We start from the raw sequence: 55783 nt of genomic DNA, 5'->3' as shown, positions 1-55783 counted from the left end.
AGGCCACCGAGTAGTTCCACTGCGTGCCCGGGTCGAACTGCAACGGCAGGCTCGCGTACAGCTCGGTGGTCTCCGCGAGGTCGGAGCCCGGCCGCACCGACGACTCCAGGCCCGCCGCCCGGTACAGGGCGTCCACCGGGTGGGTGTGGTAGAAGCCGAAGGTCAGACCGGCGGTGTGGGTCATCAGGTGCCGGATCAGGAGCGGGCCGGCGGCCGGCCGGGTCCGTACGTCCGCTCCCTCGCCGCCGACGTACACGCGGGGCGCGGCGAACGCCGGCAGATACCGCTCGAGCGGGTCGTCGAGCGCCAGCCGGCCCTCCTCGGCCAGCAGCAGCGCGGCGACCGCGGTGACCGGCTTCGTCATGGAGTAGATCCGCCACAGCGTGTCCGGCTCGACCGGCGCCTCGGCGGCGAGGTCGCGCAGGCCGTGGCAGGTGAGGTGTGCGACGCGCCCGCCGCGTGCGACGCAGATCAGGAACCCGGGCAGCCGGCCCTCGTCGACGAGACGGACGACGTGCCGGTCGAGCCGGTCCAGCGCCTTCGCGTCCAGCCCGGCCTCACCCGGCTCCACCTCTTGTCGCAGCAGTGCCATCGCGTGTCCTTCGTCGCCGCGGGTCCCTCCACCGGCATACCCCACCGGCGTGCCGTCAGACGTCACCGCGGCGCGGAAGCGGCAGGTGACGTTCCGGCCGCGTCCTCGGCGGCCGCCGGGTCCTCGGCGGTCACCGTGTCCCCGGTGGTTGCCGTGTCACCGGCGGTCGCTGCGTGCCCGGGCGCTGCCGCCCCGGGTGGCTGCCGTTCCCCGGCGGTGGCCGTTTTCCCGGCGGTGGCGGTTACCCCGGCCGGTGCCGCCTTCCCCTCCGGCACTCGCCCGGGTTCGGGGCCGGCGTCCCGGCCCGGCAGGAACCGTGCCGCCGGTACCGCGACCGCCGCCACCGCGGCCAGGGCGAGCAGCGCCGCACGCGGCCCGGCCACGGCCCACAGGGTGGTCGCGGTGGCCACACCGAGGACCGGGCCGGTGTTCAGCGCCGTCTGCTGCAGGCCGCCCGCGACCCCGGCCGACCGCGCGGCCGCCTGGCGTACGACGACATGGGTGGCCGCCACCATCACGGTGCCGAAGCCGGCGCCGAGCAGCGCGAACCCGGCGCCGAAGGCGAGCGGACCGGTGGCGCGGGCGAGGACCAGCAGCCCCAGCGCGAGCGCCGCCAGCGCGGCCGCGGTCGTCCGGCGGGCACCGGCCCGGCGCAGGGCGACCGCGCAGCCGGGCGCGGCCAGGATCATCAGCGCGGCCAGCGGCAGGGCGGTCAGCGCGCAGTGCAGGGGATCCAGGCCGAGGTCGCGCTGGAGGAGGTGGACACAGAGGAACAGGGCGCCCTGGAGCGCCGCCGACGCGGCCACCAGCATCCCCAGCGCGGCGCCGACACCGGGCGCGCCGACCGCGTCGGCGGGCACCAGGGGATCGGCGGTACGGCGCTCATGGCGCACGAAGGCCGCAGCCGCGCCCACGGCCGCCGCGAGTTCGAGCCCGCGTACCGGCGTCCACCCGGACACCGGGAGCGCGACCAGGGCGTGCACCGAACCGGCCAGGCAGAGCGCGAGCAGCACGGCGCCGGGAAGGTCCAGGCGGGGCACCGGGCGGCCGCGGCGGGGCGTTCCCGGCTGCCGTCGGGCGAGGGCGAGCAGCCCGAACACCGCCGCCGGTACGACGTTGACGAGGAAGACCGCCCGCCAGCCCACCGCGGTCGTCAGCGCCCCGCCGATCACCGGTCCCGTCGCCGCCGCCAGCCCGATGGCCGCGGTGCGTACGGCGAGTGGCCGGCGCAGCCGGTCCGGTGGGTAGGCGGCGCGCAGCATGCCGAGCGTGGCCGGCTGGAGCAGGGCCCCGAAGACGCCCTGGACGATCCGCAGCGCGACGACCGGGCCCACGCCCGGGGCCGCCGCGATCCCCGCCGAGGCCGCGCCGAAGCCGAGCATGCCGACGGCGAAGACGCGCCGGTGCCCGTACAGGTCGGCGAGCCGCCCCGCGAGCACCAGCAGGCCGGCCACCGCGATGAGGTACCCGGTGGTCGTCCACTGCACCTGGCCGACCGACGCGTGCAGGTCCGCGCCGAGTGCGGGCTGGGCGACGGTGAGCACCGTGCCGTCCAGGGCCACGATCACCGCGCCCGCGACACTGCACGCCAGGGCCGCCCGCCGCTTCACCGGGCCGCTCCGGGGCCGAGGTGGGCGTCGAGCGCGCTGCGCAGCAGGGGAGTGACGTCGTCGCTTCCGGTGGCGAGGGGCAGGCTGCCCCAGCGCCACAGCTGGGCGATGCCGTGCAGGTTCGCCCACAGCGCGGCCGCGACCGTGCGGGCGTCGCCGTCCGGCCGGGCCCGGCCCACCAGGTCCACGAGCACGCCGAACAGCGGAAGGCTGGTCTCCCGCAGCCCCAGGTGCCCACTCTCCAGCAGGTCATGACGGAACATCAGCTCGTACATGCCGGGGTTCTCGCGAGCGAACTCCAGGTACAGGAAGCCGAGTTGTCCGAGGCGCTCGCGCGGCGAGCCCGCGGTCCCCAGTGCCGTGACCCGCGTCGCCAGGTCCTCGAAGCCGCGGCGCGCGATGGCCGACAGCAGTTCCAGGTGGGTGGGGAAGTAGCGGCGCGGCGCCCCGTGCGAGACGCCGGCGCGCCGGGCGATCTCCCGCAGCGTCAGAGCCTGGGCGCCCTCATGGGCCACCAGGTCCACGCCGGCGTCGACGAGACGGGTCCGCAGATCCGCCGGTTCGGCAGCAGTCATGGACACTGTCTACCAAGAAGGCGTAGACAGTGTCTACTCGATGGGAATGGGCCGCGCCTCCCGCGAGTTGAACCGGCATGACTCACGACACGACACAGGACGCGCTGCTCGCCCTTCTCTCCGAGCAGCGCGGCGGGGTGCTGGTCACCCTCAAGCGCGACGGACGTCCGCAGCTGTCGAACGTCAGCCACTTCTACGACCCCGACGAGCGGGTCGTCCGGATCTCGCTCACCGACGATCGCGCCAAGACGCGCAACCTGCGCCGGGACCCGCGGGCGTCGTACCACGTCACCAGCGCCGACCGCTGGGCCTACACGGTCGTCGAGGCGACCGCCGACCTGACGCCGGTGGCGCGGGACCCGCACGACGAGACCGTGGAGGAGCTGGTCCGTCTCTACCGCGCCGTCGCGGGCGAACACCCCGACTGGGACGACTACCGCGCCGCGATGGTCCGCGACCGCCGCCTGGTGCTCCGGCTGCCCGTGGACCGGGCGTACGGCATCCCGAAGGGCACCCTCGGCGGCTGACGGCCTGACGGCCTGACGGCCTGACGGCCCCGGTCGGTCAGCCCGCGGCCGGCGCCCCGGGCCGCCCCTCGGTGGTGCGCGCCTCGATCGCCCGCAGTACGGCGACCATGTCCGCACCCCCGTGCCCGAGAGCCACCGTCTCCTCGAACAGCGCGTGGCAGGCGTCGAGGAGGGGAGAGGCGAGCCCCCGGGTGCGGGCGGCCTCGGCGATCAGCCGGTTGTTCTTCAGCACGTCCAGCGCGGCCGCCTGCACGGCGAAGTCCCCGGCCAGCAGCTTGGGCGCCTTCATCCGGGAGACCGCGCTGGCCATCGGCCCGGCGTCCAGCACGTCCAGGAACAGCGCGGGGTCCAGCCCGTGCCGCCCGGCGAAGTGGAACGCCTCGGCCAGTCCGGTCACCTGGGTGATCAGGAACAGGTTCACCGACAACTTCATCAGCAGCGCGTTCGGCGCGGTGCCGCAGAAGAACGCCTGGTGGCACATCGGCGCCAGCAGCGGCCGTACGGCTGTCACCGCTTCCTGCGCGCCCGCCAGCAGCGCCACCAGGCGGCCCTGCTCGGCCGGCACCCGCGATCCCGAGACGGGGGCCTCGACATACCGGCCGCCCGCCGCGCGCACGTCCGCCTCCAGGGCGCGGGAGAACTCCGCGGACGTGGTACCCATGTGGACCACGGTCCGTGCGGCCACCCGCTCGGCGAACTCCGGGGTGTGCCGGGCGAGAACGGCGTCGACGGCCGCCTCGTCCGCCAGCATGAGGAGCACGGTGCCGGCCTTCGTGAACACCTCGGCGGCGTCCGCGGCCACCGTGGCGCCGGCCGTGCGCAGCGGCTCGGCGCGACCCGGCGTGCGGTTCCACACGATCAGCGGGGTCCCGGCGGCGGCCAGGCGCAGGGCCATGGGCTGCCCCATGACGCCGAGACCGATGAAGCCGACGTGCATGCGTCCGCCCTCCTCCGCAGTCGCTATGACAGCGGTCATAGTAGCGCGCCTCCATGACCGTCGTCATAGCCGGCCGTCCCGCTCTACCCTGGGCGCAGGCTCGGCGTACGGATGCGGGAGGTCTGACGATGGCGGGGTCCGGACCGGGACCACGGGAGCGGATGGTCTTCAGTGCCGCGCAGCTCATCCGGCGCGACGGCGTGACCGCGACCGGGATGCGCGACGTCGCCGCACACGCCGAGGCGCCCCGCGGCTCGCTCCAGCACTACTTCCCCGGCGGCAAGGAACAGCTCGTCAACGAGGCCGTCGGCTGGGCCGGCCGGTACGCCGCCCGGCGCGTGCCCCGCTTCCTCGCACAGCTCGACGACCCCACGCCGAGCGGCCTGTTCGCGGCGATGGCCCGCCAGTGGATCGACGAGTACGAGAGCGGGGGCTTCGCCACGGGCTGCCCGGTAGCCGCCGCCACCGTCGACTGCTCGGCCTCCGGGCAGAGCACCCGTGAGGCGACCGCCGGGGCGTTCGCCACCTGGACCGGAGCGGTGGCCGAGGCGCTCACCGGCATGAACGTGCCCGCCGACCGCGCCCGCTCCCTCGCCACCCTGATGATCAGCGCCCTGGAGGGGGCCATCATCCTCGCCCGCAGCGAACGCGACACCCGCGCCCTCCACACGGCCGTCGAGGAACTGGGCCCCCTGCTCGACGCGGCCACGGAGCCCCGGTAGGGAGCGCCGGGACGATCGTCACCCCCGCGACCGCCCGGCCGCGCGGTTCGGCGGGGACCAGGGCGCGGGCGTGTCCGGCGGGCAGCGCCCGGGCGCCCGCATGGCCGGCCCCGGCACCGGTGTCACGGCGGGGACCGCGGACGGGCTGCCCGGTGCCGGGCCCCGGATGCGTTCCATGGGCCCGCCGTGCCGACTAGCGTGGCGCCATGCGAATCCTCGACAGCGCGCGGACCGCCCTGATCCTGGTCGACCTGATGGAACGTATCGTCGGTCTGCCCCTGGAACCCCGCTCGGGGAGCGAGGCCGTCGACGCGGCCCTCGCTCTGGCCCGGGAGTGCCGCTCGGCGGGCGCACCGGTCGTCGCGATCCGGGTGGAGCGGCCACGGGTCGCCGAACAGCCGCCGGGCAGCGGCCTGGTGGCGCCCGTCGCGGACGTCGCGGACCACGTGATCGTCAAGCGCACCATCGGCGGCTTCCACGGCACCGGACTGCACGAGCTGTTGCAGCGGCACGGCGTGGACACCCTCGTGTTCGCGGGCATCGCGACGAATCTCGGCGTCGAGTCCACCGCCCGGGCGGCCGCCGACCACGGTTACGAGCTGGTGTTCGTGGAGGAGGGCATGACGGCGCTCAGCGCCGCGGAGCACACGGCGGCCGTGTCGCTCGACCTCCCCCGCTTCGGCGACGTGGTGCGCCTCGACGACCTGAAGTGGAACGGGGAGGGCTGAGGCAGCCGGGCTCGGGCCGCGACGGGCGCCTCACGCCCCCGTGGCCCGGACGCCGCGCCGAGGCGTCCGCAGCGACGCGCAGGGGCGGGTGCTTGCCGTGGGGGCGTTCAACTCCTAGCCTCCCCCGGGTGATCAATGGGGCGCACGTGGTGCTGTACAGCAGGGACGCGGAGGCCGACCGGGCCTTCCTCAGGGACGTGCTGGGCTGGCCGCACGTCGACGCCGGCAACGGCTGGCTGATCTTCAAGATGCCGCCCGCGGAGGTGGCCTGCCATCCGGCGGACGGTGAGCCGTCGCACGAACTGATGCTGATGTGCGACGACCTGACCGCCACCATCGCCGAACTCACCGACCGGGGCGTCGACTTCAGCCCCGTCGTGCAGGCGCCCTGGGGGCGCCTCACCGGGTTCCGGCTGCCGGGCGGCGGCGAGATCGGCCTGTACGAGCCACGGCACCCGCGGCCGTAGCGCCGCATCCGCGCCTCTCCGGACTCGTCCAGCGCCACGGCGGCCACGGCGGCCACGGCGGCCACGGCGGCCACGGCGGTGGCGCGGCGGTGGCGCGGCGAACGCGCGGGCGCGGCCGGTCGCGCGGCACATGGCGAGCGGCCTCACGGACGGCTGACGGCGCGGGTGACGCCCGCGATCACGGTGGACGCCAGGATCCAGCCGGTGAGGACGAGGGCGTAGGCGAGGGCCTGGTACCCGCCGCGCGGGGCGAACGCGGACTCCTGCCCGAAGGAGAGCACCGGCAGCAGCAGATCGAGCGTGTAGAACACCGCGTTGAACTGCGGCGCCTCGCCCGCCTTCAGAGGCGCGGGGTGGTGCAGCGCGAAGGCGACGGAGCCGATCGCGAGGAGCGACAGCAACCAGCCGGCGGCGCGCAGCGGCCGGAATCCGTAGCCGACGGTGATGTCCTGGAGGTGACCCCACAGCCGGCCGTACCAGGGCAGGGTGCGGCGATGGCGGCGCTGCTTGGCGAGCTGCACGAGCCGGGCGGCGTGGTCGTCGCCGATGCGCCGGTAGGCGGCGGTGAGTTGTTCGTAGGCGTGCGGGACATAGCCGTTGCGGTCGCGTTCCAGCATGGGCAGACGGCGCTCGGCGGGCTCGTGCGGGGTCAGCGCCGTGTAGGTGAGGTCGCTGAGGTACACGGAGTCCGGCACTGCCTCCGGGTCCAGGAACAGCGCGTCCATCTGACTGCGGCGCAGGTTGAGGGCGCCCTCCATGGCGGGACCGCGGCGCAGCCACAGCTCGCGCAGCGAACTGCTGCTCGCCTGCAGCGCCGTGGCACCCGGGTGGGACAGGAGGGTGTACGACAGGTCGAGCCGGCCGGCGATCCGGGCGCCGCGCAGGCCCACCCCGCCGTGCACCTCGGCTTCCCGGATCTGGACGTCGCCCTCGACGACGAGCGTCTCGGCGTCGAGGGCCAGGCCGCCGGGGTGGTCGAGCCGGGCCTCGTTGAGGTTGACCGTCCCGGCGACGGACGCGCCGGTGGCCCGGATCTCGCCCCGGGTGCGAAGGCCGGGAGCCCACAGGTCGTCGCCGATGGCGGTCTGGTTGAGCTGGAGCACCGGCGAGTCGTCCGGCGCGGTGAGCTCGGCCCGCTCCAGGAACAGCGCGCCCCCGATCTGGGTCCCGGCGAGCATCAGCCGACCGGCCCGGCACCTGGTCATCACCACCGAGCCGTCCACGCGGGCGCTCGCGAGACGGAGTCCGGGCAGCACGGAGCCGCGCAGGTTGAGGCGCGGTACCCGGATGCCGTAGAGCTCCAGGGGTTCGTCGAAGTGGCAGTGGCTCATCCGGACCGGCCGGTCGAGCACCGCGTAGGTCAGATCGAGTGCGCCGGTGACGCGGGCGCCGGTGATCCGCAGCGCGGATATCTCACCGTCCTCGGCGGGGGCGCTGACCAGCAGCGCGCGCAGGACCGAGGCGCGCAGGGCCCGTTCCGGGCCCCAGTCCGCTCCCGTGGCCGCGTCCTCGTCGGGTGCGGCACAAAAGTCCACATTCTCGCCCCGCGGAAAAGCCCGCCAGACTCGCTGCTCCGCCGGTGTCAGATCGTTGATCTCCATCGGCCGCGACTCTGGCGGGCTGATCGCACACTGTCAACCACGCCTCTACGCGCGGACGTTCCACTCCGCGACCACCGGCCGCCCGTGCTCCAGCGACAGCCTGCTCAGTGTTCCCGTCGCCAGCTGGAACAGCCGCCCCTGCGATGCCGGCAGGCCCAGGCGGCGGGCCGTCAGGACGCGCAGGAAATGAGCGTGGGCGACCAGCACCACGTCACCGGCGTCCAGTGCGGGAACCACCCGGGCCAGCACCCGGTCCGCCCGCGCCCCCGCCTGGTCCGGCGATTCGCCGGGGCTGTCCCCGGGCGGGACGCCGTCGGTCCACAGGTCCCAGTCCGGGCGGGTGCGGTGGATGTCGAGGGTGGTGACCCCTTCGTACGCCCCGTAGTCCCACTCGTGCAGGTCCGGATCGGGTACCGCGCCGAGGACGCCCGCGAGTTCCGCCGTGCGGACGGCCCGCCGCAGCGGGCTCGTGAGAGCCAGCGCGAAGGGCCGCCCGGACAGCAGCGGTGCCAGGGACTTGGCCTGCTCCTCACCGTGGGTGGTGAGGGGCAGGTCGGTGAAGCCGGTGTGCTGTCCCGTCAGGCTCCACTCGGTCTCGCCGTGGCGGACGAGAAGAAGATCTCCCACCGCCGGGTCACTTCTTCGCGGACTCGACGGCGTGACCGCCGAACTGGTTGCGCAGCGCGGCGATCATCTTCATCTGCGGCGAGTCGTCCTGGCGGGAGGCGAACCGGGCGAAGAGGGAGGCCGTGATCGCGGGCAGCGGCACCGCGTTGTCGATGGCCGCCTCGACGGTCCAGCGGCCCTCGCCGGAGTCCTCGGCGTAGCCGCGCAGCTTGTTCAGGTGCTCGTCCTCGTCGAGGGCGTTCACGGCGAGGTCCAGCAGCCAGGAGCGGATGACGGTGCCCTCCTGCCAGGAGCGGAAGACCTCGCGGACGTTGTCCACGGAGTCGACCTTCTCCAGCAGCTCCCAGCCCTCGGCGTAGGCCTGCATCATGGCGTACTCGATGCCGTTGTGGACCATCTTCGCGAAGTGCCCGGCGCCGACCTTGCCCGCGTGGACATAGCCGTAGGGACCCTCCGGCTTGAGGGCGTCGAAGATCGGCTTCAGGCGGTCGACGTGCTCCTTCTCGCCGCCGACCATCAGCGCGTAGCCGTTCTGCAAGCCCCACACGCCGCCGGAGACACCCGCGTCGACGAAGCCGATGCCGCGCTTGGCGAGCTCCTCGGCGTGCTTCTCGTCGTCGGTCCAGCGGGAGTTGCCGCCGTCGATGACGGTGTCGCCGGGCTTGAGGATGCCCGAGAGCTGGTCGATGACGTTCTGGGTGACGGCGCCGGCCGGGACCATGACCCACACCGCGCGCGGCGCGGCGAGCCGGTCGGCGAGCTCGACGAGGTTGTCGACGTCGGAGAGCTCGGGGTTGGTGTCGTACCCGACGACCTCGTGGCCGGCGTTGCGCAGACGCTCGCGCATGTTGCCGCCCATCTTGCCGAGACCAACAAGACCGATCTGCATGGTTACTTCACTTCCTTGAGGTCGCGGTAGGCCGCGACGAGCGCTGCGGTGGACGGGTCGAGACCGGGTACGTCCGCGCCCTCGGTGAGGGCGGGTTCGACCCGCTTGGCGAGGACCTTGCCCAGTTCCACGCCCCACTGGTCGAAGGAGTCGATGTTCCAGATCGCGCCCTGCACGAACACCTTGTGCTCGTAGAGCGCGACCAGCTGGCCCAGCACGGACGGGGTCAGCTCCGGGGCCAGGATCGTGGTGGTGGGATGGTTGCCCTGGAAGGTGCGGGCGGTGACCTGCTCCTCGGGCACGCCCTCGGCGCGCACCTCGTCGCCGGTCTTGCCGAAGGCGAGGGCCTGGGTCTGGGCGAAGAAGTTCGCCATCAGCAGGTCGTGCTGGGCCTTGAGGCGGTCGCTCAACTCGGCGACCGGGCGGGCGAACCCGATGAAGTCGGCCGGGATCAGCTTGGTGCCCTGATGGATCAGCTGGTAGTAGGCGTGCTGCCCGTTGGTGCCCGGCGTGCCCCACACGACCGGGCCGGTCTGCCATTCCACCGGGCGCCCGTCGCGCTGCACCGACTTGCCGTTGGACTCCATGTCCAGCTGCTGGAGGTACGCGGTGAACTTCGACAGGTAGTGGCTGTAGGGCAGGACGGCGTGCGACTGGGCGTCGAAGAAGTTGCCGTACCAGACGCCCAGCAGGCCCAGCAGCAGCGGGGCGTTGGCCTCGGCGGGCGCGGTGCGGAAGTGCTCGTCGACGGTGTGGAAGCCGTCGAGCATCTCCCGGAAGCGGTCCGGGCCGATGGCGATCATCAGGGAGAGGCCGATGGCGGAGTCGTAGGAGTAGCGTCCGCCGACCCAGTCCCAGAACTCGAACATGTTGTCGACGTCGATGCCGAAGGCGGTGACCTTCTCCGCGTTCGTCGACAGCGCCACGAAGTGCTTGGCCACCGCCTTGTCCTCGCCGCCGAGGCCGTCGAGCAGCCAGGCACGGGCCGAGGTCGCGTTGGTGATCGTCTCGATCGTCGTGAACGTCTTGGAGGCGACGATGAACAGCGTCTCGGCCGGGTCCAGTCCGTGCACCGCCTCGTGCAGGTCGGCACCGTCGACGTTGGACACGAAACGGAACGTCAGGTCGCGGGCCGTGAAGGCGCGCAGCGCCTCGTACGCCATCGCCGGACCCAGGTCCGAGCCGCCGATGCCGATGTTGACGACGTTGCGGATGCGCTTGCCGGTGTGGCCGGTCCACTCACCAGAGCGCACCCGCTCGGCGAACGCGCTCATCTTGTCGAGCACGGCGTGCACCCTGGGCACCACGTTCTCGCCGTCGACCTCGATCACCGCGTCGCGCGGGGCACGCAGCGCCGTGTGCAGCACGGCCCGCTGCTCGGTGACGTTGATCTTCTCACCGCGGAACATGGCGTCGCGCAGACGGAACACGTCGGTGGCGCCGGCCAGTTCCTGCAGCCGGGCGAGGGTCTCGTCCGTGATCAGGTTCTTGGAGTAGTCGATGCGCAGGTCACCGACGCGCACGACGTACCGCTCGGCGCGCCCCGGGTCGCTCGCGAACAGGTCCCGCAGGTGGGCCTGCCACTCGGCGCGGTGGTCCTCCAGAGCGGTCCACTCGGGCCGCCGGGTCAGCAACGGGCTCTCAGACATGTGCGGCAGTCTCCTTGCTTCCCTCGCCCCGCAGGGCGACGGCGTACATCTCGTCGGCGTCGAGGCGGCGCAGCTCCTCGGCGATGAGTTCGGAGGTGGCGCGGACCTTCAGCGCCAGGGTGCGCGGGGGCTGGCCGGGCAGGGTCAGCGTGGCCAGCGGGCCCTCGGGCCGGTCGATGACGATCTCGCCCTCGGCGGTGCCCAGGCGGACGGCCGTGACCACCGGGCCGGCGGTGACGACCCGGTCCACGGTGACGCGGAGACGGGCCTCCAGCCAGCGGGCGAGCAGCTCGGCGGCCGGGTTGTCGGCCTCGGCCTCGACGGCCGCCGAGATCACCGTCGCGCGGGCCTGGTCCAGGGCGGCGGCCAGCATCGAACGCCACGGGGTGAGCCGGGTCCAGGCGAGGTCGGTGTCGCCGGGGGCGTAGGTGCGCTCCCGGGTCTGCAGCATCTCCAGCGGGTTCTCGACCGCGTACAGGTCGGTGATCCGGCGCTGGGCCAGCGCGCCGAGGGGGTCCTTGGAGGGGTTGTCCGGCGCGTCCACCGGCCACCACACGACGACCGGGGCGTCCGGCAGCAGCAGCGGCAGGACGACGGAGTCGGCGTGGTCGGACACCTCACCGTAGGTGCGCAGCACGACCGTCTCGCCGGTGCCAGCCTCCGAGCCCACCCGGACCTCCGCGTCCAGCCGGGACGCCTGGCGGTCGCGCGGGGTGCGCGCGTGCCGCTTGATGACGACCAGGGTGCGCGAGGGGTGCTCGTGCGAGGCCTCCTCGGCCGCCTTGATCGCGTCGTAGGCGTTCTCCTCGTCCGTGACGATGACCATCGTCAGGACCATGCCCACCGCCGGGGTGCCGATGGCGCGGCGCCCCTGGACGAGGGCCTTGTTGACCTTGCTTGCCGTGGTGTCGGTCAGGTCGATCCTCATGGCCTGCGCCAGCTCCGTCCGTCTCGTGCGAGCATCTCGTCCGCTTCCTTGGGTCCCCAGCTGCCCGACGGGTACTGCGCCGGCCTGCCGTGCGTGGCCCAGTAGCCCTCGATCGGGTCGAGGATCTTCCAGGACTCTTCCACTTCCTGGTGGCGCGGGAACAGGTTGGCGTCGCCGAGGAGCACGTCCAGGATGAGGCGCTCGTACGCCTCCGGGCTGGACTCGGTGAAGGACTCGCCGTACGCGAAGTCCATCGTGACGTCCCGGATCTCCATGGAGGTGCCCGGCACCTTCGAGCCGAAGCGGACCGTCACGCCCTCGTCGGGCTGGACGCGGATGACGATCGCGTTCTGGCCGAGCTCCTCCGTGGCCGTGGAGTCGAAGGGGGAGTGCGGGGCGCGCTGGAAGACGACCGCGATCTCGGTGACGCGGCGGCCGAGCCGCTTGCCGGTGCGCAGGTAGAACGGCACCCCGGCCCAGCGGCGGTTGTCGACGCCGAGCTTGACCGCGGCGTAGGTGTCGGTGGTGGAGTTCGGGTCGATGCCGTCCTCCTCCAGATAGCCGCGCACCTTCGCACCGCCCTGCCACGCGGGCGCGTACTGGCCGCGCACGGTGTGCTTGCCGAGGTCCTCGGGCAGCCGTACCGCCCTGAGCACCTTCAGCTTCTCGGTGAGCAGCGACTCGGCGTCGAAGGCGGCCGGTTCCTCCATCGCGGTGAGCGCCATCAGCTGGAGCAGGTGGTTCTGGATGACGTCCCGGGCGGAGCCGATGCCGTCGTAGTAGCCGGCGCGGCCGCCGATGCCGATGTCCTCGGCCATGGTGATCTGGATGTGGTCGACGTACGACCGGTTCCAGATCGGTTCGAACATCTGGTTGGCGAAGCGCAGCGCCAGGATGTTCTGGACGGTCTCCTTGCCGAGGTAGTGGTCGATGCGGAACACCTGGTCCGGTTCGAACACCTCGTGCACGATCGCGTTCAGTTCACGGGCGCTCGCGAGGTCGTGGCCGAACGGCTTCTCGATGACCGCCCGCCGCCAGGAGCCCTCGGGACCGTCGGCCAGGCCGTGCTTCTTCAGCTGCTGGACGACCTTCGGGAAGAACTTCGGCGGCACCGACAGGTAGAAGGCGTAGTTGCCGCTGGTGCCGCGGGCGGCGTCCAGCTCCTCGACGGTCTGCCGCAGCTGGTCGAAGGCGCTGTCGTCGTCGAAGTCGCCGGGGATGAACCGCATGCCCTCCGACAGCTGCTGCCACACCTCCTCACGGAAGGGGGTGCGCGAGTGCTCCTTCACGGCGTCGTGCACGACCTGCGCGAAGTCCTGGTCCTCCCAGTCCCGGCGGGCGAAGCCGACCAGGGAGAAGCCCGGCGGCAGCAGACCGCGGTTGGCGAGGTCGTACACGGCCGGCATCAGCTTCTTGCGGGACAGGTCGCCGGTCACGCCGAAGATGACGAGCCCCGAGGGGCCCGCGATCCGCGGCAGCCGGCGGTCGCGCGGATCGCGCAGCGGGTTGGCCCAGCCGGCGGCCTCGGCCGTCAGTTCCATCAGCGGTGTCGCGGTCATTTACGCTGCCACCCCCTTGCTGTCCATGGCCTTCGCCACGGCGTCGAGCAGGTCCTGCCAGGCCGTCTCGAACTTGGCGACGCCCTCGTCCTCCAGCTTCTGCACCACCGCGTCGTAGGAGATGCCGAGCTTCTCCACCGCGGCGAGGTCGGCGCGGGCCTGGGCGTAGCCGCCGGAGACCGTGTCGCCGGTGATCTCGCCGTGGTCGGCGACGGCGTTCAGGGTGGCCTCGGGCATCGTGTTGACGGTGCCCGGGGCGACCAGCTCGTCCACGTACAGGGTGTCCTTGTACGCCGGGTCCTTCACGCCGGTCGACGCCCACAGCGGGCGCTGCTTGTTCGCCCTCGACCCGGCCAGGGCGAGCCAGCGCTGACCGGCGAAGACCTCCTCGTAGGCGGCGTAGGCGAGGCGGGCGTTGGCGAGAGCCGCGCGGCCCTTGAGCCCGAGGGCCTCGTCGGTGCCGAGGACGGTCAGCCGCTTGTCGATCTCGGCGTCGACGCGGGAGACGAAGAAGGAGGCCACGGAGTGGATCGCGGACAGGTCGAGGCCCTTCGCGGCGGCCTTCTCCAGGCCCGCGAGGTAGGCGTCCATCACCGCGCGGTAGCGCTCCAGCGAGAAGATCAGCGTGACGTTGACGCTGATGCCCTCGGCGATCACCTCGGTGATGGCGGGCAGACCGGCCTTGGTCGCCGGGATCTTGATCATGACGTTGGGGCGGTCCACCAGCCACGCGAGCTGCTTGGCCTCGGCGATCGTGGCCGCCGTGTGGTGCGCGAGGCGGGGGTCGACCTCGATGGAGACCCGGCCGTCGCGGCCGCCGGTCGCCTCGTACACCGGGCGCAGCACGTCGGCGGCGGCGCGCACGTCGGCGGTGGTCATCATCCGGACGGCCTCGTCGACCGTCACGCCGCGCACGGCCAGCTCGGCGAGCTGGGCCTCGTAGCCCTCGCCGGAGCCGATGGCGGCCTGGAAGATCGACGGGTTGGTGGTGACGCCGACGACGTGCTTCGCGGCGACGAGCTCGGCGAGGTTGCCGCTGTCGATGCGGGTGCGCGAGAGGTCGTCCAGCCAGATCGACACGCCCTCGTCGGACAGGCGCTTGAGGGCTACCGCGGAGGCGGTTGCTTCGGTCACAGTGATCATCTTCCTTCTGGCGATCGGATCAACCGCGCACGGCGGCCAGCGATTCCCTGGCTGCTGCGGCGACGTTCTCGGGGGTGAAGCCGTACTCGGCGAACAGGGTCGTGGCGTCGGCGGAGGCGCCGAAGTGCTCCAGGGACACGATGCGGCCGGCGTCGCCGACGTAGCGGTACCAGGTCAGACCGATCCCGGCCTCGACCGCGACCCGGGCCTTCACGGCCGGCGGCAGGACGGACTCGCGGTACGCGCGGGGCTGCTCCTCGAACCACTCCACGGACGGCATCGACACCACGCGCGTGCCGATCCCCTCGGCCTCCAGCAGCTCCCGCGCGGCGACCGCGAGCTGCACCTCGGAACCGGTGGCGATCACGATCACCTCCGGGGTGTCGGTGGACGACTCGCGCAGCACGTAGCCGCCCTTCGCCGCGTCCGGGTCCGGCGCGTACGTCGGCACGCCCTGGCGGGTGAGCGCGAGCCCGTGCGGGGCGGGACGGGTGGCGTGCCTCTTCAGGATCTCGGCCCAGGCGGCCGCGGTCTCGTTGGCATCGGCCGGGCGGACGACGTTCAGGCCCGGAATGGCGCGCAGCGAGGCCAGGTGTTCCACCGGCTGGTGGGTCGGGCCGTCCTCGCCGAGACCGATCGAGTCGTGCGTCCACACATAGGTCACCGGCAGCTGCATCAGCGCCGACATCCGCACGGCGTTGCGCATGTAGTCGGAGAACACCAGGAAGGTGCCGCCGTAGATCCGGGTGTTGCCGTGCAGGGCGATGCCGTTCATCTCCGCCGCCATCGAGAACTCCCGGATCCCGAAGTGGACGGTACGGCCGTACGGGTCGGCCTCGGGCAGCGGGTTGCCCTCGGGGAGGCAGGAGCTGCTCTTGTCGATGGTGGTGTTGTTGGAGCCGGCCAGGTCGGCCGAGCCGCCCCACAGCTCCGGGATGACCGCGCCCAGCGACTGCAGGACCTTGCCGGAGGCGGCGCGGGTCGCGACGGCCTTGCCCTCCTCGAACACCGGCAGCGCCTCCTCCCAGCCCTCGGGGAGCCGCCCGGCCACGATCCGGTCGAACAGCTCCGCCCGCTGCGGCTGGTACTCCCGCCAGACGGCGATCTGCTTGTCCCAGGCGGCGTGCGCGTCGGCGCCCCGGTCCAGGGCGGCGCGGGTGTGGGTGAGGACGTCGGCGTCGACCTGGAAGGCCTGCTCCGGGTCGAAGCCGAGAAGCCGCTTGGTGGCGGCGACCTCCGCCTCGCCGAGCGCGGAGCCGTGGGAGGCCTCGGTGTTGCGCGCGTTCGGGGCGGGCCAGGCGATGATCGTGCGCATCGCGATGATCGACGGCCGCCCGGTCTCGGCCTGCGCGGCCTTCAGAGCGGCGTACAAGGCGTGCACGTCGACGTCGCCGTCCTCGGCGGGCTCGATGCGCTGGGTGTGCCAGCCGTAGGCCTCGTAGCGCTTCAGCACGTCCTCGGAGAACGCGGTCGCGGTGTCGCCCTCGATGGAGATGTGGTTGTCGTCGTAGAGGAAGACCAGGTTGCCGAGCTTCTGGTGGCCGGCCAGGGAGGAGGCCTCGGCGGAGACGCCTTCCTGGAGGTCGCCGTCGGAGACGATCGCCCAGACCGTGTGGTCGAAGGGGGACTCGCCGGCCGGGGCCTCCGGGTCGAACAGACCGCGCTCGTAGCGGGCGGCCATCGCCATGCCGACGGCGTTCGCGACGCCCTGGCCGAGCGGACCGGTGGTGGTCTCCACCCCGGCGGTGTGCCCGTACTCGGGGTGGCCGGGCGTCTTCGAGCCGTGCGTGCGGAACGCCTTCAGGTCGTCCAGCTCCAGCTCGTACCCGGCGAGGTACAGCTGCGTGTAGAGGGTCAGCGACGTGTGGCCGGGGGAGAGGACGAAACGGTCACGGCCGGTCCACTCCGGGTCGGCGGGGTCGTGCCGCATCACCTTCTGAAAGATCGTGTAGGCCGCCGGGGCCAGGGCCATCGCGGTGCCGGGGTGGCCGTTGCCCACCTTCTGCACGGCATCCGCGGCCAGGAGCCGGGCGGTGTCGACGGCACGCCGGTCGAGGTCGGTCCACTCGAGGGTGTCGGGTGTCTGCGTGCTCATCTTCAAGAAGTCCTCGCAAGAAGCGGTGCTTATGCTCTGACGCGTTCAAATTTAAAAGTCTGACTTTTTCGCCGGAAGGTCTGCGTGTGTCAGCCTGTGGTGAAAGTGGGACACCGAGCGCGCGACCGGGACGGCACGAGAAGGACATGGCGGACACAACCAGGCACAACGGTGACGCCGGCGAGGACATGGACGGGATCAGAACCTTCCCCTTCCCGGTCGGTCTGAGCGTCGGCGGTGTGGGCATGCAGATCGGCCCGATGGGCAGCGGTCGCACCTGGCACTCCGAGGCTCCTCTCGACCGCGTCCACCGCATCGACTTCCACGTGGTCATGCTCTTCACGCACGGCCCGGTCCGCCACATGGTCGACTTCGCCGAGTACGAGGCGAACGCAGGCGACGTCCTGTGGATCCGCCCGGGCCAGGTCCACCGCTTCTCGAAGGAGACCGGGTACCGCGGAATTGTCCTGACCATGCAGCCGGGCTTCCTGCCGCGCGCGACCGTCGAGGCCACCGGCCTCTACCGCTACGACCTGCCGCCCCTGCTCCACCCCGACCCGGCCCAGCTCGCCGGTCTGCGCGCCGCCCTGGAGCAGCTCGGGCGCGAGTACGAGGACACCGACACCCTCCCGCCGGGTCTGCACGCGGCGGTGCTGCGGCACACGCTGACCGCGTTCCTGCTGCGTCTCGCGCATCTCGCCGCCAGCTCCACCCGGGCGGCGCGGCATCCGGGCGACACCACCTTCACCCGCTTCCGGGACGCGGTGGAGGAGGGCTTCGCCACCAACCACAGCGTCAGCGCCTACGCCGACGCCCTCGGTTACTCCCGCCGCACCCTGGTCCGCGCGGTGCGCGCCGCCACCGGCGAGACGCCCAAGGGGTTCATCGACAAGCGGGTCGTCCTGGAGGCCAAGCGGCTGCTGGCGCACACCGATCTGCCCATCAGCCGCGTCGGCGCGGCGGTCGGTTTCCCCGACGCCGCCAACTTCTCCAAGTTCTTCCACCAGCACACCGACCGGACCCCGGCGGCGTTCCGGGCGGAGCTGCGGTAGACCGCGACCGGCGGGGCGGGGCGAGCCAGAACAGGCCAGGGTCGGGCAGGGCAGGGTCGGGTATGGCAGGTCGGGCAGGGGCGGGCCGTGGCCGGGGCCGGTGGCTGACGGGCCGTCACCCACGCCGGCCCTCGGCGCACGGCGTTCCAGGGCGACCCCCGCAGCGCCGGCGGCTTGTTGCCGTCCCCGCACACACCCCCAAGCGGCACCGAGGCGCGGCGGGCCCCGGCGTGGCCGGGGCCGGACACCTGCCGCGCACCGCGTGCCGGAGAAGCCCGCCGTGTGACCGTCACTGTGACCGCACCGGCCGTCTCGACCCGTGCCCGCCCGCGACCCGCACCGCGCGTCGGCCGGGTTCGGCGCTCGGTGTCGCCGTGGCCGTCGGCCTCGCCACGGGAGCCGGTCCTGCCCGCCCGTGGCGGGCCGGAGGCCGGGCGGCCCCGATCCGCCACGGGTCTCGTTGCGCACGCGGGCCGGCCGACGGCGTGACACTCGACGCCGTCGGCCGGCCGCTGGGCGCGTCAGGGCGCGCTCAGTGCCCGAAGTCGAACCAGTTCACGTTGACGAAGTCGGCCGGCTGGCCGCTGGTGAACGTCAGATAGACGTCATGGACGCCCGTGACGGCGCCGATGTTCGCCGGGACCGTCCGCCAGGACTGCCAGCCGCCGGTGTTGGCGAGCGCGAAACTGCCGATCGGGGCGTTGCTGCGGCTGTCGAGGCGCACCTCGAGCAGACCGCTCACGCCGGACGCGGCACCGCTCGCCACCCGGGCGTAGAACTGCCGGGCCGCCGTGGAGCCGAAGTTCACGCCCTTGTACAGGGCCCAGTCGCCGTTCGCCACGGCACCGATGTTCTGTCCGCCGCCGCTGTCGGAGGTCGCCTCGGTGATCGTGCCGGACTGGCTGTCGTAGGACTCGGCCTGGACGGGGCTGTAGGCGTCGCGGTTGCCGGAGGGCGGGGGAGTGGGCGTGGTACCGCTCCCACCGGCCGTCAGCACCTGGACGTAGTCCACGACCATCGGGTGGCCCGGCTGGGTGTCGCCGTCCAGCCCGCCGCCGAAGGCGTCCGGGAAGCCGCCGCCCATGGCCACGTTGAGGATGACGAAGAAGCCGTGGTTGGTGGCGTTGGCCCAGGTGGCGGCGTCCATCTGGTTCGCCGTCACGGTGTGGTAGACGACGCCGTCGACCGAGAAGCGGATCGCCTCCGGACTCACCGAACGGTCCCACTCCATCGCGTAGGTGTGGAAGCCGGACTGGCAGGTGGTGTTCGGGCAGGCGGTGGAGTTGCCGATGCCGGTCGTCTCGTTGCAGGGGCCGCCCGGGCTGGTGCCGCAGTGCATGGTGGCCCACACCTTGTTCAGGCCCTGCACGTTCTCCATGATGTCCAGCTCGCCGACGCCGGGCCAGTTCTGGTAGTTGCCCCGGTAGGGCGCGCCCAGTGCCCAGAACGCCGGCCAGTAGCCCTCGGCGGCGGTGCCGGTGACGTTCGGCATCTGGATCCGGCCCTCGACGCGCAGCTTGCCGCCGGCCGGTGGCTGGAAGTCGGTGCGCACGGTTTCGATACGGCCGGACGTCCAGCGGCCCGCGGAGTCGCGCTGCGGGGTGATGCGCAGATTGCCGCTGCCGTCGAGCGAGACGTTGCTCGTGCTGCTGGTCATCGTCTCGACCTCGCCGGTGCCCCAGTTGGCGGGGCCGCCGGGGTAGGAGATGCCGGTGTCGTACTGCCAGTTGGCGGTGTTGACGCCGGAGCCCGCGGGGCCGTCGAAGTCGTCGACGAAGACGCGCGTCCAGCCCGACGGGGGTGCCGGCGCGGCGGCGTCGGCGGACGGGACGGCGATGCCCGCCGCGGCGGCGGCCAGGCCGAGGGTGCCGAGGGCGGCGACGAGGGCCCGCCGCAGCGGGCGGCGTCTGGGTGTACCGGGAGATGCGGTCATGGGGGTGCCTCTCGGAGTCGCAAGCGGATGCCGTTTGAGAGCGCTCTCAAGTGCGGCCAATGTGCTCTCCGCCACTGCGGCCGTCAAGAGGTTGAAGGCAACAAAGTCCCTGTGGTGCGCGGGAGTTCGGGTCGCGAATACGGCGAAGGGGGTGAACGTCACCGGGTGCGGTGACTCTGGGCGGGCGCGGCGGCTTCAGAGGCTGCGGCCCTGAGGGGGCTCCCGGAGCTGCCGCGGGCCACGGGGCCGGGCGCCCGGCGACGTCGGCGCCCACGGGTGCCGGGCCTCTGGACTGCCGTCGGCGGAGGCCCGGCAGCCCCGGGCCGCTTCGCAGCGGCGTGAGCAGCGTGCCGACTCGCACCGAGCCGCCGCGGTGAGCGTCGTGCCGGCCCGCACCACGTCATCACGTCGCCGCGGTGCGCGCGGCCGGGTCGGCCCCCCGTGGCGGGTAGGGTTCCCGCGTGGTGGACGAGGTGGGAGCGGTATGAGGCTGACGATTCTGGGCGGCGGCGGATTCCGGGTGCCGCTGGTGTACGGGGCGCTGCTGACGGACCGCGCCGAGGGCCGGGTCACCGAGGTCGTCCTGCACGACGTGGACGCCGGCCGGCTCGGCGCGGTCGCCCGGGTACTGGCCGAGCAGGCGGCGGACGTCCCCGGCGCCCCGAGCGTGACGACGACCACCGACCTCGACGAGGCGCTGCGCGGGGCGGACTTCGTCTTCTCCGCGATCCGCGTCGGCGGTCTCGCGGGCCGCGCCGACGACGAGCGGGTCGCGCTGGCCGAGGGCGTTCTCGGCCAGGAGACGGTCGGCGCGGGCGGCATCGCCTACGGGCTGCGCACGGTGCCGGTCGCCGTCGGCATCGCCCGCCGCGTGGCCGCCCTCGCGCCGGACGCCTGGGTCATCAACTTCACCAACCCGGCCGGCCTGGTCACCGAGGCCATGTCCCGCCACCTGGGGGACCGGGTCATCGGCATCTGCGACTCGCCGGTCGGCCTCGGCCGCCGTATCGCCCGGGTGCTCGGCGCGGACCCGGCGCAGGCGTGGATCGACTACGTCGGCCTCAACCACCTCGGCTGGGTGCGCGGCCTGCGCGTGGCCGGACGCGACGAACTGCCGCGCCTGCTCGCCGACGACGCCCTGCTCACCTCCTTCGAGGAGGGCAAGCTCTTCGGCGCCGAGTGGCTGCGCTCACTGGGCGCGGTCCCCAACGAATACCTGCACTACTACTACTTCAACCGCGAGACCGTCGCCGCCTACCAGCAGGCGGAACGCACCCGCGGCGCCTTCCTGCGCGACCAGCAGGCCCGCTTCTACGACGAGGTGCGCGACCCGGCGACGCCCGCCCTCGCCGCCTGGAACCGCACCCGCGCCGAGCGCGAGGCGACCTACATGGCGGAGAACCGGGAGGCGGCCGGCGCCGGCGAGCGCGACGCCGACGACCTGTCCGGCGGCTACGAGAAGGTGGCGCTGGCGCTGATGCGGGCCATCGCCCGTGACGAGCGCACCACGCTCATCCTCAACGTCCGCAACCGTTCCACCCTGGCGGCGCTGGACGCCGACGCGGTGATCGAGGTGCCCTGCCTGGTCGACGCGAACGGCGCCCACCCGGTGGCGGTCGATCCGCTGCCCGGCCATGCGACGGGCCTGGTCTGCGCGGTGAAGGCCGTCGAGCGCGAGGTGCTCGCGGCGGCGCGGTCGGGTTCCCGGGAGACGGCGGTGAAGGCGTTCGCGCTGCACCCCCTGGTCGATTCGGTGATGGTGGCGCGGCGCCTGACCGACGGCTACCGGGCCGTGCATCCGGGGCTGGCGTATCTGACCTGACCCCCGGCCCGGCCGAGCCGTGCCGCGCTGCGGTCCGGCCGGCCGCTCCCCCGTTCGCAGCGGCCGGCCGGTCCGATCCCCCGTGCTTCCCCCCCGCGATCCCGGTGCTTCCCCCGTCCGGAATCCTGTGGTGCTTCCCCCGTCCGGGACCCGGTGGTGCTTCCCCCGTTCCCGGTAGGGAGAGCGCCGGGGCCGCCGTCTGATACACCCTCGCGGAGAAAAAGTTCCCCCCGGCGCCGGAGGCCGGGGGGAACGAGGCGAGAGGGGGTTGGCTCAGCCGGTGAATCCGGCCGTGATGGACGTGAACTGCCAGTTCGTCTGGCTGGTCCCGGAGCAGTTCTCCGCCACGCCGCCGCCCGGGCACGGCCGGTCGCGGTTGACCGACCAGAACGCGAGCCGGGCGATGTGGTGGGAGTTCGCCCAGTCGCGGATCTGGGTCCAGATCTGCGGTGTGGTGTTCTCCTGCTGGTCGGACAGGCCGTTCATGCCGGAGATGCCGATGTGGGAGTAGGCGGTGGCGTCGTCCCACCCGAAGGTGGACTTCAGCTTGGCCTTCAGCCCTTCGGCCGCGTTCACGGTGTTGCCGTACATGTCCGAGCCGCCGCCGAAGTCGAACGGCATGATGGTGAAGACGTCGATGTCGGCGCCCAGCGACTTGGCCTGCTCGATGAGCCGGTTGCCGTAGTACGTCGGACCGGTCGTCGACGTCCCGAAGGTCACGATGGTCTTCAGGCCGGGGTTGTTCGCCTTGACCGTCTTCAGCGCGGTGAGGATCTTCGCCTGGACGGCCTCGTTCTCGAACTCGTCGGTGTTCTCGATGTCCATGTCGATCGCCTTCAGGCCGTAGGCGTCGATCACCTTCTGGATCGCCCCGGCGAGCGCGCTCGCGGAGGAGCAGTTGGCGCCGAGCTTGCTGCCCTGCCAGCCGCCGAACGACGGGACGATGTCACCGCCGGCGGAGCGGATGGCGTTGATGGCGGACTGGTCGACGCCACCGGTCAGGGCCCGCTGCCCGTCCCAGGCGGGGGTGCAGCCGCCCGAGTCCAGGACGAAGGCCATCGTGAACCACTTCACGCCGGTCGCGCTCATCACCGTCGTCGGGCTCGGCGGGTCGCCCCATCCCTCGTACAGGTACGGCGCGGCCTGCTTGAAGCCGCCGCCTCCGCCGCCGGTGCCGGCGTCCGTGGTGACCGTGACGGCGTTGGAGGCGCCGGAGACGTTCCCGGCCGCGTCGCGCGCCTTCACCGTGAAGGTGTAACTCGTGCTCGCCGACAGCCCGCTGACCGTGGCGCTGGTCCCGGAGGCGCTCGCCACCTTGCTCGCGCCGCTGTAGACGTCGTAGCCCGTGACGCCGACGTTGTCGCTCGAGGCGTTCCACTTCAGCGACACGCTCGAGGACGTCCTGCCGGTGGAGGTGAGTCCGGAGGGCGCGCTCGGCGCCTGGGTGTCCGTGCCGCCTCCGCCGCCGCCCGGCCCGTCGAGGCTGATGTCGTCGGCGTAGTAGGTGCCCTGCGCGTACCACCCGTGGAGGTAGATGGTGGCACTGGTCTGGGAGGCACCGGTGGTGAACGACACCGACAGCTGGCTGTACGCCGACGGTGACGACGTCCACGTCGAGGCACCGCCGTCGACGCCCAGGTAGACGTAGGAGCCGCGTACCCAGCTCTGCAGGGTGTACGTGGTGTTGGGCTGCACCGAGACGGTCTGGCTGCACTTGGCGATGTCGCTGGAGGTCACCGCGCCGGCGAGGGCCTTGCCGCCGCCGTGCACGGGGGAGGAGACCACCGAGCCGAGGTTGCCGGTGCAGGACCAGGGGGAGAGGGAGCCGGACTCGAAGCCGGGGTTGCCGAGGATGTTGGCCGCCTGCGCGGTACCGGGCAGGGCGATGGCGCCGGTCAGCGCGAGGGCGCCGGAGCCGAGCAGGGCGAGGAGGCGACGCACGGGGCGTCCGGGGGGTGTGGAGCGCACGCGATCTCCCTGAAGGAATGGGGGTGTTCGGGAGTGCACGGATGTGCGGGGTGGTGCGCGCACCAATTTGGTATGGACCAATTGAGCCCGTCAAGACTCTGGACAGAATTGGTCCATACCGGTGGGGGCGGGCGTTCCGGATCCGGGCCCGCGCAGGCCCGTTCCGGGTCCGGGCCTACAGGGGCACCGCCTCGCCCGCCCGCACGCCGACGGAGTCGACCCGTTGCGCCGGCAGCGTCACCGACCGCAGCGCCCGCGGTCCGGCCACCACCGTGTAGTCCGGCCCCAGGAACGGAGGTTCGATCACCCCGGGGTCCTCGCCCAGGGCCAGCTTCACCGCCGCCCACGGCACGTTCATCCCGCACAGCGACAGCTGGTGCAGTCCGCCCGCCGGGCGCGTGTTGACGTCCATCAGCACCGGCCGGTCGCCGAACATGCGGAACTGCACGTTGGACAGGTGGTGCAGCCCGAAGCCCTCCGCGATGCGCCGGGCGGGCTCCAGCCACCGCTCGTGCAGCGTGAAGCCCCGGCGGCGGCCGTTCTTGGTGCGGCCGACGGCGAGCCGGATCCGGTTGTCGGGACCGGTGAGGCAGTCCACCGACACCTCCGGCTGCTCCAGCCGCGGCATCACCAGCCAGTCCACCGGCTCCTCGGCCCGCCGCAGCGCGTCCACGACCAGGTCGAGGTTCACATACGGGCTCGGGAAGCCGCTGAGCTGGACGAGCGAGAAGGGGGCACGGCTCACCACGCGGAAGCCCACGCCGCCCGCCCCGGACGCCGGCTTGAAGCACGCCTGGTGTCCGGCCGCCTCCAACTCCTCGACCGCGGCGACGAATTCGTCCGCGGTCCGCACCCGCCACCACGGCGGCACCGGCACCCCGATCGCCTGCACGGCCTCGTAGGCGACCACCTTGTCCTGGAAGACGGCGACGGCCTCCGGTGTCGGCGCGAGCAGCGCCGTGCCCGCCGCGGCGAACTCCGCGCGCTGCGCCACGATCGCCGCCTGGTGCAGCCGCGGCACGAACACGTCGATGCCGCGCCGCCGGCACTGGTCGAGGGCGTACTCGACGTACGCCGCCGACGACAGGCCCTCCGGCTCCGGCTCGGCGGTGTCCGCCGCGGCCGTGACCGGGGAGTCGGGATCGCCGTGGGTGGCGTGGATCTCCACGGCCCGGTCCTCGGGATTTCGCCGCAGCTGATCCATGAAGAACACGTTCTCCGCGTACGTGCGGTTGAGCCAGACGCGTACGCGAGAGACCATGCAGGCCGCCTTCCAGGTCACGCGGGCAGGACTCGGCGGCCCGTGCCCGGGCAGGAGTGAGGGAGGGACACCGAACCGCCCTGCGTTCAGGGAGCCCCGGCGGTGGTGTCGGGGGGATCATACGGCTTTCCCGGGGCCCCGCGTGCAACGCGTGTGTTACGGCTTCCCGGGCGGCCCCGGCCCGCGCCGCCACGGTCGGCGGGCACCCGTCCCGGACCGCGCGTGTCCACCGCGTACGGTGTGTTCCGGTGGTCGGGTTCGTGCGACGGAGGGGGAAGGCACGTGACATCGAGGGCCCGGGGCGAAGGCCGGCTGCTCGCCATCAGCGACCTGCACATCGGCTACCCGGAGAACCGGGCGCTGGTGGAGGAGATGCGCCCGGAGACCGACGACGACTGGCTCCTGGTGGCCGGTGACGTCTCGGAGACCGTGTCCGACGTCCGCTGGGTCCTGAAGACCCTCGCGAGCCGCTTCCGGCGGGTCGTGTGGGCGCCGGGCAACCACGAGCTGTGGAGCCATCCGAGCGACCCGGTCGACCTGCGCGGCGTCGCCCGCTACGAGCACCTCGTCGAGGTCTGCCGTGAGCTCGGCGTCCTCACCCCGGAGGACCCCTACGCCGTGTGGGAGGGCCCCGGCGGACCGGTGGCCGTCGCCCCGCTCTTCCTGCTGTACGACTACTCCTTCCTGCCGGCGGGCTGCACCACCAAGGAGGAGGGCCTCGCCTACGCGCGCGGCACCGGGATCATCTGCAAGGACGAGCACCTGCTGCACCCCGACCCCTACCCGACCCGGGAGGACTGGTGCCGGGCCCGGGTGGCGCAGACCGAGCGGCGGCTGGACGAGCTGCCGGACGGTCTGCCGGTGGTGCTCGTCAACCACTACCCGCTGCACCGTCACCCGACCGAGGTGCTCTGGTACCCGGAGTTCGCGATGTGGTGCGGCACCACGCTCACCGCCGACTGGCACCGCCGTTTCGACGTCGCCGCCATGGTCTACGGCCACCTGCACATCCCGCGCACCACCCGTCAGGACGGGGTCCGCTTCGAGGAGGTCTCGGTGGGCTATCCGCGCGAGTGGCGCAAGCGGCCCGAGCCACCGGGGCGACTGCGCCGCATCCTCCCCGCGGAGGTGGCCCGGCCGTGATCGAGGAACTCCTGCCGTCCTGCGTCGTCGCCGTCGAGACCTACGACCTCGACGGCGACGACGAAGCACTGCTGCACCCCGAGGAGGCGGCCGTCGTGGCGCAGGCGGTGCCCAAGCGGCGCCGCGAGTTCGCCGCCGTACGGGCGTGCGCCCGGCGCGCGATGGACAAGCTCGGCGTGGAGCCGCAGCCGCTGCTGCCCGGGGAACGGGGCGCGCCGCGGTGGCCCCGCGGGGTGACCGGGAGCATGACCCACTGCGAGGGCTACGCCGCCGCCGCGCTCGTCGCCGCGACCGACCTGGCCTCGCTCGGCATCGACGCGGAACCGCACGGGCCGCTGCCTGACGGGGTGCTGGACGCGGTGTCGCTGCCCGCGGAGCGGCTGCGCCTGGCCGAGCTGGCCGGCGCGCTGCCCGGACTGCACGCGGACCGGCTGCTGTTCAGCGCCAAGGAGTCCGTCTACAAGGCGTGGTACCCGCTGACCGGACGCTGGCTGGACTTCACGGAGGCGGACATCGACCTGCGGCCCGGCCCCGACGGCCGTCCGCACGGCACCCTGCACGTGGAACTCCTCGTCCCCGGGCCGTCGGTGGGCGGCCGCGTCGTCCAGCGCTTCGAGGGCCACTGGACGGCCGGCCACGGCCTGCTCGCCACGGCCGTGACCGTGCCGCACGCGTGAGTCCGCACGGCGGAGGCGGTGGCACAGACGGGCCGACTGCCGCCCGCCGCCCACCGCTCCCTGTCCGTTGCCCGCCGTCGGCTGCCGGCCGTCGGTCCGGTCAGGGGTGCCAGCCGCGCAGCAGGTGGAAGAACGCCTCCTCGTTGCCGCTCAGGCCCGCCTCGGTGAGCGCCTGGTCCGCCTCGGCCAGGACCGTCGGCGGAACCGCGGGCGGGACCAGGGGAGCGGCGGGCACCCCGGGCGGCCCCGCCCCGTCGTCGTAGACGGCCCGGACGGTGTGCAGGAGGCGTAGATAGGCCTGAACGGCGGTGCGCTCGCGGTCGGTCAGTACGGTGGTCGGCATCGGCCCTCCCCGTGTCGGCGTGATGAGACCAGCTTGCCGTCCCCCACTGACAATCGGGCTCAGCCGCTCCGGGGCCCACAGGGCGCGTCCGGCGGAATCAAGCCGGCGCCGCGCCACGAGAGTGCCGTTCCCTCGCCGCGCCACGAGGGTGCCGTTCCTCGTGGCCGGCCGTTTCGCGGGGGAGGCCCTAGCCCTGCGGGCCCAGATAGCCGAGTGACGCCTCGATGCGGCCCGCCAGGCGGTCCCGCTGCACCGGGGCGCGCAGCGCCGACCCCGCCAGCCAGGTGCGGCACCGGCTGGCCAGCAGCATGCCGAAGGCCTCCGCCTCCTGCTCTTCCGCCTCGTCGAAGCGGGTGCGCGCGGCGATCGAACGCACCGTCGCCTGGAGGTCGACGCCGTCGCCCAGCAGCCGTGCGCCGACCGACGCGCCGTCGACCGGATGACCGCCGTGCCCGGCCTGCATGTGCCACAGTTCGTGTCCGAGGATCACCAACTGGTGGTCGGGCGCGGTGCGTTCCTCCAGGACGACGAGATCCTGGTCGGCCATGTCGAGCCAGAGCCCGCTCGCGGTGCCGGGCGGGAACGGGGCGGTGCGCAGCCGCACGGGGCGGCCACGGCGCCGGCCCATCGCGGCGCACAGCGCGGTGTACAGCTCGACCGGCGGTGCCGGTGCCGGCAGGTCGAGTTCGGTGACCAGCGCGCCACACAGGCGGCGCATGTCCCTGGCGATGCCCACGGTCCTCCCCCGGCTCACGACTCGGGCCGCTTGACGCTCTCCAGAAGCATGTCCAGCCATTCGGCGACCTTGTCGCGGTGCTGGTCAGTGGGCAGTTGAGCGGCCCGCCAGGCGATGCCGCGCACCCCGTGGTCCTGCAGGAGCCGCTCCAGGGGGTCGTCGGCGGCCGCTGCCGCCGCCCGCTCCCGGTCGGCCAGGCGCTGCAGCAGATCCTGCTCGGTGCGCTGCAGCGCGCCCGCGAGCGCCTCCGGGTCCTCCGCGGTCAGAAACCCCGCGTGCACCCGGAAGAAGCGCTGCAGGGCGTCGCAGTGCTCCATGGTCGGGCGCCGGTCGCCGTTGATCAGCGCGCCGGCCTGCTGCCGCGACATGCCGGCGCCGTCGGCGATCTCCTGCTGGGTGTAGCGGCGCCCGTTGGGTTTGAGCCGGGTGCGGCGCAGCAGGTCCAGGCGTTGCAGGAACCGGGCCTGGACATCCGGCTCACCGGCCGGGCGGCCGCCGAGCAGGGCCTTGACCACGGGCTCGGGGACACCGCAGGCCACGGACAGGCGGGCGGTGTCGAACACCTCGGAGTGCGGCACGCCGAGCCGGTCGGCGAGTGCGGTGACCCGGGTGACGACGGCGGACAGCACAACGGACGGAGTGGCGTCCGGAACCTCGAAGCCATCCGTCACCGACAGGTCTCCCACGTCTCTCACAGCCCTCTCACAGGCGTGTCGTGCCGCACCGGCAGTCGTGAACTGCCCGGAGATTATCCGCTGGTTCGAACTTCCATCCAGGTCTCGCCACAACTGTGGCCAATTTCAGCCGTCAACGAGCGCGGAATGCCACGATAGTTGACACAGCAAGTGTCAGGGCACGAGGATCGGGGCGCCGCGTGAAGGCCGCAGAGTCATAAGGGGTGACCTCCCGATGGCATATCAGGCAGGTGGGCAGCGGCCGGCGCCGCGGCCCGTCCCCGACTCTCCCGAGGCCCAGGCCTACCTCCAGGACTGCGCCACGCTGATGGCCGCGCTCTCGCTGCCGTCCGTGGTGGTGGACCACCGCTGGGACGTGGTGCTGGCCAACACCGCTTATCAGTCACTTTTCCGGGCGGTCGCCCCGCATCCGACGGCGATGCCCGGCGACAACCTCCTGCGGTTCGTGCTGTTCCACCCGGACGCGAGCGCCGTCCTGGGCGACCACGAGACGAGCTGGTGCCTGCCGATGCTGGCGCAGTTCCGCAGCGCGCTGGAGCGGCACGCGCACGACGCGGTGCTGCAGGCGGTGCGCCGGGACATCGCCCAGGATCCGATCATGGAGGCCGCGTTCCGGCAGGGGCTCCCGCACTGGATGCGCGCGGTGGGGGAGGAGGCCCTGCGGCACGACGGCTCCGTGCGGCCCCTGTTGCACCCCGATCCGCGCCGGGGCGCCACGGAGTGCCGGCTGATCGACGAGACGACGCCGGTGCTGCGGGAGATGGGCTGCACCCGGCTCACCCTGGTCCTGCGCGAGCCCCGCCGTACGGCCCCGCCCCCACGTGGCCGCCGCCGAGCCCGCTCGGCGGCCCACCTCACGGTGGTCCCCACCCCCGGCACCTGACGGGTCACCGCCGGCGTTCAGGTCGCCGACGGCACCCGCCCCAACCGGGGGAGGGGACGGCCGCCCCGTCCCCCGACAGCCGACCTGCCCTCCGACCGCACCGTCGTGGCGCACCGACGCCGCGCCGCGCGGTGCTGCGCCAAGCCCCGTGCCCGGCCGACGCCGCGCCGGCTCACGCCGTGACGGCCCACGCCATTACGGCTCACGGCGCGTCGGCTCGCGCCGTGACCGCTCACGTGGGGACAACTCACGCACCTACGGCTCACGCCGCGCCGGCTCACGTCGGGACAGCTCACGCCACTACGGCTCACGCCCCTACGGCTCGCGCCGTGACCGCCCGTGGCGCCGCGGAGTCGTAACGGCGGGGGTCAGTCTTCTCTCAGTGTCAGCAGGAGGGGGACCTCGCCGCAGGGGAGCAGGCGCAGGCCCGGCAGGGCGGTCTCGCGGCCGTGTTCCAGGGCGGTGGCGAAGTCCGGGCCCTTGGTCAGGGAACCGGCCAGGTGGGCGGGGTCGGCGGAGGCCGCGACCCGGCCGCGGGCGTTGACCAGGCGGGCCGGCGGCCGCAAGGTCCGCAGCAGGGGCAGGACCGCCGTCTCGAAGTGCCGCAGGTAGACGTCCGCCGCGGCCACGCCGGCGAAGCGGCCCGCGACCGTGACCGGCGCGGACAGCGTGAGGCTGTATTCGTCCGAGCAGAGGTAGTCGACGTACGGGCCGGCCACCGCGCGGCGGCCGGTGTCACGGGGCAGCGCGAACCACTCCCAGTGCGTGTAGTCGGAGTAGGCCGACTGCTGCGGGTCCAGGTCCGGCAGCAGCGGCCGTACGTCCCCCTCGGGCCCGCACTGCCACCACTCCAGCCAGCCGGGCACGTCCGCCAGCAGCCCCGGCGCCGCCACGAACCCGGTCCCGGAGATCAGCTCCTGCCGCCGCAGCCGCAGATGGAGGGCGGGCCGCAGCGCGGCGAGGTCCGCGCTGGTGGGCCTGCGGCCGGACGCGGCCACCGTGCTCAGCAGGACACCCGTCTCGTCGGCGGTCGCGGCGACCGCCGCGAACACCGCCTCCAGGGCGCCGCCCACCCGGTGCGCCACCCGCCGGGCGGCGCCGAGGTCCGGCGCGGGAGGGGCGGGGGCGAGGCCGGGGCTCGAGCTCATGGCGCCCTCCAGCAGCCGGGGCCGTGACAGGCCTACAGGGCGAGCCGTACGGCGATCAGCCGTGCCGTCGACTCCCGTACGCACCGCTCGGCCAGCGCACCGGCCGAGTCGTGGGCCCCATCTTGCACCGCCGAGATCACGGCGCGGTGACGGTCCGCGACTTCTTCACGACTTGCGCCCGCGTCGTCACCGAGGACCAGGCACAGCAGCGCCCCGATCTCCGTCTGCAGCGCGACCTGTTCGCGGGTCAGCCGCGCGGACTGCGCCGCGGCGGCCAGCTCCACGTGGAAGCGGCCGTACATCCGGGCGCGGGCGGCCGCGTCGTCCGCGGCCGTGAACTCCTCGACCGTGCGCCGCAGCTGCGTCAGGTCCTCCGGTTCGGTGCGCTGCGCCGCGAGGCGGGCCGCCGCCCCGGACAGCGCCGCCCAGTGGTCGCCGAGGTCGCGCAGCTCCTCGGTGCTCCAGCCGCGCAGCCGGGCCCGCAGGCGTTCCCCGGCGGGCACGTCCGGCAGGGAGACGAAGCTGCCGCCGCCCCGGCCGCGCCGGGTGGTGACCAGGCCCTGCTGGCGCAGCGCCATCAGCGCCTCCCGCAGGGTCACCGTGGACACGCCGAGCTGCCCGGCCAGCTCGCTCTCGCCGGGCAGCTGCTCCCCGTCGGCGAGCAGGCCGAGCTCGATGGCGTCGCCGAGCCGGCGCACCACCGTCTCGACGCGGGCCCGGCTGTCGAGCGGCGCGAAGACGGCCGCGCGGGCGCCACCGGCTGTCTGCTGCTGTTTCACGGCCACCACCTTGTGCGTTGACTCAAGCTTTACCCTAAGGGGGCCTTGAGCTTTGAACTATGATTTCATATGTTTTCGCTCCATCGGTCAACGCTCGAAGGCGTCAGAAAGGTTCCCGCCCATGGAGGGGATTGCTGAAGGGAAGGCCGGCGGGACTCCGCGCGAGCCCGCCGCAGGGACGGCCGTCCGTCTGCGGCAGCTGCGCAAGTCGTTCGGCGACACGACCGCCGTGGCCGGGGTCGACCTGGAGATCCGCGACGGGGAGTTCTTCTCCATGCTCGGCCCGTCCGGCTCGGGCAAGACCACGGTCCTGCGCATGATCGCCGGGTTCGAGACCCCCACCGAGGGCCGGATCGAGCTCGCCGGTCAGGACGTCACACGCCGCGCGCCCTTCGAACGCGATGTGCACACCGTCTTCCAGGACTACGCCCTCTTCCCGCACATGACGGTCGAACAGAACGTCGCCTACCCCTTGAGGATCCGCAAGGTCCCGGGGCCCGAACGCATGGTCCGCGCCCGCAAGGCCCTCGCCGAGGTCCGTCTGGACGGCTACGGCAAGCGCCGCCCCGCCCAGCTCTCCGGCGGTCAGCGCCAGCGCGTCGCCCTTGCCCGCGCCCTCGTCGGCCGTCCTCGCCTGCTGCTGCTCGACGAGCCGCTCGGCGCCCTCGACCTGCGCCTGCGCGAGCAGATGCAGGTCGAGCTGAAGGCCATCCAGCGCGAGGTCGGCATCACCTTCGTCTTCGTCACCCACGACCAGGAGGAGGCCCTGACGATGAGCGACCGCATCGCCGTCTTCCACCAGGGCCGCATCGAACAGGTCGGCACGCCGGCCGAGATCTACGAACGCCCCGCGACCGGCTTCGTCGCCTCCTTCGTCGGCACCTCCAACCTGCTGGAGGGCGAGTCCGCCCACCGCGTCGTCGGCGCCCCCGGCACCTACAGCATCCGCCCGGAGAAGATCCGCGTCCGCAAAGAGGCCGACGGCGCCGACGAGCCGGAGCACTCCTCGGCCACCGGCACCGTCGCCGAGGTCGTCTACCTCGGCGAGGCCACCCGCTTCCTCGTCGACCTCGACGGCGGCGGCCGCCTCACCGCCCTCCAGCAGAACCTCGAGACCTCCTCCGAGGACGTCGCCGCCTACCGCGGCACCCGGGTCCGTCTCCAGTGGCACCGCCGCCACGCCGTCCACGTCCCCCACTGACCTGACTGGAGTACGTCGTGCGCTTCACCCCCGCATGGAAGGCCGCGGCCGCCGCCGCGCTGCTGCTCGCCGCCACCGCCTGCGGCTCCTCCGGCACCAAGGCGGGCCCGGGCGGCCTCAACCCGCCCGACCTCAAGGCCCCCACCCGGCTCGGCGCGCCCGAGGGCCAGGTCAACCTGATCGCCTGGGCCGGCTACGTCGAGGACGGCTCCAACGACCCCAAGGTGAACTGGGTCACCGACTTCGAGAAGCAGACCGGCTGCCAGGTCCACTCCAAGGTCGCGGCCAGCTCCGACGAGATGGTCAAGCTGATGAAGACCGGCGAGTACGACGCCGTCTCCGCCTCCGGTGACGCCTCGCTGCGCCTGATCGCCTCCGGCGACGCGGCCCCCGTCAACACCGCCCTCGTCCCGAACTACCGGGACATCTTCAGCGGCCTGAAGAACGGCGCCTGGAACTCCGTGCACGGCACGATGTACGGCATCCCGCACGGCCGCGGCGCCAACCTGCTGATGTACAACACCCAGAAGGTCAGCCCCGCACCGACCTCCTGGTCCGCCGTCTTCGACGACGCCCCGAAGTACAAGGGCCACGTCACGGCGTACGACTCGCCGATCTACATCGCCGACGCGGCCCTGTATCTGAAGGCGACCAGGCCCGAGCTGAAGATCGCGAACCCGTACGCCCTGGACCAGAAGCAGTTCGACGCGGCCGTGGCGCTGCTGAAGAAGCAGAACGCCGATGTCGGCGAGTACTGGAGCGACTACCTGAAGGAGGTCTCCGCCTTCAAGAGCGGTGACTCCGTCGTCGGCACCACCTGGCAGGTGATCGCCAACCTCACCGCCGACGAGGGCGCCAAGGTCAAGGCGTTCGTGCCCAAGGAGGGGTCCACCGGCTGGTCCGACACCTGGATGGTCTCGGCCAAGGCCAAGCACCCCACCTGCGCCTACAAGTGGCTCGACTGGATCGTCTCGCCCAAGGTCAACGCACAGGTCGCCGAGTACTTCGGCGAGGCCCCGGCCAACTCCAAGGCCTGCGCCGTCACCAGCGACAAGAACTTCTGCACCGTCTACCACGCCGCCGACGAGGCGTACTGGAAGAACATCGCCTTCTGGAACACGCCCATCGAGCAGTGCCTGGACGGCCGCACGGACGTGAAGTGCGTGCCGTACGCCAAGTGGGTCCAGGCCTGGACCGAGATCAAGGGCTGAGCCATGACCGCCGTCACCCCCGAGTCCGCCGGACGCGACCGCGTCCGGCGGCTCGCGGGGGCGCTGCACCGGCGCCCCCGCCTGCGTCTGTCCCTGCTGCTGACCGCTCCGCTGCTGTGGCTGGCCGTGCTCTACCTCGGCTCGCTCACCGTGCTGTTCGTCTCCGCGTTCTGGACGACGGACTCCTTCACCTCCCAGGTCGTCAAGGTCTTCTCGGCCGACAACTTCCGCGAACTGCTCACCACCCCGGTCTTCCGCCAGGTGATCGTGCGCAGCATCGGCGTCGCCCTCGCCGTCACGGTCTGCTGCGCGGTGATCGCCTTCCCGCTCGCCTTCTACACCGCCCGTGTCGCCCGGCCGAAGTGGCGGCCGCTGCTGGTGGTCGCGATCCTCACCCCGCTGTGGGCGAGTTACCTGGTCAAGGTGTACGCCTGGCGGCTCATCCTGTCCGAGGGCGGGCTCGCCGACTGGATGCTGAAGCCCTTCGGTCTGGCCGGACCCGGGTTCGGGCTGCCGGCGACGGTGCTGACCCTGACGTATCTGTGGCTGCCGTACATGATCCTGCCGGTCCACACCGCGCTGGAACAGCTGCCCGGCGCCCTGCTGGACGCCTCCGCCGACCTCGGGGCCCGGCCCTGGCGGACCTTCCGGTCCGTGGTGCTGCCGATGGTGCTGCCGGGCGTGGCCGCCGGGTCCGTCTTCACCTTCTCGCTCAGCCTCGGCGACTACATCACCGTGCAGATCGTCGGCGGGAAGACCCAGCTCATCGGCAACCTCATGTACTCCAACATCGAACTCAACCTGCCCATGGCCGCCGCCCTCGGCACGGTCCCGGTCGTCGTCATCGTGCTGTACCTGCTGGCCATGCGCCGCACGGGTGCGCTCAGCAGCCTGTAGAGGAGGTGTCCGACTCGTGCAACTGTCCCGTCCCGCGCGCATCGCGCTGCGCGTCGCCGCCGGGCTCGGCTTCGCGGTGATCTACGTGCCGCTGCTGCTGGTCCTGGTCAACTCCCTGAACCCGGACCGCAGCGCGAGCTGGCCGCCGCCGGGACTGACCCTGCACTGGTGGTCGGTCGCCTGGGAGAACTCCGGGGCCCGCGCGGCCCTGTGGGTGTCGGTCAAGGCCGGCCTCGGGGCGACCGCGATCGCCCTGGTGCTGGGCACGCTGATCGCCTTCGCCGTCGCCCGGTACCGCTTCTTCGGCCGCGACGCGCTCTCCTTCGTCGTCGTCCTGCCGATCGCGCTGCCCGGCATCGTCACCGGCATCGCGCTCAACTCCGCCTTCGGCACGGTGCTCCAGCCCCTCGGCGTCGGCCTCGGCCTGTTCACCGTGGTCGTCGGGCACGCCACCTTCTGCATCGTCGTGGTGTTCAACAACGTGGTGGCGCGTCTGCGGCGCACCTCCCGGTCGTACGAGGAGGCCGCGGCGGATCTCGGCGCGCACACCTTCCGGGCCTTCGCCGACGTGACCTTCCCGCTGGTGCGCACCGCGCTGCTGGCGGGCGGGCTGCTGGCGTTCGCGCTGTCCTTCGACGAGATCGTGGTGACCACGTTCACGGCCGGGCCCGGCGTGCAGACCCTGCCTTTGTGGATCTTCGAGAACATGACCCGTCCGCAGCAGGCCCCGGTGGTGAACGTGGTGGCGGCCGTCCTGGTCCTGCTGTCCGTCGTCCCGATCTACCTCGCCCAGCGGCTGTCCGCGGACACGGCGACCGGCAGCAGGGTGTGACGCCCCGTCAGCGGTCGAGTTCGCGGTGGGCGGTCTCCGGCAGCCGCAGGTAGACCAGCGAGGACACCAGGCACAGCACCGCGACGTACCAGGGGAAGAGGCCCGCCTGCCCCCACTGTTTGAACAGCGTGCCGACGTACGGCGCGGTGCCGCCGAAGAGGGCGACCGTGAGCGAGTAGGGGAAGCCGATACCGGCCGCGCGCACCCGGGGCGGGAACACCTCGGCGTTCACGGCGGCGCTGATGGAGGTGAAACCGGTCAGCAGCACCATGCCGGCCGACTGCACCAGCAGCAGCACCGCGAAGGAGTCGCGCAGCGCGTGCAGCAGCGGCACGCAGAGCAGCGCGCATCCCAGTCCGAAGAACAGCAGCAGGGGGCGGCGGCCGAACCGGTCGGAGAGCAGCCCGCCGATCGGCTGCAGCACGGCGAAGAACGCCAGCGAGATCGTCCCCGCGAGCAGCGCGTCGGACTTCGCGACACCCGCCTCGAGTTCGGCGTAGGTGGGCAGGTACGACGTCCAGGTGTAGTAGGCGAGGGTGCCGCCCGCGGTGATGCCGGCGATCAGCAGCGACTCCCGTGGATGGCGGCGCAGCGCCTCGAACAGGCCGGGCCGGGGCGCTTGCCGCTGCTCGGTGCTGCGGGTCTCCTCCGCGCCCCGCCGGATCCAGAACCCGACCAGGCTGAACAGGCCGCCGAGCCAGAACGGCACGCGCCACCCCCAGCCGTCCATCGAGGACTCGGTGAGCGTGTCCACGAGCAGTGTCGCGATCCCGGAGGCGACGAGCTGCCCCGCGGTCGTGGAGACGTACTGGAAGCTGGAGAACAGTCCGCGCCGGCCGGGTCCGGCCGACTCCACCAGGAAGGTGGTCGAGGCGGCGAACTCGCCGCCCACCGACAGCCCCTGCAGCAGCCGGGCCGTGACCAGCACCACCGGCGCCAGCAGTCCGGCCGAGGCGTAGGTCGGGGTGAGGCCGACCAGCAGGCTGCTGCCGCCCATCAGCAGGATGGTGACCGTCAGCGCGGCCCGGCGTCCGCGCCGGTCGGCGATCGCGCCCATGACGAGGCCGCCGACCGGCCGCATGAAGAATCCGACGGCGAACACGGCGAACGTCGACAGCAGCGGCACCAGGGAGTTCCCCGTGCCCTTGGGGAAGACCGCCTGCGCGAGGTAGGTCGCCAGGAACGTGTAGGCGTACCAGTCGTACCACTCGACGGCATTGCCCACGGATGCCGCAAGAAGCTGCCGTACGGGGCGTTCTGTCCTGGTCGGTACCGTCGTCTGCATCCCTGTCATGATCGCGACCTCCCCGTGTGGCCGGTTCCGCACACCTGCCGTAGCGATGAGTTCACATGAGTGCCACCAGACCCTTCCCTGACGTTTGATGCTCTTGGAACACTCGCTCCGCGCACATTCCGTCATTCACCGGCGCGTTGCCGCCGCCACGACGAGAGGTCTGTCCCCCATGCCCGAAGTGAACCGGCGTCGCTTCCTCCAACTCGCGGGCGCCACCACGGCGTTCACCGCGCTGTCCGCGAGCATCCAGCGCGCCGCCGCCCTCCCGGCGAACCACCGCACGGCCTCCGTCGAGGACGTCGAGCACATCGTCGTCCTCATGCAGGAGAACCGCTCCTTCGACCACTACTTCGGCACCCTCAGAGGCGTCCGCGGTTTCGGCGACCCCCGCCCGGTCACCACCCGGCCCGGCGCCAAGTCCGTCTGGTACCAGTCCGACGGCACCAAGGACGTCCTCCCCTTCCATCCGGACGCCGACGACCTGGGCATGGCGTTCCTCCAGGACCTCCCGCACGGCTGGAACGACGGACACGCCGCCTTCGACGGGGGTAAGTACGACAAGTGGGTGCCCTCCAAGGGCTCCACGACGATGGCGTACCTGAACCGCGACGACATCCCGTTCCACTACGCGCTCGCCGACGCCTTCACCATCTGCGACGCGTACCACTGCTCCTTCATCGGCTCCACCGACCCCAACCGCTACTACATGTGGAGCGGCTACGTCGGCAACGACGGCACCGGCGGCGGCCCCGTCCTTGGCAACGACGAGAAGGGGTACGGCTGGACGACGTACCCCGAACGGCTGGAGAAGGCCGGGGTGTCCTGGAAGATCTACCAGGACGTCGGCGACGGTCTCGACGCGAACGGCAGCTGGGGCTGGATCTCGGACGCCTACCGCGGCAACTACGGCGACAACTCGCTGCTCTACTTCAACCAGTACCGGAACGCCCAGCCGGGCAACCCGCTGTACGACAAGGCCCGCACCGGCACCGACTACCGCAAGGGCGAGGGCTACTTCGACCAGCTCAAGGCCGACGTGGCGGCCGGGAGGCTGCCCCAGGTGTCCTGGATCGTCGCCCCCGAGGCGTTCACCGAGCACCCGAACTGGCCGGCCAACTACGGCGCCTGGTACGTCGCCCAGGTGCTGGACGCGCTCACCTCCAACCCCGAGGTGTGGGCGAAGACCGCGCTGTTCATCACCTACGACGAGAACGACGGCTTCTTCGACCACCTGATACCGCCGTTCCCGCCCGGCTCCGCCGCCCAGGGCAAGTCGACCGTCGACGCCTCCCTCGACGTCTTCAAGGGCGACGCGAGCCACGTCGCCGGCCCCTACGGGCTCGGCCAGCGCGTTCCGATGCTGGTGGTCTCCCCCTGGAGCAAGGGCGGTTACGTCTGCTCCGAGACGCTGGACCACACCTCCATCATCCGGTTCATCGAGAACCGCTTCGGCGTGCACGAGCCGAACATCTCGCCCTGGCGGCGGGCCGTGTGCGGCGACCTGACCGCCGCCTTCGACTTCTCCCGCTCGGACACCCGGCCGGTCGCGCTGCCCGACACGGCCGCCTACGAGCCGCCGGACCGCCTGCGCCACCCCGACTACAAGCCCGTCCCGCCGGCCACCGGGGTGCTGCCCAAGCAGGAGCGTGGCCTGCGGCCGGCCCGCCCCCTGAAGTACAACCCGGCCGTGGACGGCTCGGTCGACGCGGCGGCCGGGAAGTTCACCCTCACCTTCGCCTCCGGCGCCGCCGCGGGCGCGGCCTTCCTCGTCACCTCCGGCAATCGCACCGACGGCCCCTGGACGTACACCACCGAGGCCGGGAAGTCCCTTGCGGACACCTGGAACTCGGTGTATTCGAGCGGTTCGTACGACCTCACGGTGCACGGCCCGAACGGCTTCCTGCGTGCCTTCAAGGGCCGCAACAAGGTCACCGGTCCCGAGGTCACCGCCCGGCCGAGCGGGGACAACCTGGAGCTGACCTTCACCAACAGCGGTTCCGGTACCGCCCGTCTGACCGTCACCGACGGCTACGGCGGCGCCAAGCGGTCCGTGAGCGTACGGCCGGGCGCCACCGTGAAGCAGCTCGTCGACCTCACGGCGGGCCGGCGCTGGTACGACCTGACGGTGACGGCCGACGGTGACGCGGCCTATCTGCGCCGATTTGCCGGACATGTCGAGAATGGACAACCCGGCGTCAGCGACCCGGCCATCGCCACCGTCTGACGGGCGTTCGGGCTTCGGACGGCGGGCGCCCGGGCCACGGGCGCCCGCCGGAACGGCGGTTGCTTTCCGGCCGGTGCGCGATAGTGTGCCCCGGTGACCACGCATTCGAACACACCTGCAGGTTGGTACCCCGACCCGCACGGGGCGCAGCAGACCCTGCGGTACTGGGACGGTTCCCAGTGGACCGAGCACACCCACGCCGACCAGCAGGGCCAGCCCCAGGCCCAGGGCCACCCCCAGGCCCAGGCACCGGCTCCGGCCGCCCCGCACGTGCCGGCCCAGCAGACCGGTCCCGACCCGCGCGTCCAGCGCCAGGTCCAGCAGCAGGCCGGTGTCGCCGGGGGCGGCGCGGGCGGCGGGACGCTGTTCTCCGAGCCGGTCCTGGTGGTGAACCAGAAGGCCAAGCTGATCGAGCTGACCAACGAGTACAAGGTCATGGACCAGCACGGCCGGGAGATCGGCGCGGTCGTCCAGGTCGGTCAGAGCGTCCTGCGCAAGATCGTGCGGTTCCTCTACAGCATCGACCAGTTCATGAAGGTCAAGCTGGAGATCCGCGACGCCTACGGCCAGCCGGTGATGCTGCTGACCCGGCCGGGCAAGATCTTCAAGTCCCGGGTGATCGTCGAGCGCCCGGACGGCACGCCGGTCGGTGAGATCGTCCAGCAGAACGTCTTCGGGAAGATCAACTTCGCGATGATGGTGAACGGCCAGAAGGTCGGCGCCATCAAGGCGGAGAACTGGCGCGCGTGGAACTTCGCGATCGTCGACCACGCGGACAACGAGGTGGCCCGGATCACGAAGACCTGGGAAGGCCTCGCCAAGACGATGTTCACGACCGCGGACAACTACGTCCTGCAGATCCACTACCAGCTGCCGGACCCGCTGCTCAGCCTCGTCGTCGCGACGGCCCTGACCGTCGACACTGCGCTGAAGCAGGACGCCCGCGGCCTCGGCTGAGGCCGTCGCCTCGGCGCGCGCGTCACCGCCTCACAGCACGCTCAGGTGCCCCGGTTCGCTCGTCGGCCGGGGCACCGCCGCGTCCGGGTCCAGGGCGAGCACGGCGGCCACCGGGTGCTCGTCGTGTGCGGGTGCGTGTGCGGGTGCGGGTGCGGGTGCGGGTGCGTGGGCGGAAGTGGATGCGGATGCGGATTCGGGCGCGGGTGACGTCGCCGGTCCCGGTGCGGGCGTCCCGGCCGGCCGCGGGGCCGCCCGGGACAGCAGCAGCACACCCCAGGCCGCGCACCCCGCGCCCGCGAGCGCGAGCAGGATGCCGAGCGCCCCGCCCTGGAGCCGCTCGCCCAGCAGGGACACGCCGATCACCGCGGCGGCCACCGGGTTCGCCAGCGTCACCACCGCCAGCGGAGCGCCGAGGCCGCCCCGGTAGGCGGTCTGCGACAGCAGCAGCCCGCCCGTCGCGAACGCCGCGACCAGCACCGCCACCCCGATCACCTGCACGCTCAGCAGCGGCCCCGTGTGGTCCGTGGCGGCGACCGTGACCGTCTGGGTGAGCGCGGAGGCCACGCCGGAGGCCAGCCCGGACGCCGTCGCGTGCCGGAGGCCGGGCCGGGCGCCCGGCCGGGACAGCGTGCCGATCAGCGCGGCCGTCGCGCCCGCGACCGCCAGTGCCTCGGGCGCGCTGAGCACGTCCTCCGGCGCGGGACCCGACGCGGTGACGAGGATCGCGCCGAGCCCGAGCAGCGTGAACCCGGTGCCCCGCCACTCGATCGCGCTGACCCGGCGCCCCGCCATCCGCGCCCCCAGCGGCACCGCCGCCACCAGGGTCAGCGCCCCGAGCGGCTGTACGACGGTGAGCGGGCCGTACTTCAGGGCCACGACGTGCAGCAGCGCCGCGCCGGCGTTCAGCCCGACCGACCACCACCAGGCGCCGCTGCCCAGCATGTGCAGCAGCCCGGCGCCGGACGAGCGGGAGGCCAGCCGCTCCTGGGCGACGGCCGCGGCGGCGTAGGCGACGGCGGAGAACAGCGACAGCACCACGGCGAGCAGAGCGGCGTTCACCGGGCCACCCCCGCGAGCTCGCGCTCCTCGGCGGGCAGCAGCTGCTCGCGGCCCCGGCCCGCGGTGGTCGCCGTTCGGTGCGGCGGGTGGATCACCGCGAGGGTGGCGCCGAGCAGGGCCGTCGCGACGATCGCGTCCAGCCAGTAGTGGTTGGCGGTGCCGACGACGACGAGCAGGGTCAGCGCGGGGTGCAGCAGCCACAGCAGGCGCCACCGTGAGCGGGTCGCGGCGTACAGGCCGATCGCGACCATCAGGGCCCAGCCGAAGTGCAGCGACGGCATCGCCGCGAACTGGTTAGACAGATGGTCGGTCTGCGGCGGCCCGTACACCGACGGGCCGTACACGCGTGCGGTGTCGATCAGTCCGGTGGCGGCGAGCATCCGCGGCGGGGCCAGCGGGAACGTGAGATGCAGCACCAGCGCGGCGGCGGTGAGCACGGCCAGCACCCGGCGGGCCCAGACGTAGTGGGCCGGGCGGCGCAGATAGAGCCAGATCAGGAAGGCCGCCGTGACGGGGAAGTGCACCGTCGCGTAGTAGGTGTTCGCGAGGCGGACCAGCGTGTCGCCGTGCAGCAGCAGCGACTGCACCGTGCCCTCGTCCGGCAGATGGAGGGTCCGCTCCAGGTCCCACACGTGATGGGCGTCGCGGAAGGCCTCGCCGGTGTGGCCGGTGGCCAGCTGGCGGCCGAACTTGTAGACGAGGAAGAGCCCGGCGACGAGCAGCAGCTCGCGCAGGAGCGGCGGCCGCGCCGTACGCGCGGCTATGTCACCCGGCTCCGCTTGCTCGGGCTCTGCTTCTTCCGGCTCTGCTTCAGGCTCGGTGCGGGCGTTCATCCCCCGGCCCCTTCACTGACGGTGGTGCGGTGGTTCTCATCGATACGACTGCGTACCGATACGCCAGTGTACCGATACGCCGCAGTACCGGTACACTGGCGTATCGATTGAGGTGCGACACACTGGAAGTCGGCGCCCCACGGATCCCAGCGAGGTGAAGCCCCGATGACGTCGCAGGCCGCGGACGGGCCGGAGACGGCCGCCGCATCGCGCCGCTCCAAGCTCACGCCTGAGCGCGAGCAGGAGTTCTTCGACGCCGTCCTCGACCAGATCCGCGTCTGCGGGTACGACGCCGTCACCATGGAGGGCGTCGCCGCCAGCACGCGGTGCAGCAAGTCCACGCTGTACCGGCAGTGGAAGACCAAGCCCCAGTTCGTGGCGGCCGCGCTGCGCTCCAACCGGGCCTGCCGGTTCGCCGGCATCGACACCGGTTCGGTCGCCGCCGACCTGCGCGAGGCGGCCCGCCAGGCCGGGGCGTGGTCCGGCCCGGACACGAGCCTGCTCCAGGCGCTGGGGCACGCGGTGATGCAGGACGAGGAGCTGCGCGCGGCGCTGCGCGAGGCGCTCGTCGAGCCCGAGATGGAGGCGCTGCGCGCCATCCTGCGCCGCGGTGTCGAGCGCGGCGAGATCGCCGCGGACCACCCGGCGCTGGAGTTCGTCCCGGTGCAGCTCTACGGCGTCCTGCGGGTCCGGCCCGTCATCGACGGGCAGTACGCGGACTCCGACTATCTGGTGCGGTTCGTGGAGGCCGTGGTGCTCCCGGCACTGGGCCTCACCTGAAGACCCGGGCCGCCGTCCATGGGATGACTGGACGGTGACCCGGCCGCGCCGCACCGTGGGGACGGGGGCGGCGCGCACCCCCCGGCCGGGTGGGACCCTCCTTGAGCGGAGGGGGTCCCACCCGGCCGTCGTCCTGTCCGCGTTCGGCGGGTCAGACGCTCTGCCCCGTGCCCCCGCCGCTGGCCTGCTTGATCCCCTGGGTGATCCGGTCGATGACCGACACCTGCTGGTCGGCGTCCACGCCGAAGCGGACCAGGACGATCATCCGGGGACTGGCCGGGGAGGGGAACGCCAGGGACTCGACGTAACCGTCGGCGCCTTTGCTCGTGACCGCCTTCCAGCGGACCAGGTACCCCTTCTGCCCGGCCACGGTGACCGCCTGCGAGGCGAGCACCTGGTGCGAGGTGATCGCGCCGTAGGAGGCACCGCCGTAGGACTCCTTCGCGTTCTGCGCGATGTCCGCCTTGGCGACCTCCTCCGGGGTGCTGCCCCGGATGCCCTGCATCGCCGCCGGGGCCGCGAAGGCACCGCCCTTGGTGCAGGTCTGCGAGGGCTCGCCGGGGCAGGGGTAGGAGGAGTCGGAGGTGACGGCGGCGCCGGCGCCGTACTCCTGGCCGTACCAGCCGTCCGGGATGGGCAGGCTGATGCCGCTCGCCGCGTCGGTCGCCGAACCGCTGTCGATCTTCGGCGCCTCGCTCTGCCCCGGTGACGGCGACCGCCCGCCCGGACCGCCGTCACCGTCCTCACCGCCCCCGCCCGGGCGGCCACCCCGGTCGGGTTCCGGGCCCTGCCCCTGCCGCACGTCGGTGCGCCGGCCGCCGCCGTCGGTCAGGGCGTACACCCCGACGCCGATGCTCGCCAGCACGGCGACCGCGGCGGCGACGGCGATGCCGATCCGCAGCCCGCGCCGCCCACGCCGGGCGGGCGGCTGACCGGGGTAGGCGGGGTACGCCGGGTATGCCGGGTACCCGGGGTGGTCCGGCGTCGCCGGTCCGCCGGCCGGGGGACCCCAGGCGGCGGCCCCCGCCGGGCGCGTCCGGTCCGTCCACGCCCCGCCGTCCCACCAGCGCTCGGTGGCGGGACCGTCACTGCTTTGCCCGGGGTCGGGATACCACCCGGGAGGAGTCACCTGCGTCATGCCCCCACCGTATGAGCCCCGCCTGAAAGCCGGATGAGAACCCCCACCGCGGACTCCCCTCCGCGCCCCGCCGCCCGCATCGTCCGCTGCCCCCGCACCCGGGGGAGTCGCCCCGGCCGCCCGCCGCCCCCACGACCCGGCCCATTCGCCGGGGCTTTCGCCGACCGGCCCCGCCGCCCCCCCCGGGCGGCCCCTCATCCCCCCGAGCGGCTGCCCCGTCAAACTCCGGCCGACCCCGCGTCAATTCACGGCCCGTGGCCCCCCGTTGACGGCCTCCCCGCACCCCGCAGGCCCGGCCGCCGTTCTCCATACTCCCTTTCACCCTCCGCGGCAACACCTGCCCTCACGGCGCACCGTTCGGCGGCCGAGGGGGCTAGGCTCGACGTCGGTACGTCGTTCGGGCGACTTGGGGAGGTAGCGGGATGACGGAGGTACGGCCCACGACGGCCGCCTCGGCTTCCCTGTGGGAGCGCGACCAGGAACTCGCCGTCGTCGCACGGGCGGTGGACGAGCTGTGCGCGGACGGGACGTCCTCCGGCACCCTGCTGGTGTTCCGCGGCGAGGCCGGCCTGGGCAAGACCGCGTTGCTGGCCGAGACCCGCCGGATCGCCGAGGCCCGTGGCTGCACCGTCTGGTCGGCCCGCGGCGGCGAGACCCTGCGCTCCGTCCCCTTCAACGTCGTACGGCAGCTGCTGCAGCCCGCGCTCGTCCCGATGCTGCCGGAGGAGGCCCGCGAGTACCTCGGCGACTGGTACGACATAGCAGGCCCGGCGCTCGGCATAGCGGAACCGGGGGAGGGCCACGCCGACCCGCAGGGCGTGTGCGACGGACTCGTCGCCGCCGTACGCCGCCTCGCCACCAGGGACTGGCCGCTGGTGCTGCTCATCGACGACGCCCACTGGGCCGACCAGGAAACCCTGCGCTGGCTCGCCGCGTTCACCGAACGCCTCGACGACCTGCCCGTCCTCGTGGTCGTCGCCCGCCGGCCCGGTGAGATCGCCGGGGAGAGCGCACGCCTGCTGGAGGCCGTCGCCGCCGCCGGACGCCCCGCCGCCGTGCTCAGTGCCCTCACCCCGGACGCCGTCGCCGGCCTCACGCGCGCCGCGCTCGGCGGACACGCCGACGCCCCCTTCTGCCGCGAGGTGTGGGCCGTCACCGGCGGCAACCCGTACGAGACCGTCGAGCTCCTCGCCAAGGTCCGCGACAGCGAACTCCTGCCGGCCGAGTCCTCCGCCGCGGAACTGCGCGACCTCAACCGCTCCGCGCGCGGCGGCGGCCTGGTCGCCCGACTCGAACAACTCGGCATAGACGCCACCCGGTTCGCCTGGGCCGCCGCCATCCTCGGCGACGCCATCACCCTCGACCTGGTCGCGCGGCTCGCCACCATGCAGCACGAGGACGCCGTCCGCTGCGCCGGACTCCTGAAGAACGCGCGCATCCTCACCGCACCCGACCCGGCCGCCGGCCCCGCCCGGGACGGCGCCCTGGAGTTCGTCCACCCGCTGATCGCGACCGCCGTCTACGACTCCATCCCCGACGCCCTGCGCCGCGCCATGCACGGCATCGCCGCCCAGCTCGTCACCGACCTCGGCCTCGGCCCCGCGGCCGCCTCCCGCCATCTGCTCCAGGTCCACCCGGACGACGACGAGGAACTCGTCGGCCAGCTGCGCGAAGCCGCCCGCGAACACCTCGCCGTCGGCGCCCCCGACGCCGCCCGCCGCTGCCTGGAACGCGCCCTGGAGGAGCCGCCCCTGCCCGAGGTGCGGGCACGCGTGCTGTACGAACTCGGCTGCGCCACCCTGCTCACCGCCCCCGCGAAGACGATCGGCCACCTGCGCCAGGCCCTCGCGCTGCCGGGCCTCGGCGACGACGTCCGGGTGGACGCCGTCGTACGCCTCTCGCAGGCACTCCTGCACAACGACCAGCTGGAGGAGGCCGTCCGCACCGTCGAGGCCGAGGCGGCCCGGCTGCCGGACGGCCCGGCGCGGCTGCGCCTGCAGGCCGTGCAGTTCATGTGGGAGGGCATCCACGCCGGTGAGGCGCCCACCCCGGGCCGCTCCGAGCGGCTCGCCGGGCTCGCCCGCACCTGCACCGGACGCGACAACTCCGAACGCGCCCTGCTCATCCTGCGCGGCTTCGACGCCATGAGCCGCGGCGAGAACGCCGAGGAGGTCGTCGAGGTCTGCGACCGCGCCCTCGTCAACGGCCGTCTCGCCCCCGGCCTCGGCTGGACCGACGCCGAGTGGGGCCTCGAACTGCCGATGATGCTGGCGAGCGCCTACGCCTACACCGACCGTCTCGACCGCGCCGAAGCCCTCTTCACCGACGCCCTGCGCGCCTACGAGTCCGCGGGCTGGAGCGGCGGCCACCTCGCCCTCGCCCACGCCTACGTCGGCTTCGGGCACCGCAGGCGCGGCCGGCTGCGGGAGGCCGAGGAGTCCCTGCGCGAGGCGCTGCGACTCGCCGAACGCGTCGGCCGTGGCCTGCCCCTGTACTGGTCGGCGACCTGCAACCTGGTCGACACGCTGCTCGCCCGCGGCCATGTCGAGGAGGCCTGGTCGATCGCCGAGCAGTACGGCTTCGCCCCGCCGTATCCGTCCACCATCGTGCTGCCCGACCCCCGCTCCGTGCGCGGCCGGCTGCTGCTCGCCGTCGGCCGCACCAAGGACGGGATCAACGAACTCGAGGCCGCGGAGAAGGCGGCCGCCGCGCGCGGCCACCACAACCCGGTGATGGTGCCCTGGGCCGCGGACCTGGCCCGGGCGCTGGCGGCCGAGGACCCCGCCCGCGCCGCCCGGCTCGCCGCCGACGCCCGCCGGCGGGCCGAGCGTTTCGGCACCGACACCGCCATCGGGGAAGCCCTGCGCTGCGCGGCGGCCCTGGAGACCGGCCGCCGCGCGGTCGACCTGGCCGCGCAGGCGGTGACGTGTCTGGCGGCCTCGCCCGCGCAGTACGAGCACGCCGCCGCGCGGATCGAGCACGGCATCCTGGCCCGCTCCGACGCCGAGCTGGAACGCGGCCTGGCACTGGCCCGCTCCTGCGGCGCCGACGGGCTGGCCGAGCGGGCGACACAGGCGCTTCAGACGGTCCGGGGGCTGAGCCGCGTCAGCTCGTGAGCGGTGCGCCGCCGCGTGACATCCGCACGAGCCGCCACGCCGTGAGCCGCCGCCGGTCCCGCCGTGAGCCGCTCCTGCGTCACATCGTGAGCAGGTGCTCCGTCACCGCGGCGAGTCGCTCCCGCACCCGCGGGTCGTACGCCGCCTCGTGCGCCCGCGCCGGACGCGTCCCGTCGAAGTAGCCGCCCGTGCCCGACTCCCCGGTCGCCAGGGCGAGCACACCGGGCGCGCCGTCCGCGACGGAGTTCCACGGCGCCACGCCCGCCTCGCGGACCATCCCGGTGTCCATGTAGGTGGCCGGGTGCAGCACGTTCACCGCGACACCCGTGCCGGCCAGCTCCTCCGCGAGCGTGAAGGTGTGCGCGGCCAGCGCGAACTTGCTGCGGCAGTACGCCGACGTCCCGCTGTAACGGCGGGTCAGCTCGGGGTCGTCGGGATCGAGGGGCTCCTGCCCGGCCGAGCCGACGTTGACGATCCGGGCGGGGGTGTTCTCGCGCAGCACCGGCAGGAGGGCGCGGGTCAGGGCGACCGGTGCCAGGTAGTTGACCGCGAGGCGCAGTTCGTGGCCGTCGGCGCTCACCTCCCGGCCGCTGCCCGGCGACCCGGCGCCCACCCCCGCGTTGTTGATCAGCACATCGAGATCCGGACGGGCGGCGGCGACCCGCGTGCCCAGTTCACGGACCTGCGCGAGCGAGGCCAGGTCGGCGACGAAGCCCTCCGCGTCGCCCTCCGCGCGCAGCTCGTCGACCAGCCGCTCGGTGCGGCCCGCATCGCGCCCGTGCGCCAGGACGCGGTGCCCGGCGCGCACCAGCTCGAAGGCGACGTACCGCCCGAGACCCGAGGTCGCCCCGGTGATCAGAACAGTGGACATGCCCCCACCGTAGGCCGACCGCACGCCCCCGTGGGAGATGCGGCCGAGCCTACGACCGGCAGGGACACCCTCGGCCGGCCCGCAGCGGGCGCCCTCGGTCCTTCCTTCCGCGAGCACCCGCTGGGCCGTCGCGAACGCCGAGTTCGCCGCCGGCACCCCGCAGTACACGGCCGTCTGCGGCAGCACCGCGCCGATCTCCTGCGGTGAGAGCCCGTTGCGCCGCGCCGCCCGGACGTGCATCGCCGGCTCGTCGTAGTGGCCGTGCGCCACCAGGGCGGTCAGGGAGGGGTTGCGCAACCCCGAGCCGGTCGCCGCCCCGACCGGCTGACCGGCGCGGAGGACCCGGTCGCCGCCCCGACCGGCTGACCGGCGCGGAGGACCCGCCGCGAGCGGACCCGGCGGACCCGCCGCGAACTGCCGGTCTGCGGACCAGGCGGACCCCGTCCCGCCGCGCGCGGATCAGGCGGCCTTGGCGAGGACCACCCAGACCTGGCCCGGCGCGAAGGTCATCGGCTTCCCGTCGTTGGTCTCGAAGCGTGTGCCCTCCGTGGCCGTCGGGCGCTTCCAGGTCGCCCGGTAGGCGCGCCCGTCGCGCATCACCGTCGCGGCGCCCGCCCCCACCGTCTCCGTGTACGGCGTGGCGTGGCCGAGGAAGTCGTGGAACTCGGACGGGCGCACCTTGACGTACTGCACGACGACCGTCGCCGGTGCCATCGGTCCCGCGTCGGTCGTCACGGCGGGCGCCCCGTCCATCGCGACCAGGTAGCGGTGCCGGTCCGCGGACCAGGTGAAGGTGAAGGTGGCGAGCGGGAAGCGCACCGTCCGCGACGCCAGCGGATGCCCGCCCGCGGGCGCCGCGCCGTAGCGGAAACCCGTGGTCAGCGCCGCCGCGCCGGGCTCACGGTCCAGCAGCGCGCGCGGGCGCAGGAAGAGGTTGTGCGGAGCGGGGCGGCCGGGGCCGCGCTCGAAGGCGCCCCTGGTCCGGCCCGGGGTCTCCGCCCGCAGCGGGGCCCGCTCGATCAGCGGCAGCAGCTTGCTCTGGGCGCCGGAGAAGGCGAGCGTGGGCCGGTCGAACTGGCGCAGCAGCTCCAGGTCCGACTCGCGGGCGCTGCGCACCGGGCCGACCACGGACGGTACGGAGGTCGCGTACACCGCCATCAGCCGGCTCAGCCCGCCCTCGACCTGCTCGACGTAGACGATGTCCGCCGCGTCCAGGCCGGTCTGCGGCCGGGCCGCGCTCGAGTTGTCGATCTTCACCGCGATCACGGGACCCGGGGCGGTCTCCTGACCGCTGGGCGAGGGCCCCGACGGCCGGCCGCCGGGCGCGGTCCCCGTCTCCTGGCCGCTCGGCGCGGGTCTCGTCCCCTGCCCGGTGGACGGCGGTCTCGTCTCCTGCCCCGTGGGCGAGGGCGCCGTGCCGTGCCCGTGGTCGCGTCCGTCGTCGACGGCACCCCGTCCCGCGGTGCAGCCCGCGGCCGACGCGATCGTCAGCGTGACGGCCAGGAGCGCCGTCGTCGTCACCGCGCGTCGTGCGCGCGCCCCACGTCCTGTGCCCACCGTCGCCACCCGCCCAGCTCGGTCATCGATAGTCCGCTTGTCGGATCATCAGTGGACATACCCGATTGTTCTCCCTCCGTCGTGCCGGCTCCGCCGATCGGCTCAGCGCAACCGCCTTCCGACGGTTCGCCGGGGGCCGTCCGGGTACCCGGGCGCAGGTCCGGATGCGCACCCACGGCGGAGGGAGCCGGCGCGATGAAGGCAGTGACGTGGCAGGGCAAGCGGGACGTACGGGTGGAGACGGTCCCCGATCCGAAGATCCAGGAACCCACGGACGCCGTCATCCGCGTCACCTCGTCCGGGCTGTGCGGCTCCGACCTGCATCTGTACGAGGTGCTGACGGCGTTCATGACGCCCGGCGACATCCTCGGCCACGAGCCCATGGGCATCGTCGAGGAGGTCGGCGCCGGAGTGCCGGACCTGAAGGTCGGCGACCGGGTCGTGGTGCCGTTCCAGATCGCCTGCGGCGACTGCTGGATGTGCCTGAACGGGCTCCCCACCCAGTGCGAGACCACCCAGGTCACCGGCGAGGGCATGGGCGCCGCCCTCTTCGGCTACACCCGCCTGTACGGCTCGGTGCCGGGCGCGCAGGCCGAGTATCTGCGCGTCCCGCAGGCCCAGTTCGGCCCCATCAAGATCCCGGAGGGGCCGCCCGACGACCGCTTCGTGTACCTCTCCGACGTGCTGCCCACCGCGTGGCAGGCCGTCGCCTACGCGGACGTCCCGCAGGGCGGCAGCGTCGCCGTGCTCGGACTCGGGCCGATCGGCGACATGGCCTGCCGGGTGGCCCAGGTGCGCGGCGCCGGCCGGGTGTTCGGCGTGGACCTGGTGCCGGACCGGCTGCGCCGGGCGAAGGAACGGGGCGTGGAGACGTTCGACCTGAACAGCTTCGACAACGAGAAGGAGCTGGTCACCGCCATCCGTGACCAGACCGACGGGCGCGGGCCCGACGCCGTGATCGACGCGGTGGGCACCGAGGCGCACGGCAGCGCCATCGCCAAGCTGGCCCAGCAGGCCACCTCCTCGATGCCGCGCAAGCTGGTCAGCCCGCTCATGGAGCGCTTCAGCATCGACCGGCTCGCGGCCCTGCACACCGCCATCGAACTGGTCCGCCGCGGCGGCACGCTCTCCCTGGTCGGGGTCTACGGCGGCATGGCCGACCCGCTGCCGATGCTGACCCTGTTCGACAAGCAGATCCAGCTCCGCATGGGCCAGGCCAACGTGCGCCGCTGGACCGACGAGATCCTGCCGTACCTCACCGACGAGGACCCCCTCGGCGTCGACGACTTCGCCACCCACCGGCTGCCGCTCGACGAGGCCCCGCACGCCTACGAGATGTTCCAGAAGAAGCAGGACGGCGCGGTGAAGGTCCTGATGAAGCCGTGACCTGACGACCCCTGGCTGCCCGCCGCTGCCGCCGTCAGCCCGCTGCGGACAGACCCGGGCGGCGGGCCCGGCGGGGGCCGTCAGTCGCCGAGGACCTCGGCGAGGTCGTACCGCACCGGCTCCTGCAGCTGCGCGTAGGTGCAGCTCTCCGGCGTCCGGTCCGGGCGCCAGCGGCGGAAACGGGCCGTGTGCCGAAAGCGCGCCCCGTGCTCCATGTGGTCGTACGCCACCTCCACCACCCGCTCCGGCCGCAGCGGTACCCAGGACAGGTCCTTCTTGCCCGACCAGCGGCTCGGCGCCCCCGGCAGCCGCGCCGTCTCGTGGGCGGCCTCCTCCGACCAGGCCGCCCAGGGATGCCCCGCGACGTCCTCCATGCGCAGCGGCTCCAGCTCCTCCACCAGCTCGGCACGTTTCTTCATCGAGAACGCCGCCGACACGCCCACATGCTGCAGCGCGCCCTTGTCGTCGTACAGACCGAGCAGCAGGGACCCCACGATCGGCCCCGACTTGTGGAAGCGGTACCCGGCGACCACGACGTCCGCCGTCCGCTCGTGCTTGATCTTGAACATGGCGCGCTCGTCCTGGAGGTAGCGCAGACCCAGCGGCTTGGCGATCACCCCGTCCAGGCCGGCCCCCTCGAACTCCTCGAACCACCGCTCGGCCACCTCGATGTCCGTGGTCGCCGGCGCCAGGTGCACCGGTGGCGTCGCACCGGTCAGCGCCTCGGCCAGCAGCGCCCGCCGGTCGGTCAGCGGCACGCCGGTCACCGACTCGTCGCCCAGCGCCAGCACGTCGAACGCCACGAAGGAGGACGGGGTCCTCTCGGCCAGCATCCGCACCCGCGAGTCGGCGGGATGGATGCGCTCGGTGAGCGCGTCGAAGTCCAGCCGGCCCTCCAGGGCGATGACGATCTCCCCGTCCAGCACGCACCGCTCGGGCACGCGCTCCTTCAGTGCCGCCACCAGCTCGGGAAAGTACCTGGTCAACGGCTTGCCGGTACGGCTGCCCAGCTCGACCTCGTCCCCGTCGCGGAACACGATCGCGCGGAACCCGTCCCACTTCGCCTCGTAGTGCATGCCGGGCGGGATCTTCGCGACGGACTTGGCGAGCATCGGCTTCACGGGTGGCATGACGGGCAGGTCCATGCACCGACTGTACGATTCGTCACGGATGTCCGCCCGGTGCATGCTGGGCGGCATGACCGACCGCGACGACTTCCTGAGCTGGGTCGCGACCACGCTGTACGAGGCGGAACTCGCACTGCACAACGGCGACGCGGCGCCCCGCCGGGCCCTGTGGTCACGCAGGGAACCCGTGAGCGTCCTCGGGGCATGGCGCAACGCCCACGGGCAGGACGGCATCGACCGCCTCTTCACGGCCCTCGCCCGGTCGTTCTCGCACTGCACGTCGTACGCGTTCGAACTGCTCGCCTGCGACGTCGTGGGCGACATGGCCTACACGGTGGGCCTCGAACACACCTCCGTCTCCGTCGACGGGCAGCCGCGCACGTACACCCTGCGGGCCACCCAGGTGTACCGCCGTGAGGACGGCCGGTGGAGGGTCGCCCACCGCCACGGCGACACGGTGACCGAGTGAACCACGGGTGATTCACCCGGTATGCGAAGTGTGCGGGCTGCGCCTACCGTGGCCGCATGGGTGACGCGGTGGAACTCGAAGCGGGCGGCAGGACCGTACGCCTGTCCAATCCCGGCAAGGTCTTCTTCCCCGAGCGCGGCTTCACCAAGCTGGACCTCGCCCGCTACTACCAGGCCGTCGGCCCCGGCATCCTGCGCGCCCTGCGCAACCGCCCCACCACGCTCGAACGCTACCCGGACGGGGTCACCGGCGAGTGGTTCTACCAGAAGCGCGCCCCGAAGAACATGCCCGACTGGATCCCCACCGCCCACATCACCTTCCCGAGCGGCCGCAGCGCCGACGAGATGTGCCCCACCGAGGAGGCCGCGGTCCTGTGGGCCGCGCAGTACGGCACACTCACCTTCCACCCCTGGCCGGTGCGCCGCGACGACGTCGACCGCCCCGACGAACTGCGCATCGACCTCGACCCGCAGCCCGGCACCGACTACGACGACGCCGCCCGCGCCGCGCACGAACTGCGCGCCGTCCTGGACGAGTTCGGCGGACTGCGCGGCTTCCCGAAGACCTCCGGCGGTCGCGGCCTGCACGTCTTCGTGCCCATCGAACCGCGCTGGACCTTCACCCAGGTGCGCCGCGCCGCGATCGCCGTGGGCCGGGAGATGGAGCGCCGGATGCCCGAGCAGGTCACCATCAAGTGGTGGAAGGAGGAGCGGGGCGAGCGCATCTTCATCGACTACAACCAGACCGCCCGCGACCGCACCATCGCCTCCGCCTACTCCGTCCGGCCCCGCCCGCACGCCCCCGTGTCCGCGCCGCTGCGCTGGGAGGAGGTCGGTGTCGCCCATCCGCGCGACTTCGACCTCGTGACGATGCCGGCCCGCTTCGCCGAACTCGGCGACGTCCACGCCGACATGGACGACCACCGCTACTCGCTTCAGGCGCTGCTCGACCTGGCGACCAAGGACGAGCACGACCACGGCCTCGGCGACCTGCCCTACCCGCCCGAGTACCCGAAGATGCCGGGCGAGCCCAAGCGGGTCCAGCCGAGCCGCGCCCGCCGCACCCGGCCCACGGACGAGACCGGCACACCGTCCTAGGCGCCTTCTCCCGGGGCTATCCTGGCCGCACCCCGCCGCCGAGGAGCCCGACGTGACCCAGACAGCCCCGCGCCCCACGCTGGAGGCCGTCGCCGCCCGTGCCGGCGTGTCCCGGGCGACGGTGTCCCGGGTGGTCAACGGCGGCGACGGGGTCAGGCCGCACCTCGTGGAGCGGGTCCGGCGCGCCGTCGACGAACTCGGCTACGTCCCGAACCAGGCCGCCCGCAGCCTGGTGACCCGGCGGCACGACGCCATCGCCGTCGTCATCGCCGAACCCGAGACCCGCGTCTTCGCCGACCCCTTCTTCGCGCTGCAACTGCGCGGCATCAGCCGGGAGCTGACCGCGCACGACAACCAGCTCGTGCTGCTGCTCACCGAGGGACGCGACGACCACGCGCGCGTGGCCCGCTACCTCTCCGGCGGCCATGTCGACGGGGCACTCGTCTTCTCGCTGCACCTCGACGACCCGCTGCCCGGCCTGATCCACGACGCCGGCGTCCCGACGGTGTTCGGCGGCCGTCCGGGCTGGCGCGACGGCGACCGCAGCGCCTCCTACGTCGACAGCGACAACCGGGGCGGCGCCCGCGAGGCCGTCCGCCACCTCCTCGCCCTCGGCCGCGACCGCGTCGCCCACATCACCGGGCCGCTCGACCAGACGTCGGCGGCGGACCGGCTCGACGGCTACCGGGACGCCCTGGGCGCGAGCGACCCGTCCCTGGTCGCCGAGGGAGACTTCACCGCGGCCGGCGGCGAGCGGGCCATGCGCACACTGCTGCACCGCCGCCCCGACCTGGACGCCGTCTTCGCCGGCAACGACCTCAGCGCCGCCGGCGCGCTGCGCGTGCTGCGCGAGCACGGCCGGCGTGTCCCCGACGACGTCGCCGTCATCGGCTTCGACGACATGGTCACCGTCGCCGAGCAGACCGACCCGCCCCTGACGACGGTCCGTCAGGACATCGAGGAGATGGGCCGGCTGATGGCGCGGCTGCTGCTGGCCGGTCTCGACCGCGACGGTGCGGCGTCACAGGACGCGGTGGACGGGCTGCCCGGCGTGGTGCAGGGGCCGCCCGGGGTGGTGCTGCCCACGACCCTCGTGCGCCGCGCGTCCGCGTAGCCGCGGGTCAGGTGAGGCGGCAGGCCGCGGAGCCCCGCGCACCGCCGTCACTCCTGCCGCGGGGCGCTCCTGATCACCGCGAACCGGGCCCCGTACGGATCGGCGAGGCGGGCCATCCGGCCGACGCCCTCCACGTCCATGGCCGGCACCCGGACCGTGCCCCCCAGCTCCTGTGCCGTGGCGACGACCGTGTCCACGTCGGGCACCTCGAAGTAGGGCAGCCAGTACGCCTCCGTCTCGGCCGGGTCGTCGGCCAGGGCGACGACCCCGCCGAACATGGCGTCCTCGCCCCCCTCGGCGGGATTGACGCACGTGTACGTGCCGCCGGGGAAGGGCACCCCGGAGGTCTCCAGGCCCAGCACCGAGTGGTAGAACGCGGCCGCCGCGGCGACGTCCGCCGTGTACAGCTCGACCCACGTCAGTGAACGGCTGTCACCGGCCACGTCGAGGCCCTTCGTGCGCCCCGGCTGCCAGATGCCGAAGCGGGCCCCGGCCGGGTCGGCGAGGACCGCCATGGTGCCCTCACCCATCACGTCCAGCGGCCGGAACGGCACACTGCCGTGCGCCTGCTCGGCGGCCTTCGCGGTGGCCTCGGCATTGCCGCTCCGGAAGTACACCGTCCAGGCCGGCCCGCCCTGCTCCGGTGTGATCTGCACGCCGGCGGCCACGGTCTTCCCATCCAGCTGGAAGAAGCCGTAGCCGCCGGCGTCCGGCCCCGCCGACTGGAACCGCCAGCCGAAGAGAGCGCCGTAGAAGCGCGTGGCGCCCTCGATGTCGGGCGTGCCGACATCGATCCAGTTCGGAGCGCCGTTGACGAAACGGGTGGTGAGCATCGTCGCCCTCCTTCGAAGGTCCCGCTGTCTGCTCTGCCGAGTCTTGCACCGCCCACTGACAAGCGCTGCCGCAGAACCGTCCCGCGCGCCGCCGTGCGCGCCGCCGGGCGGCGGGGGCATCATCGGGTGGCGGGAGGCCCGGGGGAGGCGTTGATCCGGCGTTGATCGAACGTTTTGCGCCGCACGGCACGCTCTCGGCCATGTACACCGAGACGATCGACATGCCCGACCTCGCCTGGCAGCAGGAGGCGCTGTGCGCGCAGACCGGAGGCGACTTCTTCTTCCCCGAGCCCGGCAGCTCCGTCCGCGAGGCCAAGCAGATCTGCGCCCTGTGCCCGATCCGCTCCGCCTGCCTGGACCACGCCCTGGAGCACGACGAACGCTTCGGCGTCTGGGGCGGCCTGTCCGAGAAGGAACGCCAGGCCCTGCGCCGCACCGCCCCGTGACCGGCCCGGCCGGTCACGCCCTGCCCGCTCAGGCCGGGGGAAGCGGAAAGCGGTACGACTCGCGGGGGGTCGTACCGCTGACATCTTCGGACGCGCCTGGACGTGACACGGAACCCGTCACACGCCCTCCGGCAGCGCCCGGGTGAGGCACAGGGCGCCGGCGCGGCCGGTGTCGCCCCCGCCGTCCCGCAGCGGGCGGCGGGGGACGGTCGGCCGGCTCCCGCCGGCTCGCCGGACGCGCGGGGCCGCGCC

Annotated in this window: 50 protein-coding genes and 1 pseudogene (1 of these 51 cut by a window edge); 22 read left to right on the top strand and 29 right to left on the bottom strand. The window is 73.0% G+C overall.

Annotation, left to right across the window (positions count from 1 at the left end; translation table 11 throughout):
- The 3 genes from AB0E88_RS10115 to AB0E88_RS10105 form a co-directional block, all read right to left on the bottom strand.
- Nucleotides 1–592, bottom strand: partial view of a serine hydrolase domain-containing protein gene (locus AB0E88_RS10115; RefSeq protein ID WP_361626884.1) — the start only. 638 nt of this gene lie to the left of the window's left edge; only the first 592 of its 1230 coding nucleotides appear in the window; its start codon is at nucleotides 590–592; the stop codon falls past the left edge of the window.
- A gap of 62 nt (nucleotides 593–654) precedes the next feature.
- A complete protein-coding gene (locus tag AB0E88_RS10110; RefSeq protein ID WP_361626881.1) occupies nucleotides 655–2202 on the bottom strand; it encodes an MFS transporter in 1548 nt (515 codons plus the stop codon).
- Nucleotides 2199–2777, bottom strand: a complete 579-nt coding sequence (locus AB0E88_RS10105; protein WP_361626878.1) for a TetR/AcrR family transcriptional regulator — start codon at nucleotides 2775–2777, stop codon at nucleotides 2199–2201. The genes AB0E88_RS10110 and AB0E88_RS10105 overlap by 4 nt, the downstream gene beginning before the upstream one ends.
- Before the next feature lie 77 nt (nucleotides 2778–2854).
- Here AB0E88_RS10105 and AB0E88_RS10100 point away from each other — a divergent pair, with 77 nt between their 5' ends.
- Nucleotides 2855–3304 (top strand): PPOX class F420-dependent oxidoreductase, encoded by a 450-nt coding sequence (locus AB0E88_RS10100; RefSeq protein WP_361626875.1) that lies wholly within the window; start codon nucleotides 2855–2857, stop codon nucleotides 3302–3304.
- Between the two features lie 37 nt (nucleotides 3305–3341).
- Here AB0E88_RS10100 and AB0E88_RS10095 read toward each other — a convergent pair whose 3' ends face one another.
- Nucleotides 3342–4241 (bottom strand): NAD(P)-dependent oxidoreductase, encoded by a 900-nt coding sequence (locus AB0E88_RS10095; protein WP_361627408.1) that lies wholly within the window; start codon nucleotides 4239–4241, stop codon nucleotides 3342–3344.
- A 161-nt stretch (nucleotides 4242–4402) separates the two neighbouring features.
- On the opposite strand from AB0E88_RS10095, the gene AB0E88_RS10090 reads away from it, so the two are divergent.
- From AB0E88_RS10090 to AB0E88_RS10080, 3 genes are all read left to right on the top strand, one after another.
- The gene (locus AB0E88_RS10090; RefSeq protein WP_361626872.1) at nucleotides 4403–4963 is read left to right on the top strand and encodes a helix-turn-helix domain-containing protein; all 561 of its coding nucleotides are present in this window, start codon (nucleotides 4403–4405) and stop codon (nucleotides 4961–4963) included.
- A 206-nt stretch (nucleotides 4964–5169) separates the two neighbouring features.
- Complete coding sequence (locus AB0E88_RS10085; RefSeq protein ID WP_361626869.1) at nucleotides 5170–5691, top strand: isochorismatase family protein; 522 nt, start codon at nucleotides 5170–5172, stop codon at nucleotides 5689–5691.
- A gap of 128 nt (nucleotides 5692–5819) precedes the next feature.
- Nucleotides 5820–6158, top strand: a complete 339-nt coding sequence (locus AB0E88_RS10080; RefSeq protein WP_361626866.1) for an extradiol dioxygenase — start codon at nucleotides 5820–5822, stop codon at nucleotides 6156–6158.
- A gap of 143 nt (nucleotides 6159–6301) precedes the next feature.
- On the opposite strand, the gene AB0E88_RS10075 is transcribed toward AB0E88_RS10080, so the two are convergent.
- The 8 genes from AB0E88_RS10075 to tkt are packed head-to-tail and all read right to left on the bottom strand — an operon-like array spanning nucleotide 6302 to nucleotide 16649.
- Complete coding sequence (locus AB0E88_RS10075; RefSeq protein WP_361626863.1) at nucleotides 6302–7759, bottom strand: membrane-associated oxidoreductase; 1458 nt, start codon at nucleotides 7757–7759, stop codon at nucleotides 6302–6304.
- 45 nt (nucleotides 7760–7804) lie between these two features.
- A complete protein-coding gene (locus AB0E88_RS10070; RefSeq protein ID WP_361626860.1) occupies nucleotides 7805–8386 on the bottom strand; it encodes a histidine phosphatase family protein in 582 nt (193 codons plus the stop codon).
- A 7-nt stretch (nucleotides 8387–8393) separates the two neighbouring features.
- Nucleotides 8394–9275, bottom strand: a complete 882-nt coding sequence (gnd, locus tag AB0E88_RS10065; RefSeq protein ID WP_361626857.1) for a phosphogluconate dehydrogenase (NAD(+)-dependent, decarboxylating) — start codon at nucleotides 9273–9275, stop codon at nucleotides 8394–8396.
- A gap of 2 nt (nucleotides 9276–9277) precedes the next feature.
- Nucleotides 9278–10924, bottom strand: coding sequence for a glucose-6-phosphate isomerase (gene pgi, locus AB0E88_RS10060; RefSeq protein WP_361626854.1), 1647 nt, complete (start codon nucleotides 10922–10924; stop codon nucleotides 9278–9280).
- Entirely contained in the window at nucleotides 10917–11852 is a 936-nt protein-coding gene (gene opcA, locus AB0E88_RS10055) for a glucose-6-phosphate dehydrogenase assembly protein OpcA (RefSeq protein ID WP_361626851.1), read from the bottom strand. The genes pgi and opcA overlap by 8 nt, the downstream gene beginning before the upstream one ends.
- A complete protein-coding gene (zwf, locus tag AB0E88_RS10050; protein WP_361626848.1) occupies nucleotides 11849–13411 on the bottom strand; it encodes a glucose-6-phosphate dehydrogenase in 1563 nt (520 codons plus the stop codon). Before zwf ends, opcA begins: the two co-directional genes overlap by 4 nt.
- Complete coding sequence (gene tal / locus AB0E88_RS10045) at nucleotides 13412–14554, bottom strand: transaldolase (RefSeq protein ID WP_361626845.1); 1143 nt, start codon at nucleotides 14552–14554, stop codon at nucleotides 13412–13414.
- A 19-nt stretch (nucleotides 14555–14573) separates the two neighbouring features.
- Nucleotides 14574–16649 carry a transketolase gene (gene tkt, locus AB0E88_RS10040; protein ID WP_361626842.1) on the bottom strand — a complete coding sequence of 692 codons (2076 nt, stop codon included), beginning with the start codon at nucleotides 16647–16649 and terminating at the stop codon, nucleotides 14574–14576.
- A 146-nt stretch (nucleotides 16650–16795) separates the two neighbouring features.
- Between tkt and AB0E88_RS10035 the strand changes: the two genes are divergently transcribed.
- Nucleotides 16796–17701, top strand: coding sequence for an AraC family transcriptional regulator (locus AB0E88_RS10035; protein WP_361626839.1), 906 nt, complete (start codon nucleotides 16796–16798; stop codon nucleotides 17699–17701).
- Nucleotides 17702–18233: 532 nt separating this feature from the next.
- Here AB0E88_RS10035 and AB0E88_RS10030 read toward each other — a convergent pair.
- Nucleotides 18234–19634, bottom strand: a complete 1401-nt coding sequence (locus tag AB0E88_RS10030; protein ID WP_361626836.1) for a glycoside hydrolase family 16 protein — start codon at nucleotides 19632–19634, stop codon at nucleotides 18234–18236.
- 484 nt (nucleotides 19635–20118) lie between these two features.
- Here AB0E88_RS10030 and AB0E88_RS10025 point away from each other — a divergent pair, with 484 nt between their 5' ends.
- Nucleotides 20119–21456, top strand: coding sequence for a 6-phospho-beta-glucosidase (locus AB0E88_RS10025; protein ID WP_361626833.1), 1338 nt, complete (start codon nucleotides 20119–20121; stop codon nucleotides 21454–21456).
- A 273-nt stretch (nucleotides 21457–21729) separates the two neighbouring features.
- On the opposite strand, the gene AB0E88_RS10020 is transcribed toward AB0E88_RS10025, so the two are convergent.
- Both AB0E88_RS10020 and AB0E88_RS10015 read right to left on the bottom strand, forming a co-directional pair.
- A complete protein-coding gene (locus tag AB0E88_RS10020) occupies nucleotides 21730–23424 on the bottom strand; it encodes a carbohydrate binding domain-containing protein (protein ID WP_361626830.1) in 1695 nt (564 codons plus the stop codon).
- 175 nt (nucleotides 23425–23599) lie between these two features.
- Nucleotides 23600–24685, bottom strand: coding sequence for an ATP-grasp domain-containing protein (locus AB0E88_RS10015; protein WP_361626827.1), 1086 nt, complete (start codon nucleotides 24683–24685; stop codon nucleotides 23600–23602).
- A gap of 282 nt (nucleotides 24686–24967) precedes the next feature.
- Between AB0E88_RS10015 and AB0E88_RS10010 the strand changes: the two genes are divergently transcribed.
- Nucleotides 24968–25828 (top strand): metallophosphoesterase, encoded by an 861-nt coding sequence (locus AB0E88_RS10010; protein ID WP_361626824.1) that lies wholly within the window; start codon nucleotides 24968–24970, stop codon nucleotides 25826–25828.
- On the top strand, nucleotides 25825–26505 hold the full coding sequence (locus tag AB0E88_RS10005) for a 4'-phosphopantetheinyl transferase superfamily protein (protein ID WP_361626821.1): 681 nt from the start codon (nucleotides 25825–25827) through the stop codon (nucleotides 26503–26505). Before AB0E88_RS10010 ends, AB0E88_RS10005 begins: the two co-directional genes overlap by 4 nt.
- 100 nt (nucleotides 26506–26605) lie before the next feature.
- On the opposite strand, the gene AB0E88_RS10000 is transcribed toward AB0E88_RS10005, so the two are convergent.
- From AB0E88_RS10000 to AB0E88_RS09990, 3 genes are all read right to left on the bottom strand, one after another.
- Nucleotides 26606–26848, bottom strand: coding sequence for a hypothetical protein (locus AB0E88_RS10000; RefSeq protein ID WP_361626818.1), 243 nt, complete (start codon nucleotides 26846–26848; stop codon nucleotides 26606–26608).
- Between the two features lie 187 nt (nucleotides 26849–27035).
- Entirely contained in the window at nucleotides 27036–27566 is a 531-nt protein-coding gene (locus AB0E88_RS09995; protein WP_361627405.1) for a toxin-antitoxin system, toxin component, read from the bottom strand.
- A 32-nt stretch (nucleotides 27567–27598) separates the two neighbouring features.
- Nucleotides 27599–28255, bottom strand: a complete 657-nt coding sequence (locus tag AB0E88_RS09990; protein ID WP_361626815.1) for a helix-turn-helix transcriptional regulator — start codon at nucleotides 28253–28255, stop codon at nucleotides 27599–27601.
- A gap of 238 nt (nucleotides 28256–28493) precedes the next feature.
- Here AB0E88_RS09990 and AB0E88_RS09985 point away from each other — a divergent pair, with 238 nt between their 5' ends.
- Nucleotides 28494–29162: a hypothetical protein gene (locus AB0E88_RS09985; RefSeq protein ID WP_361626812.1), complete on the top strand. Its 669-nt coding sequence runs from the start codon at nucleotides 28494–28496 to the stop codon at nucleotides 29160–29162.
- Between the two features lie 368 nt (nucleotides 29163–29530).
- Here AB0E88_RS09985 and AB0E88_RS09980 read toward each other — a convergent pair whose 3' ends face one another.
- Both AB0E88_RS09980 and AB0E88_RS09975 read right to left on the bottom strand, forming a co-directional pair.
- Nucleotides 29531–30310 carry a cache domain-containing protein gene (locus tag AB0E88_RS09980; protein ID WP_361626809.1) on the bottom strand — a complete coding sequence of 260 codons (780 nt, stop codon included), beginning with the start codon at nucleotides 30308–30310 and terminating at the stop codon, nucleotides 29531–29533.
- 32 nt (nucleotides 30311–30342) lie between these two features.
- On the bottom strand, nucleotides 30343–31089 hold the full coding sequence (locus AB0E88_RS09975) for a GntR family transcriptional regulator (RefSeq protein ID WP_361626806.1): 747 nt from the start codon (nucleotides 31087–31089) through the stop codon (nucleotides 30343–30345).
- Nucleotides 31090–31210: 121 nt separating this feature from the next.
- Here AB0E88_RS09975 and AB0E88_RS09970 point away from each other — a divergent pair, with 121 nt between their 5' ends.
- From AB0E88_RS09970 to AB0E88_RS09955, 4 genes are read left to right on the top strand one after another with little or no spacing between them, the layout of a single operon-like run.
- Nucleotides 31211–32290 carry an ABC transporter ATP-binding protein gene (locus tag AB0E88_RS09970; protein WP_361626803.1) on the top strand — a complete coding sequence of 360 codons (1080 nt, stop codon included), beginning with the start codon at nucleotides 31211–31213 and terminating at the stop codon, nucleotides 32288–32290.
- Nucleotides 32291–32295: 5 nt separating this feature from the next.
- Nucleotides 32296–33501 (top strand): ABC transporter substrate-binding protein, encoded by a 1206-nt coding sequence (locus AB0E88_RS09965; protein ID WP_361627402.1) that lies wholly within the window; start codon nucleotides 32296–32298, stop codon nucleotides 33499–33501.
- Between the two features lie 3 nt (nucleotides 33502–33504).
- On the top strand, nucleotides 33505–34398 hold the full coding sequence (locus AB0E88_RS09960) for an ABC transporter permease (RefSeq protein WP_361626800.1): 894 nt from the start codon (nucleotides 33505–33507) through the stop codon (nucleotides 34396–34398).
- A gap of 16 nt (nucleotides 34399–34414) precedes the next feature.
- The gene (locus AB0E88_RS09955; RefSeq protein ID WP_361626797.1) at nucleotides 34415–35230 is read left to right on the top strand and encodes an ABC transporter permease; all 816 of its coding nucleotides are present in this window, start codon (nucleotides 34415–34417) and stop codon (nucleotides 35228–35230) included.
- A 7-nt stretch (nucleotides 35231–35237) separates the two neighbouring features.
- Here AB0E88_RS09955 and AB0E88_RS09950 read toward each other — a convergent pair whose 3' ends face one another.
- Nucleotides 35238–36524 carry an MFS transporter gene (locus AB0E88_RS09950; protein WP_361626795.1) on the bottom strand — a complete coding sequence of 429 codons (1287 nt, stop codon included), beginning with the start codon at nucleotides 36522–36524 and terminating at the stop codon, nucleotides 35238–35240.
- A 169-nt stretch (nucleotides 36525–36693) separates the two neighbouring features.
- Between AB0E88_RS09950 and AB0E88_RS09945 the strand changes: the two genes are divergently transcribed.
- Both AB0E88_RS09945 and AB0E88_RS09940 read left to right on the top strand, forming a co-directional pair.
- Nucleotides 36694–38748 (top strand): phosphocholine-specific phospholipase C, encoded by a 2055-nt coding sequence (locus tag AB0E88_RS09945; RefSeq protein ID WP_361626792.1) that lies wholly within the window; start codon nucleotides 36694–36696, stop codon nucleotides 38746–38748.
- Nucleotides 38749–38841: 93 nt separating this feature from the next.
- The gene (locus tag AB0E88_RS09940; RefSeq protein WP_361626789.1) at nucleotides 38842–39705 is read left to right on the top strand and encodes a phospholipid scramblase-related protein; all 864 of its coding nucleotides are present in this window, start codon (nucleotides 38842–38844) and stop codon (nucleotides 39703–39705) included.
- Between the two features lie 30 nt (nucleotides 39706–39735).
- Here AB0E88_RS09940 and AB0E88_RS09935 read toward each other — a convergent pair whose 3' ends face one another.
- A complete protein-coding gene (locus tag AB0E88_RS09935) occupies nucleotides 39736–40764 on the bottom strand; it encodes a hypothetical protein (RefSeq protein ID WP_361626786.1) in 1029 nt (342 codons plus the stop codon).
- Nucleotides 40761–41597: a phosphatase PAP2 family protein gene (locus AB0E88_RS09930; protein ID WP_361626783.1), complete on the bottom strand. Its 837-nt coding sequence runs from the start codon at nucleotides 41595–41597 to the stop codon at nucleotides 40761–40763. Before AB0E88_RS09930 ends, AB0E88_RS09935 begins: the two co-directional genes overlap by 4 nt.
- Nucleotides 41598–41762: 165 nt before the next feature.
- Here AB0E88_RS09930 and AB0E88_RS09925 point away from each other — a divergent pair, with 165 nt between their 5' ends.
- Nucleotides 41763–42377 carry a TetR/AcrR family transcriptional regulator C-terminal ligand-binding domain-containing protein gene (locus AB0E88_RS09925; RefSeq protein ID WP_361626780.1) on the top strand — a complete coding sequence of 205 codons (615 nt, stop codon included), beginning with the start codon at nucleotides 41763–41765 and terminating at the stop codon, nucleotides 42375–42377.
- 151 nt (nucleotides 42378–42528) lie between these two features.
- Here the strand turns inward: AB0E88_RS09925 and AB0E88_RS09920 are convergent, their stop codons facing one another.
- Nucleotides 42529–43515: a DUF2510 domain-containing protein gene (locus AB0E88_RS09920; protein ID WP_361626777.1), complete on the bottom strand. Its 987-nt coding sequence runs from the start codon at nucleotides 43513–43515 to the stop codon at nucleotides 42529–42531.
- Nucleotides 43516–43937: 422 nt separating this feature from the next.
- Here AB0E88_RS09920 and AB0E88_RS09915 point away from each other — a divergent pair, with 422 nt between their 5' ends.
- A complete protein-coding gene (locus AB0E88_RS09915; RefSeq protein WP_361626774.1) occupies nucleotides 43938–46631 on the top strand; it encodes an AAA family ATPase in 2694 nt (897 codons plus the stop codon).
- 79 nt (nucleotides 46632–46710) lie between these two features.
- Here AB0E88_RS09915 and AB0E88_RS09910 read toward each other — a convergent pair whose 3' ends face one another.
- From AB0E88_RS09910 to AB0E88_RS09900, 3 genes and pseudogenes are all read right to left on the bottom strand, one after another.
- Entirely contained in the window at nucleotides 46711–47502 is a 792-nt protein-coding gene (locus tag AB0E88_RS09910; protein WP_361627399.1) for an SDR family NAD(P)-dependent oxidoreductase, read from the bottom strand.
- A gap of 105 nt (nucleotides 47503–47607) precedes the next feature.
- Nucleotides 47608–47784, bottom strand: a pseudogene (locus AB0E88_RS09905) (carboxymuconolactone decarboxylase family protein); the annotation flags it as partial.
- A gap of 177 nt (nucleotides 47785–47961) precedes the next feature.
- Nucleotides 47962–49068, bottom strand: a complete 1107-nt coding sequence (locus tag AB0E88_RS09900; protein WP_361626771.1) for a DUF3048 domain-containing protein — start codon at nucleotides 49066–49068, stop codon at nucleotides 47962–47964.
- Between the two features lie 186 nt (nucleotides 49069–49254).
- Between AB0E88_RS09900 and AB0E88_RS09895 the strand changes: the two genes are divergently transcribed.
- Complete coding sequence (locus AB0E88_RS09895) at nucleotides 49255–50445, top strand: zinc-dependent alcohol dehydrogenase (RefSeq protein ID WP_361626768.1); 1191 nt, start codon at nucleotides 49255–49257, stop codon at nucleotides 50443–50445.
- 80 nt (nucleotides 50446–50525) lie between these two features.
- On the opposite strand, the gene AB0E88_RS09890 is transcribed toward AB0E88_RS09895, so the two are convergent.
- Nucleotides 50526–51590, bottom strand: coding sequence for an ATP-dependent DNA ligase (locus AB0E88_RS09890; protein WP_361626765.1), 1065 nt, complete (start codon nucleotides 51588–51590; stop codon nucleotides 50526–50528).
- Between the two features lie 52 nt (nucleotides 51591–51642).
- Here AB0E88_RS09890 and AB0E88_RS09885 point away from each other — a divergent pair, with 52 nt between their 5' ends.
- Genes AB0E88_RS09885 through AB0E88_RS09875 form a run of 3 tightly spaced genes read left to right on the top strand, consistent with a single transcriptional unit; the run spans nucleotide 51643 to nucleotide 54252 of the window.
- Nucleotides 51643–52041: a nuclear transport factor 2 family protein gene (locus tag AB0E88_RS09885; protein ID WP_361626762.1), complete on the top strand. Its 399-nt coding sequence runs from the start codon at nucleotides 51643–51645 to the stop codon at nucleotides 52039–52041.
- A 56-nt stretch (nucleotides 52042–52097) separates the two neighbouring features.
- A complete protein-coding gene (ligD, locus tag AB0E88_RS09880) occupies nucleotides 52098–53138 on the top strand; it encodes a non-homologous end-joining DNA ligase (protein ID WP_361626759.1) in 1041 nt (346 codons plus the stop codon).
- A gap of 52 nt (nucleotides 53139–53190) precedes the next feature.
- A complete protein-coding gene (locus AB0E88_RS09875; RefSeq protein ID WP_361626756.1) occupies nucleotides 53191–54252 on the top strand; it encodes a LacI family DNA-binding transcriptional regulator in 1062 nt (353 codons plus the stop codon).
- Between the two features lie 47 nt (nucleotides 54253–54299).
- Here the strand turns inward: AB0E88_RS09875 and AB0E88_RS09870 are convergent, their stop codons facing one another.
- On the bottom strand, nucleotides 54300–55085 hold the full coding sequence (locus AB0E88_RS09870) for a VOC family protein (RefSeq protein WP_361626753.1): 786 nt from the start codon (nucleotides 55083–55085) through the stop codon (nucleotides 54300–54302).
- A 200-nt stretch (nucleotides 55086–55285) separates the two neighbouring features.
- Between AB0E88_RS09870 and AB0E88_RS09865 the strand changes: the two genes are divergently transcribed.
- Nucleotides 55286–55531 (top strand): WhiB family transcriptional regulator, encoded by a 246-nt coding sequence (locus AB0E88_RS09865; RefSeq protein ID WP_361626750.1) that lies wholly within the window; start codon nucleotides 55286–55288, stop codon nucleotides 55529–55531.
- The last annotated feature ends 252 nt before the right edge of the window (nucleotides 55532–55783 follow it).

This window comes from Streptomyces sp. NPDC028635, assembly GCF_040637635.1.
Taxonomy (GTDB): Bacteria; Actinomycetota; Actinomycetes; order Streptomycetales; family Streptomycetaceae; genus Streptomyces.
The sequence above is the reverse complement of the archived record's forward strand: the minus strand, read 5'-3'. Positions and strand labels throughout refer to the sequence as shown.

What these genes read in the sequence shown, in the direction of transcription:
- AB0E88_RS10105 (WP_361626878.1), bottom strand. Translation starts at nt 2,777, where the DNA reads ATGACTGCTGCCGAACCGGCGGATCTGCGGACCCGTCTCGTCGACGCC.
- AB0E88_RS10100 (WP_361626875.1), top strand. Translation starts at nt 2,855, where the DNA reads ATGACTCACGACACGACACAGGACGCGCTGCTCGCCCTTCTCTCCGAG.
- AB0E88_RS10095 (WP_361627408.1), bottom strand. Translation starts at nt 4,241, where the DNA reads ATGCACGTCGGCTTCATCGGTCTCGGCGTCATGGGGCAGCCCATGGCC.
- AB0E88_RS10090 (WP_361626872.1), top strand. Translation starts at nt 4,403, where the DNA reads ATGGTCTTCAGTGCCGCGCAGCTCATCCGGCGCGACGGCGTGACCGCG.
- AB0E88_RS10085 (WP_361626869.1), top strand. Translation starts at nt 5,170, where the DNA reads ATGCGAATCCTCGACAGCGCGCGGACCGCCCTGATCCTGGTCGACCTG.
- AB0E88_RS10075 (WP_361626863.1), bottom strand. Translation starts at nt 7,759, where the DNA reads ATGGAGATCAACGATCTGACACCGGCGGAGCAGCGAGTCTGGCGGGCT.
- gnd (WP_361626857.1), bottom strand. Translation starts at nt 9,275, where the DNA reads ATGCAGATCGGTCTTGTTGGTCTCGGCAAGATGGGCGGCAACATGCGC.
- pgi (WP_361626854.1), bottom strand. Translation starts at nt 10,924, where the DNA reads ATGTCTGAGAGCCCGTTGCTGACCCGGCGGCCCGAGTGGACCGCTCTG.
- opcA (WP_361626851.1), bottom strand. Translation starts at nt 11,852, where the DNA reads ATGAGGATCGACCTGACCGACACCACGGCAAGCAAGGTCAACAAGGCC.
- zwf (WP_361626848.1), bottom strand. Translation starts at nt 13,411, where the DNA reads ATGACCGCGACACCGCTGATGGAACTGACGGCCGAGGCCGCCGGCTGG.
- tal (WP_361626845.1), bottom strand. Translation starts at nt 14,554, where the DNA reads ATGATCACTGTGACCGAAGCAACCGCCTCCGCGGTAGCCCTCAAGCGC.
- tkt (WP_361626842.1), bottom strand. Translation starts at nt 16,649, where the DNA reads ATGAGCACGCAGACACCCGACACCCTCGAGTGGACCGACCTCGACCGG.
- AB0E88_RS10035 (WP_361626839.1), top strand. Translation starts at nt 16,796, where the DNA reads ATGGCGGACACAACCAGGCACAACGGTGACGCCGGCGAGGACATGGAC.
- AB0E88_RS10030 (WP_361626836.1), bottom strand. Translation starts at nt 19,634, where the DNA reads ATGACCGCATCTCCCGGTACACCCAGACGCCGCCCGCTGCGGCGGGCC.
- AB0E88_RS10025 (WP_361626833.1), top strand. Translation starts at nt 20,119, where the DNA reads ATGAGGCTGACGATTCTGGGCGGCGGCGGATTCCGGGTGCCGCTGGTG.
- AB0E88_RS10015 (WP_361626827.1), bottom strand. Translation starts at nt 24,685, where the DNA reads ATGGTCTCTCGCGTACGCGTCTGGCTCAACCGCACGTACGCGGAGAAC.
- AB0E88_RS10000 (WP_361626818.1), bottom strand. Translation starts at nt 26,848, where the DNA reads ATGCCGACCACCGTACTGACCGACCGCGAGCGCACCGCCGTTCAGGCC.
- AB0E88_RS09995 (WP_361627405.1), bottom strand. Translation starts at nt 27,566, where the DNA reads ATGCGCCGCCTGTGTGGCGCGCTGGTCACCGAACTCGACCTGCCGGCA.
- AB0E88_RS09985 (WP_361626812.1), top strand. Translation starts at nt 28,494, where the DNA reads ATGGCATATCAGGCAGGTGGGCAGCGGCCGGCGCCGCGGCCCGTCCCC.
- AB0E88_RS09980 (WP_361626809.1), bottom strand. Translation starts at nt 30,310, where the DNA reads ATGAGCTCGAGCCCCGGCCTCGCCCCCGCCCCTCCCGCGCCGGACCTC.
- AB0E88_RS09970 (WP_361626803.1), top strand. Translation starts at nt 31,211, where the DNA reads ATGGAGGGGATTGCTGAAGGGAAGGCCGGCGGGACTCCGCGCGAGCCC.
- AB0E88_RS09960 (WP_361626800.1), top strand. Translation starts at nt 33,505, where the DNA reads ATGACCGCCGTCACCCCCGAGTCCGCCGGACGCGACCGCGTCCGGCGG.
- AB0E88_RS09950 (WP_361626795.1), bottom strand. Translation starts at nt 36,524, where the DNA reads ATGACAGGGATGCAGACGACGGTACCGACCAGGACAGAACGCCCCGTA.
- AB0E88_RS09945 (WP_361626792.1), top strand. Translation starts at nt 36,694, where the DNA reads ATGCCCGAAGTGAACCGGCGTCGCTTCCTCCAACTCGCGGGCGCCACC.
- AB0E88_RS09930 (WP_361626783.1), bottom strand. Translation starts at nt 41,597, where the DNA reads ATGAACGCCCGCACCGAGCCTGAAGCAGAGCCGGAAGAAGCAGAGCCC.
- AB0E88_RS09925 (WP_361626780.1), top strand. Translation starts at nt 41,763, where the DNA reads ATGACGTCGCAGGCCGCGGACGGGCCGGAGACGGCCGCCGCATCGCGC.
- AB0E88_RS09920 (WP_361626777.1), bottom strand. Translation starts at nt 43,515, where the DNA reads ATGACGCAGGTGACTCCTCCCGGGTGGTATCCCGACCCCGGGCAAAGC.
- AB0E88_RS09915 (WP_361626774.1), top strand. Translation starts at nt 43,938, where the DNA reads ATGACGGAGGTACGGCCCACGACGGCCGCCTCGGCTTCCCTGTGGGAG.
- AB0E88_RS09910 (WP_361627399.1), bottom strand. Translation starts at nt 47,502, where the DNA reads ATGTCCACTGTTCTGATCACCGGGGCGACCTCGGGTCTCGGGCGGTAC.
- AB0E88_RS09895 (WP_361626768.1), top strand. Translation starts at nt 49,255, where the DNA reads ATGAAGGCAGTGACGTGGCAGGGCAAGCGGGACGTACGGGTGGAGACG.
- AB0E88_RS09890 (WP_361626765.1), bottom strand. Translation starts at nt 51,590, where the DNA reads ATGGACCTGCCCGTCATGCCACCCGTGAAGCCGATGCTCGCCAAGTCC.
- AB0E88_RS09885 (WP_361626762.1), top strand. Translation starts at nt 51,643, where the DNA reads ATGACCGACCGCGACGACTTCCTGAGCTGGGTCGCGACCACGCTGTAC.
- ligD (WP_361626759.1), top strand. Translation starts at nt 52,098, where the DNA reads ATGGGTGACGCGGTGGAACTCGAAGCGGGCGGCAGGACCGTACGCCTG.
- AB0E88_RS09870 (WP_361626753.1), bottom strand. Translation starts at nt 55,085, where the DNA reads ATGCTCACCACCCGTTTCGTCAACGGCGCTCCGAACTGGATCGATGTC.
- AB0E88_RS09865 (WP_361626750.1), top strand. Translation starts at nt 55,286, where the DNA reads ATGTACACCGAGACGATCGACATGCCCGACCTCGCCTGGCAGCAGGAG.